The sequence below is a fragment of the Pseudomonas sp. NPDC077649 genome, assembly GCF_044542855.1.
Taxonomy (GTDB): domain Bacteria; phylum Pseudomonadota; class Gammaproteobacteria; order Pseudomonadales; family Pseudomonadaceae; genus Aquipseudomonas.
On sequence record NZ_JBITVF010000007.1, the window covers coordinates 1 to 55,320 of the forward strand.

The 55,320-nt window shown below is 67.2% G+C and carries 48 protein-coding genes, 1 tRNA gene, 3 pseudogenes and 3 riboswitches (1 of these 55 only partly in view); of the genes and pseudogenes, 30 read left to right on the forward strand and 22 right to left on the reverse strand.

Annotation, left to right across the window (positions count from 1 at the left end):
* Positions 1-160: 160 nt before the first annotated feature.
* The 3 genes from ACIGFL_RS19085 to plsB all read left to right on the forward strand — a co-directional run bounded on the left by ACIGFL_RS19085 (position 161) and on the right by plsB (position 3,696).
* Entirely contained in the window at positions 161-550 is a 390-nt protein-coding gene (locus tag ACIGFL_RS19085; RefSeq protein ID WP_397498195.1) for a hypothetical protein, read from the forward strand.
* Positions 551-694: 144 nt separating this feature from the next.
* The gene (locus tag ACIGFL_RS19090) at positions 695-1,066 is read left to right on the forward strand and encodes a hypothetical protein (RefSeq protein ID WP_031303034.1); all 372 of its coding nucleotides are present in this window, start codon (positions 695-697) and stop codon (positions 1,064-1,066) included.
* Positions 1,067-1,212: 146 nt separating this feature from the next.
* Complete coding sequence (gene plsB, locus ACIGFL_RS19095) at positions 1,213-3,696, forward strand: glycerol-3-phosphate 1-O-acyltransferase PlsB (protein WP_021443709.1); 2,484 nt, start codon at positions 1,213-1,215, stop codon at positions 3,694-3,696.
* A gap of 180 nt (positions 3,697-3,876) precedes the next feature.
* Here the strand turns inward: plsB and ACIGFL_RS19100 are convergent, their stop codons facing one another.
* The 5 genes from ACIGFL_RS19100 to ACIGFL_RS19120 form a co-directional block, all read right to left on the reverse strand.
* Complete coding sequence (locus ACIGFL_RS19100) at positions 3,877-5,484, reverse strand: malate:quinone oxidoreductase (protein WP_397498196.1); 1,608 nt, start codon at positions 5,482-5,484, stop codon at positions 3,877-3,879.
* A gap of 298 nt (positions 5,485-5,782) precedes the next feature.
* Positions 5,783-6,469 carry an LrgB family protein gene (locus ACIGFL_RS19105; RefSeq protein WP_397498197.1) on the reverse strand — a complete coding sequence of 229 codons (687 nt, stop codon included), beginning with the start codon at positions 6,467-6,469 and terminating at the stop codon, positions 5,783-5,785.
* Positions 6,466-6,819: a CidA/LrgA family protein gene (locus ACIGFL_RS19110; protein ID WP_397498198.1), complete on the reverse strand. Its 354-nt coding sequence runs from the start codon at positions 6,817-6,819 to the stop codon at positions 6,466-6,468. Before ACIGFL_RS19110 ends, ACIGFL_RS19105 begins: the two co-directional genes overlap by 4 nt.
* A gap of 15 nt (positions 6,820-6,834) precedes the next feature.
* Entirely contained in the window at positions 6,835-7,344 is a 510-nt protein-coding gene (locus ACIGFL_RS19115) for a DUF934 domain-containing protein (RefSeq protein WP_397498199.1), read from the reverse strand.
* The gene (locus ACIGFL_RS19120; protein ID WP_397498200.1) at positions 7,341-9,008 is read right to left on the reverse strand and encodes a nitrite/sulfite reductase; all 1,668 of its coding nucleotides are present in this window, start codon (positions 9,006-9,008) and stop codon (positions 7,341-7,343) included. Before ACIGFL_RS19120 ends, ACIGFL_RS19115 begins: the two co-directional genes overlap by 4 nt.
* A 339-nt stretch (positions 9,009-9,347) precedes the next feature.
* On the opposite strand from ACIGFL_RS19120, the gene ccoG reads away from it, so the two are divergent.
* Positions 9,348-10,760: a cytochrome c oxidase accessory protein CcoG gene (gene ccoG / locus ACIGFL_RS19125; RefSeq protein ID WP_397498201.1), complete on the forward strand. Its 1,413-nt coding sequence runs from the start codon at positions 9,348-9,350 to the stop codon at positions 10,758-10,760.
* Positions 10,761-10,964: 204 nt separating this feature from the next.
* The gene (mapR, locus tag ACIGFL_RS19130) at positions 10,965-12,377 is read left to right on the forward strand and encodes a GntR family transcriptional regulator MpaR (RefSeq protein WP_021443716.1); all 1,413 of its coding nucleotides are present in this window, start codon (positions 10,965-10,967) and stop codon (positions 12,375-12,377) included.
* Positions 12,378-12,401: 24 nt separating this feature from the next.
* Here mapR and ung read toward each other — a convergent pair whose 3' ends face one another.
* Entirely contained in the window at positions 12,402-13,091 is a 690-nt protein-coding gene (gene ung / locus ACIGFL_RS19135; RefSeq protein ID WP_397498202.1) for a uracil-DNA glycosylase, read from the reverse strand.
* A 182-nt stretch (positions 13,092-13,273) separates the two neighbouring features.
* Here ung and ACIGFL_RS19140 point away from each other — a divergent pair, with 182 nt between their 5' ends.
* Positions 13,274-13,687: a PaaI family thioesterase gene (locus tag ACIGFL_RS19140; protein WP_397498203.1), complete on the forward strand. Its 414-nt coding sequence runs from the start codon at positions 13,274-13,276 to the stop codon at positions 13,685-13,687.
* 116 nt (positions 13,688-13,803) lie between these two features.
* Here ACIGFL_RS19140 and ACIGFL_RS19145 read toward each other — a convergent pair whose 3' ends face one another.
* The gene (locus ACIGFL_RS19145) at positions 13,804-14,685 is read right to left on the reverse strand and encodes an AraC family transcriptional regulator (protein ID WP_397498204.1); all 882 of its coding nucleotides are present in this window, start codon (positions 14,683-14,685) and stop codon (positions 13,804-13,806) included.
* A 126-nt stretch (positions 14,686-14,811) separates the two neighbouring features.
* Between ACIGFL_RS19145 and ACIGFL_RS19150 the strand changes: the two genes are divergently transcribed.
* The 6 genes and pseudogenes from ACIGFL_RS19150 (at position 14,812) to mmsB (ending at position 21,815) form a co-directional block, all read left to right on the forward strand.
* Positions 14,812-16,308: a CoA-acylating methylmalonate-semialdehyde dehydrogenase gene (locus tag ACIGFL_RS19150; protein ID WP_397498205.1), complete on the forward strand. Its 1,497-nt coding sequence runs from the start codon at positions 14,812-14,814 to the stop codon at positions 16,306-16,308.
* Positions 16,309-16,405: 97 nt separating this feature from the next.
* Positions 16,406-17,653, forward strand: a complete 1,248-nt coding sequence (locus ACIGFL_RS19155; RefSeq protein ID WP_397498206.1) for an ABC transporter substrate-binding protein — start codon at positions 16,406-16,408, stop codon at positions 17,651-17,653.
* 6 nt (positions 17,654-17,659) lie between these two features.
* Positions 17,660-18,823, forward strand: a pseudogene (locus tag ACIGFL_RS19160) (acyl-CoA dehydrogenase family protein).
* A 54-nt stretch (positions 18,824-18,877) separates the two neighbouring features.
* The gene (locus ACIGFL_RS19165) at positions 18,878-19,696 is read left to right on the forward strand and encodes an enoyl-CoA hydratase (RefSeq protein ID WP_021444473.1); all 819 of its coding nucleotides are present in this window, start codon (positions 18,878-18,880) and stop codon (positions 19,694-19,696) included.
* 88 nt (positions 19,697-19,784) lie between these two features.
* Positions 19,785-20,888 carry an enoyl-CoA hydratase/isomerase family protein gene (locus tag ACIGFL_RS19170; protein WP_397498207.1) on the forward strand — a complete coding sequence of 368 codons (1,104 nt, stop codon included), beginning with the start codon at positions 19,785-19,787 and terminating at the stop codon, positions 20,886-20,888.
* 42 nt (positions 20,889-20,930) lie between these two features.
* Positions 20,931-21,815, forward strand: coding sequence for a 3-hydroxyisobutyrate dehydrogenase (mmsB, locus tag ACIGFL_RS19175; protein ID WP_397498208.1), 885 nt, complete (start codon positions 20,931-20,933; stop codon positions 21,813-21,815).
* Positions 21,816-21,969: 154 nt separating this feature from the next.
* On the opposite strand, the gene ACIGFL_RS19180 is transcribed toward mmsB, so the two are convergent.
* Together ACIGFL_RS19180 and ACIGFL_RS19185 are read right to left on the reverse strand one after the other, a co-directional pair.
* Entirely contained in the window at positions 21,970-22,215 is a 246-nt protein-coding gene (locus ACIGFL_RS19180) for a DUF1145 domain-containing protein (protein WP_021442961.1), read from the reverse strand.
* 80 nt (positions 22,216-22,295) lie between these two features.
* Positions 22,296-24,083, reverse strand: a complete 1,788-nt coding sequence (locus ACIGFL_RS19185; RefSeq protein WP_397498209.1) for an alkyl/aryl-sulfatase — start codon at positions 24,081-24,083, stop codon at positions 22,296-22,298.
* 97 nt (positions 24,084-24,180) lie between these two features.
* Between ACIGFL_RS19185 and ACIGFL_RS19190 the strand changes: the two genes are divergently transcribed.
* On the forward strand, positions 24,181-25,092 hold the full coding sequence (locus ACIGFL_RS19190; protein ID WP_397498210.1) for a LysR family transcriptional regulator: 912 nt from the start codon (positions 24,181-24,183) through the stop codon (positions 25,090-25,092).
* A gap of 6 nt (positions 25,093-25,098) precedes the next feature.
* Here ACIGFL_RS19190 and ACIGFL_RS19195 read toward each other — a convergent pair whose 3' ends face one another.
* From ACIGFL_RS19195 to ACIGFL_RS19205, 3 genes are all read right to left on the reverse strand, one after another.
* Positions 25,099-25,584 (reverse strand): hypothetical protein, encoded by a 486-nt coding sequence (locus ACIGFL_RS19195; protein WP_397498211.1) that lies wholly within the window; start codon positions 25,582-25,584, stop codon positions 25,099-25,101.
* Positions 25,585-25,664: 80 nt separating this feature from the next.
* A complete protein-coding gene (locus ACIGFL_RS19200; RefSeq protein WP_021442965.1) occupies positions 25,665-25,820 on the reverse strand; it encodes a hypothetical protein in 156 nt (51 codons plus the stop codon).
* Positions 25,820-25,999: a hypothetical protein gene (locus tag ACIGFL_RS19205; protein ID WP_031302854.1), complete on the reverse strand. Its 180-nt coding sequence runs from the start codon at positions 25,997-25,999 to the stop codon at positions 25,820-25,822. Before ACIGFL_RS19205 ends, ACIGFL_RS19200 begins: the two co-directional genes overlap by 1 nt.
* 206 nt (positions 26,000-26,205) lie before the next feature.
* Positions 26,206-26,325: riboswitch (guanidine-I (ykkC/yxkD leader) on the forward strand.
* Positions 26,326-26,379: 54 nt separating this feature from the next.
* Between ACIGFL_RS19205 and ACIGFL_RS19210 the strand changes: the two genes are divergently transcribed.
* From ACIGFL_RS19210 to ACIGFL_RS19220, 3 genes are all read left to right on the forward strand, one after another.
* Positions 26,380-27,456 carry a putative urea ABC transporter substrate-binding protein gene (locus ACIGFL_RS19210; protein WP_397498212.1) on the forward strand — a complete coding sequence of 359 codons (1,077 nt, stop codon included), beginning with the start codon at positions 26,380-26,382 and terminating at the stop codon, positions 27,454-27,456.
* A 184-nt stretch (positions 27,457-27,640) separates the two neighbouring features.
* Positions 27,641-27,741: riboswitch (guanidine-I (ykkC/yxkD leader) on the forward strand.
* Between the two features lie 185 nt (positions 27,742-27,926).
* Complete coding sequence (locus tag ACIGFL_RS19215; RefSeq protein WP_397498213.1) at positions 27,927-28,742, forward strand: ABC transporter permease; 816 nt, start codon at positions 27,927-27,929, stop codon at positions 28,740-28,742.
* 41 nt (positions 28,743-28,783) lie between these two features.
* On the forward strand, positions 28,784-29,599 hold the full coding sequence (locus tag ACIGFL_RS19220; protein ID WP_397498391.1) for an ABC transporter ATP-binding protein: 816 nt from the start codon (positions 28,784-28,786) through the stop codon (positions 29,597-29,599).
* A gap of 85 nt (positions 29,600-29,684) precedes the next feature.
* On the opposite strand, the gene ACIGFL_RS19225 is transcribed toward ACIGFL_RS19220, so the two are convergent.
* Positions 29,685-30,617 carry a hypothetical protein gene (locus tag ACIGFL_RS19225; protein ID WP_397498214.1) on the reverse strand — a complete coding sequence of 311 codons (933 nt, stop codon included), beginning with the start codon at positions 30,615-30,617 and terminating at the stop codon, positions 29,685-29,687.
* Positions 30,614-31,654: an isopenicillin N synthase family dioxygenase gene (locus ACIGFL_RS19230; RefSeq protein ID WP_397498215.1), complete on the reverse strand. Its 1,041-nt coding sequence runs from the start codon at positions 31,652-31,654 to the stop codon at positions 30,614-30,616. The genes ACIGFL_RS19225 and ACIGFL_RS19230 overlap by 4 nt, the downstream gene beginning before the upstream one ends.
* Before the next feature lie 333 nt (positions 31,655-31,987).
* Positions 31,988-32,087, forward strand: a riboswitch (guanidine-I (ykkC/yxkD leader).
* A 68-nt stretch (positions 32,088-32,155) separates the two neighbouring features.
* On the opposite strand from ACIGFL_RS19230, the gene ACIGFL_RS19235 reads away from it, so the two are divergent.
* The 9 genes and pseudogenes from ACIGFL_RS19235 to ACIGFL_RS19275 all read left to right on the forward strand — a co-directional run bounded on the left by ACIGFL_RS19235 (position 32,156) and on the right by ACIGFL_RS19275 (position 41,330).
* Positions 32,156-33,223: a putative urea ABC transporter substrate-binding protein gene (locus tag ACIGFL_RS19235; protein WP_397498216.1), complete on the forward strand. Its 1,068-nt coding sequence runs from the start codon at positions 32,156-32,158 to the stop codon at positions 33,221-33,223.
* Between the two features lie 76 nt (positions 33,224-33,299).
* Positions 33,300-34,028: an urea amidolyase associated protein UAAP1 gene (locus tag ACIGFL_RS19240; protein ID WP_397498217.1), complete on the forward strand. Its 729-nt coding sequence runs from the start codon at positions 33,300-33,302 to the stop codon at positions 34,026-34,028.
* A gap of 10 nt (positions 34,029-34,038) precedes the next feature.
* On the forward strand, positions 34,039-34,674 hold the full coding sequence (locus tag ACIGFL_RS19245; RefSeq protein WP_397498218.1) for an urea amidolyase associated protein UAAP2: 636 nt from the start codon (positions 34,039-34,041) through the stop codon (positions 34,672-34,674).
* Positions 34,675-34,885: 211 nt separating this feature from the next.
* Positions 34,886-38,527, forward strand: coding sequence for an urea carboxylase (gene uca, locus ACIGFL_RS19250; protein ID WP_397498219.1), 3,642 nt, complete (start codon positions 34,886-34,888; stop codon positions 38,525-38,527).
* Positions 38,528-38,648: 121 nt separating this feature from the next.
* Positions 38,649-38,894 (forward strand): annotated as a pseudogene (locus ACIGFL_RS19255) (GGDEF domain-containing protein); the annotation flags it as partial.
* Positions 38,895-38,962: 68 nt separating this feature from the next.
* A complete protein-coding gene (locus ACIGFL_RS19260; protein ID WP_397498220.1) occupies positions 38,963-39,184 on the forward strand; it encodes a cysteine-rich CWC family protein in 222 nt (73 codons plus the stop codon).
* A 3-nt stretch (positions 39,185-39,187) separates the two neighbouring features.
* The gene (locus ACIGFL_RS19265) at positions 39,188-39,880 is read left to right on the forward strand and encodes a pseudouridine synthase (RefSeq protein WP_397498221.1); all 693 of its coding nucleotides are present in this window, start codon (positions 39,188-39,190) and stop codon (positions 39,878-39,880) included.
* Positions 39,881-40,283: 403 nt separating this feature from the next.
* On the forward strand, positions 40,284-41,171 hold the full coding sequence (locus ACIGFL_RS19270) for an alpha/beta fold hydrolase (protein ID WP_397498222.1): 888 nt from the start codon (positions 40,284-40,286) through the stop codon (positions 41,169-41,171).
* An 85-nt stretch (positions 41,172-41,256) separates the two neighbouring features.
* Positions 41,257-41,330, forward strand: a tRNA-Gly gene (locus tag ACIGFL_RS19275).
* Between the two features lie 89 nt (positions 41,331-41,419).
* Here ACIGFL_RS19275 and ACIGFL_RS19280 read toward each other — a convergent pair.
* Positions 41,420-41,705: pseudogene (locus ACIGFL_RS19280) on the reverse strand (helix-turn-helix domain-containing protein).
* 135 nt (positions 41,706-41,840) lie between these two features.
* Here ACIGFL_RS19280 and ACIGFL_RS19285 point away from each other — a divergent pair.
* Positions 41,841-42,527, forward strand: coding sequence for an endonuclease (locus ACIGFL_RS19285; protein WP_397498223.1), 687 nt, complete (start codon positions 41,841-41,843; stop codon positions 42,525-42,527).
* Between the two features lie 123 nt (positions 42,528-42,650).
* Here the strand turns inward: ACIGFL_RS19285 and fadD1 are convergent, their stop codons facing one another.
* The 3 genes from fadD1 to ACIGFL_RS19300 all read right to left on the reverse strand — a co-directional run bounded on the left by fadD1 (position 42,651) and on the right by ACIGFL_RS19300 (position 46,567).
* Positions 42,651-44,339, reverse strand: coding sequence for a long-chain-fatty-acid--CoA ligase FadD1 (gene fadD1 / locus ACIGFL_RS19290; RefSeq protein WP_397498224.1), 1,689 nt, complete (start codon positions 44,337-44,339; stop codon positions 42,651-42,653).
* 391 nt (positions 44,340-44,730) lie between these two features.
* The gene (gene fadD2, locus ACIGFL_RS19295) at positions 44,731-46,419 is read right to left on the reverse strand and encodes a long-chain-fatty-acid--CoA ligase FadD2 (RefSeq protein WP_397498225.1); all 1,689 of its coding nucleotides are present in this window, start codon (positions 46,417-46,419) and stop codon (positions 44,731-44,733) included.
* On the reverse strand, positions 46,409-46,567 hold the full coding sequence (locus ACIGFL_RS19300; RefSeq protein ID WP_397498226.1) for a hypothetical protein: 159 nt from the start codon (positions 46,565-46,567) through the stop codon (positions 46,409-46,411). The genes fadD2 and ACIGFL_RS19300 overlap by 11 nt, the downstream gene beginning before the upstream one ends.
* A 34-nt stretch (positions 46,568-46,601) precedes the next feature.
* Here ACIGFL_RS19300 and ACIGFL_RS19305 point away from each other — a divergent pair, with 34 nt between their 5' ends.
* The 4 genes from ACIGFL_RS19305 to codA all read left to right on the forward strand — a co-directional run bounded on the left by ACIGFL_RS19305 (position 46,602) and on the right by codA (position 50,109).
* On the forward strand, positions 46,602-47,336 hold the full coding sequence (locus tag ACIGFL_RS19305) for a substrate-binding periplasmic protein (protein ID WP_397498227.1): 735 nt from the start codon (positions 46,602-46,604) through the stop codon (positions 47,334-47,336).
* Positions 47,337-47,399: 63 nt separating this feature from the next.
* Positions 47,400-48,350 (forward strand): lysophospholipase, encoded by a 951-nt coding sequence (locus ACIGFL_RS19310; protein WP_397498228.1) that lies wholly within the window; start codon positions 47,400-47,402, stop codon positions 48,348-48,350.
* Positions 48,347-48,817, forward strand: coding sequence for a MaoC family dehydratase (locus ACIGFL_RS19315; protein WP_397498229.1), 471 nt, complete (start codon positions 48,347-48,349; stop codon positions 48,815-48,817). Before ACIGFL_RS19310 ends, ACIGFL_RS19315 begins: the two co-directional genes overlap by 4 nt.
* Positions 48,818-48,873: 56 nt before the next feature.
* Positions 48,874-50,109 (forward strand): cytosine deaminase, encoded by a 1,236-nt coding sequence (gene codA, locus ACIGFL_RS19320; protein ID WP_397498392.1) that lies wholly within the window; start codon positions 48,874-48,876, stop codon positions 50,107-50,109.
* A 115-nt stretch (positions 50,110-50,224) separates the two neighbouring features.
* On the opposite strand, the gene ACIGFL_RS19325 is transcribed toward codA, so the two are convergent.
* The 4 genes from ACIGFL_RS19325 to ACIGFL_RS19340 form a co-directional block, all read right to left on the reverse strand.
* Positions 50,225-52,648, reverse strand: a complete 2,424-nt coding sequence (locus ACIGFL_RS19325) for an EAL domain-containing protein (RefSeq protein ID WP_397498230.1) — start codon at positions 52,646-52,648, stop codon at positions 50,225-50,227.
* A gap of 107 nt (positions 52,649-52,755) precedes the next feature.
* Positions 52,756-53,610 (reverse strand): efflux RND transporter periplasmic adaptor subunit, encoded by an 855-nt coding sequence (locus ACIGFL_RS19330; RefSeq protein WP_397498231.1) that lies wholly within the window; start codon positions 53,608-53,610, stop codon positions 52,756-52,758.
* Positions 53,611-53,624: 14 nt separating this feature from the next.
* Entirely contained in the window at positions 53,625-53,825 is a 201-nt protein-coding gene (locus ACIGFL_RS19335) for a DUF1656 domain-containing protein (RefSeq protein WP_122107507.1), read from the reverse strand.
* Positions 53,812-55,320: the 3' portion of an FUSC family protein gene (locus ACIGFL_RS19340; protein WP_397498232.1), read on the reverse strand. The gene runs 477 nt beyond the window's last position; only the last 1,509 of its 1,986 coding nucleotides appear in the window; its start codon lies off the right edge, out of view; its stop codon occupies positions 53,812-53,814. The genes ACIGFL_RS19335 and ACIGFL_RS19340 overlap by 14 nt, the downstream gene beginning before the upstream one ends.

A 55,320-nucleotide genomic window follows, 5' to 3' on the forward strand; every position in this document is an offset into this window, starting at 1 on the left:
AACTGCGATTCGCCTCATAACGGCTCTCCCACTCTTCAATCACCGACGCCTTGGTATAGAACCGGGGTGTGGGGAGAGTCCATTACAGCATTCAAATTGTTCGCTCCGCTCACTGGGACGGGCTAAAGCCCGCCCCTTGACCAAGCCTTAGGGGGCACATATGAGAATGCGCAATGCTCGTATCGCGATAGCGCTACTCGGACTCGTATTACCTTATATGGCACGCCTGCCTCGCGGCATCGAATGGCTGCAGCAGTACACGGATACCGGTCTTGGTAGTTGGCTATTTTTGGGGGCGTTCAATGCCATTGCATGGGGTGCAATCCTTGCATGTAGCTTTATGTATCTCCGCCCCTCTTCACTAATTGGACCATGCTTGCTTGGCTTCGGCTTCCTAGCATGGGCGCACAACACCTTAGATCTCAGCGCAGACGCGCAAGCCGCTATCGGCCTGATCTTCATTCCTATCTATGCTCTCTTGCCAATTGCAATTGGCGGCGCAATTGGTTACGTCTTGGATCGGAGGCTACGGCGCAATGATGCCGCCTAACAATTCGCATATGGACTCGCCCCCACAAGCGGTGAGGAATAGCTTTTTGACACTGTCGTCAGCGCGGTTGCACTCGTATATCCGGCCTTGCATCGGGCATCGCCCTGGCCATTCTGTTGCTCGCGCAGCGGGGGCCAAGCGCGCATGAGGTATCTGTTGTGGCTCGACGGCGCTGCCGCCGCGCTGGCCGGCGCTCTGCTGCTGACGTTTCGCCACTGGCTGAGCGAGTTGCAGGCGCTGCCCCTGGCGCTGCTGACCCTGATCGGCCTGGTCAATCTGCTCTATGCGGCTTACTCCCTGAGCCTGGCGCGCCGTCGGCGGCGACCGCAAGCGCTGATCGTGCTGCTGGTGCTGGGCAATATGGCCTGGGCGGCGGTGTGCCTAGGGCTGGCGGCGAGCTTTGTCGGCTCGGCGCGCCCCTGGGGCCTGGCTTATCTGGTTGGCGAAGCGCTGTTCGTCGCGCTGCTGGCCGGCCTCGAATGGCGCTGGCGCGAACGCCTGTCAGTGGCCGCTTGAGCGCTCGCCTCGCCCGCGGCGGATAGCCCGCCCCAGGCGCTGCGCGTGGCCTGCAGCGCGAGAGTTTTTTGCCCGCCACGCGCCCTTGCGGCACACTAGCGCCCTTCCCGAGCAATCGCTCGTTTTGCCATGCAAGCAGAGTCCGTATGACCCGTTCCCCCTTCCGCCGCCTCGCCTTCGGGGCGCTGCGCCGCCTGCTGTACCTCTGGGTACGCTCGGAAACCATCAACCAGTCCGCCTTCACCCTCAAGCTCGACCGCAGCAAGCCGGTGTTCTACGTGCTGCAGCAGCCTTCGGTGAGCGACCTGGCGGTGGTCGACCGCGAATGCAGCAAGGCCGGCCTGCCGCGCCCGGTGTTGCCGGTGGCGGTCGGGGAACACGTCGAGCCGGCGGCCTTCTTCTACCTGACGCCTGAGCCGGATTGGTTCGGCCGCCAGGACAAGCGCGGCATCTCGCCGACCCTGGATCGGGTAGTCGCCGCCCTCTCCCGCCAGGCGGTGGACGATGCGCAGATCGTGCCGGTCAGCGTGTTCTGGGGGCAATCGCCGGATCGCGAAACCAGCGCCTGGAAGCTGCTGTTCGCCGACAGCTGGGCGGTGACCGGGCGCCTGCGCCGGCTGGTGAGCATCCTGATCCTGGGGCGCAAGACCCGCGTGCAGTTCTCCACGCCGATTCACCTGCGCGAGCTGGTCGAGCAGGACAAGGGCCAGGAGCGCACCCTGCGCATGGTCCATCGCATCCTGCGCGTGCACTTCCGCAACCAGAAGGCCGCGGTGATCGGCCCGGACGTGTCGCACCGGCGCAACCTGGTCAAAGGCCTGGTGCACGACCCGCTGGTGCGCCAGGCGATTGCCGAGGAAGCCGAGCGCGAGAAGATCAGCCTGGAGAAGGCCGAGGCGCAGGCGCTGCGCTATGGCAACGAGATCGCCTCGGACTACACCTACACGGTGATCCGCTTCCTCGAACTGGTGCTTTCCTGGTTCTGGAACAAGATCTACGACGGCGTCAAAGTGCACAACATCGAGGGCGTGCGCGACATCGCCCAGGGCCACGAGGTGATCTACGTGCCCTGCCACCGCAGCCATATCGACTACCTGCTGCTGTCCTACCTGCTGTTCACCAACGGCCTGACGCCACCGCACATCGCCGCCGGGATCAACCTCAACATGCCGGTGATCGGCGGCCTGCTGCGCCGCGGCGGCGCCTTCTTCATGCGCCGCACCTTCAAGGGCAACCCGCTGTACACCGCAGTGTTCAACGAATACCTGCACACCCTGTTCAGCAAGGGCTTCCCGGTCGAGTACTTCATCGAGGGCGGCCGCTCGCGCACCGGGCGCATGCTGCGGCCGAAGACCGGCATGCTGGCCATCACCCTGCGCAGCTTCCTGCGCTCGCATCGCCTGCCCATCGTTTTCGTGCCGGTGTACATCGGCTACGAACGGGTGCTGGAGGGGCGCACCTACCTGGGCGAGCTGCGCGGCGCGAGCAAGAAGAAGGAGTCGATCTTCGACCTGTTCAAGGTGCTCGGCGCGCTCAAGCAGCGCTTCGGCCAGGTCTCGGTGAACTTCGGCGAGCCGATCAAGCTGGCCGAGTTCCTCGACCAGCAGCAGCCGGACTGGCGCAGCCAGGAGCTGGCGCCGCAGTTCCGCCCGAGCTGGCTGAACGAGGCGACCAATCGCCTCGGCGAGCGGGTGGCGCGTCACCTCAACGAGGCGGCGGCGATCAACCCGGTCAACCTGGTGGCGCTGGCGCTGCTCTCCACCAGCAAGCTGGCCCTGGACGACCGCGCCCTGGCGCGGGTGCTCGACCTCTACCTGGCGCTGCTGCGCGCGGTGCCCTACTCGCCGCACACCACATTGCCGGACGGCGACGGCGCGGCGCTGATCGAGCACGTCAAGGGCATGGACCTGCTGGCCGAGCAGAAGGACGCCCTCGGCAAGATCCTCTATCTGGACGAGCAGAACGCCGTCCTGATGACCTACTACCGCAACAACGTGCTGCACATCTTCGCCCTGCCGGCGCTGCTGGCGAGCTTCTTCCAGAGCAGCGCGCGGATCAGCCGCGAGCAGATCCTGCGCTTCACCGGCGCGCTCTATCCCTACCTGCAGGCCGAGCTGTTTATCCGCTGGGATAGCGACCAGCTCGAGGAAGTGGTCGACCAGTGGCTGGCGGCCTTCGTCGAGCAGGGCCTGCTGAAGACCGAGGGCGACGTGTACCTGCGCCCGGCACCCAGCTCGCGCCAGTTCGTGCTGCTGACCCTGCTGTCGCGCTCGGTGGCGCAGACCCTGCAGCGCTTCTACATGGCCATCGCCCTGCTGCTCAACGCCGGGCAGAACGCGATCAGCGCCGAGGAGCTGGAAGACCTGTGCACGGTGATGGCCCAGCGCCTGTCGATCCTGCATGGCCTGAATGCGCCGGAGTTCTTCGACAAGAGCCTGTTCCGTCACTTCATCCAGAGCCTGCTGGACCAGGGCGTGCTGCGCCAGGACGAGGCCGGCAAGCTCAGCCACCACCCGCTGCTCAGCGAGCTGGCCGAAGGCGCCGCCAAGCGCGTGCTGCCGGCGGAGATTCGCCTGTCGATCCGCCAGGTGGCGCTGGATCGCAACGAGGACGAGCCGGCAGCGCCGTAATTGTCGCGTCGTAGGGCGCGCTATGGCAGAACCCCCAGGGTGGCTGTCGCCTTTTACCTCCACCAGGGCGGTGGATCGGTGAAGCGTGATCCACCCTACGCGCCGCGACAGGTTCGCAGGCCAAACAAAACCCGCCGTGCGCGAGGCGCAGGGCGGGTTCTCTTTACCGCATGAAAGACCTTACAGGGTCACCGCCGTCGGCTCGGGCTCGGCGGCTACTTGCACGTCCGGCGCCACTTCGATGTGCTGCAGCTCGAGACGCTCGCTGCTCCACTGGCGCACGCGATTGGTCAGTGCCAGGTCGTCGTTCAGCTTCTGCCCGTAGGAGGGGATGATCTGCTGCAGACGCGCCTGCCACGCGGGGCTGGCGACCTGCTCGGCGAAGGCCTTCTCGATCAGCTGCAGCATGATCGGCGCGGCGGTGGAGGCACCCGGCGAGGCGCCGAGCAGCGCGCTGATGCTGCCGTCGGCGGAGGTCACCACCTCGGTGCCGAACTGCAGTACGCCGCCCTTCTCGGCATCCTTCTTGATGATCTGCACGCGCTGGCCGGCCTGGATCAGCTCCCAGTCCTCGCTCTTGGCCTCCGGGAAGTATTCGCGCAGCGAGGCCATGCGGTCTTCCTGGCTGAGCATCAGCTGGCCGATCAGGTAGGTGCTCAGCGGGATGTTGTCCATGCCGGCATTGGCCAGCGGCAGGAAATTGTCGCTGGTCATGCTGCCGAACAGGTCGAGCAGCGAGCCATGTTTCAGGAACTTGGTGGAGAAGGTGGCGAAGGGGCCGAACAGCAACACGGTCTCGTCGCCGATCACGCGGGTGTCCAGGTGCGGCACGGACATCGGCGGCGAGCCGACCGAGGCCTTGCCGTACACCTTGGCCTTGTGCTGGGCGACGATCTCGGGGTTGCGCGTCATCAGGAACTGGCCGCCGACCGGGAAGCCGGCGTAGCCCTTGGCCTCTTCGATACCGGATTGCTGCAGCAGCTTGAGCGCGCCGCCGCCGGCGCCGATGAACACGAAGCGCGCCTTGACGCTGCTCTCGGCGCCATCGTTGGCCAGGTCGGCGACCACCACGGTCCAGCTGCCGTCAGCGTTGCGCCGCAGGTCGCGCACCTCGTGTTCCAGGTGCAGGCGCGCCTGGTCCTTGGCGATCAGCGAGTCGATCAGTTGGCGGGTGATCTCGCCGAAGTTGACGTCGGTGCCGATCGCCATGCGGGTGGCGGCGACGGGTTGGCCTTGGTCACGGCCCTGCATGACCAGCGGCGCCCACTGGGCGATCTGCGCGTGATCCTCGCTGAACTCCATGCCGCGGAACAGGTTGCTGTGCTCGAGCGCGGCATGGCGCTTGCGCAGGTATTCGATGTTGTCCTCGCCCCAGACGAAGCTCATGTGCGGGGTGTTGTTGATGAAGCTCTTGGGCTTGCTCAGCACCTCGCGCTCGACCTGGTAGGCCCAGAACTGCTTGGAGATCTCGAAGGATTCGTTGATCGCCACCGCCTTGCCGATGTCGATGCCGCCGTCGGCGGTTTCCGGGGTGTAGTTCAGTTCGCAGAACGCCGAGTGGCCGGTGCCGGCGTTGTTCCAGGCGTTGGAGCTCTCGCCGGCGACGCGGTCGAGGCGCTCGTAGATGTCGATGCTCCAGTCCGGCTCCAGCTCGTTGAGGTAGGTGCCGAGGGTAGCGCTCATCACGCCGGCGCCGATCAGCAGGACGTCGACGGTTTTCTCGGGCTCGCGGGGCTTGGAGCAACCGATCACGCTGAGACAGAGCAGCGTCAGCAGGATTTTCTTCATGGCACAGTCCAGTGGTGTGCACGACGGCGCGCCGTGCAGGCAAGGTTTCGGGTGGCAGCCGTATGGGCCGCCCATGGGCGATGGCCGCCGATCGGCGGCACGGCGGGAGGAAGGGTGTTCCAGGCCTCTTGGCGGGCGTATTCCGCTCGTGTCGCCGGCAGGAGCAATATGCGTGCCGCTGAAAGGATTCAGCGCTGGATCGGGCCTCGCCGCGCGCCGGGAGGCGCGATGCGGTGGCGAGTTCTCGCCAAAGGCGGCGGGCCCGCGCGGCGCCGGTGGCGGGATTCCGCCCCGCGCCTCAGCTGGACAGCAGCAGGGGCAACAGCAGCGCCGTGGCGATCCCCAGCAGGCTCATGGCCAGGGCGGCGAAGGCGCCGCACTCCTCGCCTTCCTGCAGGGCATGGGCGGTGCCGATGGCATGGGCATTGATGCCGTAGCTGAGGCCTCGGGCAGCCGGGTGCTCGACCCTGGCCCAGCGCAGCAGCCAGGGGCCGAGCGCGGTGCCGATCACCCCGGTGAGCATCACCAGCACCGCCGCCAGCGAGGCGATGCCGCCGATCTGTTCGGCCACCGGCATGGCGATCGGCATGGTCACCGATTTCGGCGCCAGGCTCATCAGCACCACCCAGTCGGCGCCCAGCGCCCAGCCGATGGCCAGGGTCAGCGTCACCGACAGCACGCCGCCAGCCAGCAGGGTGAGCATGATCGGCCAGAACAGTTGGCGGATGCGCTTGATGTTGTGCTGCAGCGGCACCGCCAGGGCCAGGGTGGCCGGGCCGAGCAGCCAGGCGATGGGCTCGGCGCCGGCGCGGTAGGTGGCGTAATCCACCCCGCACAGCAGCAGGGTGGCGACGATCAGCGTCACCGACACCAGCACCGGCTGCAGCAGCAGCCAGCCGCTACGCCGATACAGCCAGGCGGCGATCAGAAAGGCCGCCAGGGTCAGGCCGATGGCGAACAGCGGATGCGCGGCCAGGGCATTCATCGCTGACGCTCCTGGCGGCGGATCAGGGTCTGCAGCAGCCAGCCGCAGAACGGCACGGTGACCAGCAGCGACAGCACCAGGGCCGTGGCGATCACCGGCAGCTCAGCCAGCAGCAGCTCGCTGCTGGTCATGATCCCGGCGGCCGGCACCGCCAGCAGCAACGGCAGGTAGGGCAACAGGCCATTCGCCGCCTGCTGCAGCGGCTCGGGCACCGCGCCGCGCCACATCAGCCAGGCCGACAGCAGTAGCAGGCCGATGATCGAGCCCGGCAGCATGGGCAGCAGCCACTGGTTCAGGGCCACGCCCAACAACTGCAGCACCACCAGCCAGAACAGGCCTCGCAACATCATGATCTCGACTCCTCCTTAATTGCGCCCCCGGCGAAACAGCGGACGCGGCTCGATGGCCGAACGACCATACAACACACTGAGCCCGGCCAGGCCCTTGAGTGCATCCTCCAGCGACTTGTCGGCGCGTACGGCGAAGGCGTCGAAACCGCACTGGCGCATATGCGCCAGCTGGTCGCGCAGCACATCGCCCACCGCGCGCAGTTCGCCGCGCCAGCCCAGGCGGGTGCGCAGCAGGTATGCCTGGCTGTAGCCGCGGCCGTCGCGGAAGCTGGGGAAGTCGATGGCGATCAGCGGCAGGCTGGCGAGAAACGGCTGCAGCGCTTCCGGCTCGTCATCCACCTGCAACAGCAGGCCGTCGGCGCTCGCCGCCCTGCCCTGCAGCACTTCGGCCGACTGCCGTTCGCGCCAGGCGGCCAGCGGCAGGATCTGCGGCGCCGCGCCAGCGCTGTCGGCGTCATGCAGTTGCCAGGGGTCGTCGGTGACGATGCGGGCCTGGCCCTCGACCAGGCGGATCAGATTGTTCATGCCACCGCCTCCCGGGCGTAGACGCGCTCCTTGAACGGCTCCAGGCCGATGCGCTGGAAGGTGTCGAGAAAGCCTTCGTTCACCTCGCGGTAGTCGACGTAGGTCTGCACGATGCGCTCGATCACCTCGGGCACCTGCTCGGCGGCGAACGCCGGGCCGATCACCTTGCCCAGCGCCGCCTGCCGGCCCTGGCTGCCGCCGAGGGTGAGCTGGTACCACTCGCTGCCGTTCTTGTCGACGCCGAGGATGCCGACGTTGCCGATATGGTGGTGGCCGCAGGCGTTCATGCAGCCGGAGATGTTCAGGCTGATATCGCCCAGGTCGTGCAGGTAGTCGAGGTCGTCGAAGCGCTGCTGGATGGCCTGGGCGATGGGGATCGACTTGGCGTTGGCCAGCGAGCAGAAGTCGCCACCCGGGCAGGCGATGATGTCGGTGAGCAGGCCGGCGTTGGCCGTGCCCAGCCCGGCCGCCCGGGCCTCGCTCCATAGCGCATGGAGGTCGCGCTTGCGCACGTCGGGCAGCACCAGGTTCTGTTCGTGGGCCACGCGCATCTCGCCGAAACCGTAGCGCTCGCTCCAGTCGGCCAGCGCCTCCAACTGCTCGGCGCTGACGTCGCCGGGCGGCGCGCTGATGCCGGGTTTGGTCGACAGCACCACGCTGGCGTAACCGGGCACCTGATGCGCCATGACGTTGCGCGACACCCAGCGGGCGAAGTCCGCGTCGCGCGCCAGCTGGGTGCCGAAGTCGATATCGGCATCGGCCAGCTCGGCATAGGCCGGCTTGTGGAAGGAGGCGGCGACGCGCCGGTATTCCTCATCGGTGAGCCGCGCCGGGCCGTCCTTGATCGACTGCCACTCGCGCTCCACCTCGGCGGCGAAGGCCTCGATGCCGAGCGCCTTGACCAGGATCTTGATCCGCGCCTTGTACTTGTTGTCGCGCCGGCCGTGGCGGTTGTACACGCGCAGGATGGCCTCGACGTAGGACAGGCAGTCCTGCCAGTGCAGCCCCTCGCGCAGGGGCTGGGCGATGATCGGCGTGCGCCCCAGGCCGCCGCCGACCAGCACCCGCAGGCGCAATGCGCCGGCCTCGTCGCGATGCAGCTGCAGGCCGATGTCGTGCACCTGGATCGCCGCGCGATCCTCGGCGGCGGCGCACAGGGCGATCTTGAACTTGCGCGGCAGGAACAGGAATTCCGGGTTGACCGTCGACCACTGGCGGAGGATCTCGGCCAGCGGGCGCGGGTCGAGGTACTCGTCGGCGGCAACGCCGGCGAAGGCTTCGGTGGTGATGTTGCGCACGCAGTTGCCGGAGGTCTGGATGGCATGCATGTCGTGCGCGGCCAGCCAGTCGAGGATGTCCGCCACGCGCTCGAGCTCGATCCAGTTGAACTGGATGTTCTGCCGCGTGGTGAAGTGGCCATAGCCGCGGTCGTACGCGCGGGCGAGGTGCGCCAGCGCGCGCATCTGCTTGGCCGACAGGGTGCCGTAGGGGATCGCCACGCGCAGCATGTAGGCATGCTTCTGCAGGTACAGGCCGTTCTGCAGGCGCAGCGGCAGGAACTCCTCTTCGCTCAGCTCGCCTTCCAGGCGCCGCTGTACCTGGTCGCGGAACTGGGCGACGCGCTCGCGCACCAGCGCACGGTCAAAATCGTCGTATTGGTACATGCCGGCAGGCCTCCTGATCACGGGCGTCGACTATGCCTGCCGGACGTGTTTCGAAAACAGCGCCAGAAAAGCCTAAAAAAACCAGATCAGATAAGCGAAAGAAGGCTGCGGCTTACCGGCGATTGGCGCGGCGCGATGTCGCAGGCCGAGGCCTGTAGCGCTAAGGCTGAAATCCACAGCAGCCAGATATGGCGTGGCCTGGAGACCTGTCAGGCAGTTTTTTCGGCGCCCACCGGCCGCATCTGATCCGCTTTTTTAACGAAAACCTGAGACTGTTTCGAAAACAGTTCGCCTCGGATCATGGCGCCAGCCTGATTAACGCCTGATGAGGGCAACGCCATGACCGAGCTGATCCCCGTGCGGGCCGTCGAGAGCATCGACCCTGCCAAACCCATCCGCCTGACGCCGGCCCAGGCCGGCGGGCCGATCCACACCCGCAGCTTCACCGGGCGCTTTCGCAACCTGCGCCTGCTCGGCGCCGGCCTGCTGTTCCTGCTGTTCTTCGGCACCGCCTGGATCGACTGGAACGACCGCCAGGCCGTGCTCTGGGATCTGGGCGCGCGTCAGTTCCATATCTTCGGCGCCACCTACTGGCCGCAGGATTTCATCCTGCTCTCGGCCATCCTGATCATCGCCGCCTTCGGCCTGTTCTTCATCACCGTGCTGGCCGGGCGCGTCTGGTGCGGCTACGCCTGCCCACAGAGCGTGTGGACCTGGATCTTCATGCGCGTGGAGCAGCTCACCGAGGGCGACCGCGGCCAGCGCATCAAGCTCGACGCCGCACCCTGGTCGCTGCAAAAGATCCTGCGCCGCGGCGCCAAGCACGGCCTGTGGCTGGCGGTGAGCCTGGTCACCGCGCTGGCCTTCGTCGGCTACTTCACCCCGATCCGCCAGCTGACCCTGGACCTGGCGACCCTTGAGGTCGGCGCCACCACGGCCTTCTGGGTGCTGTTCTTCACCGCCGCCACCTATATCAACGCCGGCTGGCTGCGCGAGAAGGTGTGCCGCGACATGTGCCCCTACTCGCGCTTTCAGAGCGTGATGTTCGACCGCGACACGCTGATCGTCTCCTACGACGCCGCCCGCGGCGAGAACCGCGGGCCGCGCCGCAAGGACGCCGACTACAAGGCCGAAGGCCTGGGCGACTGCATCGACTGCACCATGTGCGTACAGGTCTGCCCCACCGGCATCGACATCCGCGATGGCCTGCAACTGGACTGCATCGGCTGCGGCGCCTGCATCGACGCCTGCGACAGCGTGATGGACAAGCTCGGCTATGCCCGCGGCCTGGTGCGCTACAGCTCCGAGCGCGAGCTGGCCGGCGGCAAGACCCGCTGGCTGCGGCCCAGCCTGGTCGGCCATGCGGCGATGCTGGCGCTGATGATCGGCGCCTTCGCCTGGGCCCTGGCCGAGCGCCCGCTGCTGTCGCTGGACGTGACCCGCGACCGCGGCCTGTACCGCGAGAACGCCCTGGGCCAGATCGAGAACATCTACAGCCTGAAGATCATCAACAAGACCCAGCAGGCGCGCAGCTACAGCATCGCCCTGGTCGAGCCGGGCGACTTCGAGCTGCATGGGCCGAGCACGCTGCATCTGGCACCCGGCGAGATCCGCGACCTGCCGGTCAGCGTCGCCCTGACCGCCACGCGCAATGGCGCCGGCCCGCAGCACCTGCAGTTCGAGGTGACCGACCAAGCCGAGCCGGACAGCCGCGTCGCCACCCGCAGCACTTTCCTCGCCCCGCTGCGCTGAAACCTCCTAGCCCGGATGCCATCCGGGGCCGTTCGCTGCGCGGATGGCACCCGGGCTACACCTACCCTGTAGGCGCGGATTGATCCGCGATTCGCCCAGCACGCCCCACGGTCCCGCCCGAACGACTCACGAGGCCCTGCCATGTCCGCCGTTCACCCCGTAAAGTGTTCGCCCGTACCCCTTGCACCGGTGAACCAGGACAGGATGAAACGCTACGAGAAATTCGCCGACGAGATCGCCGAGCTGATCCGCAGCGGCGTGCTCGCCCCAGGCGAGAAGGTGCCCTCGGTGCGCCACGCCAGCCGCACCTACGGGGTCAGCCCGTCCACTGTGTTCCAGGCCTACTACCTGCTGGAGGATCGCGGCCTGATCCAGGCCCGCGCCCGCTCCGGCTACTTCGTCCGCGAACACGCGCAGCGCCCGCTGCACGAGCCGGAAGCGGCCGTGCGCGCCGCGCAGACCACCGAGGTGGACGTCAGCGAACTGGTGTTCTCCGTGCTCGCCTCGCTGAAAGACCCCGACACCGTGCCCTTCGGTTCAGCCTTCCCCAGCCCCGACCTGTTCCCCCTGCCGCGCCTGGCGCGCAGCATGGCACACGCCCTGCGCGAGCTGTCGCCGCACGCGGTGATCGCCGACATGACCGCCGGCAACCCCGACCTGCGTCGGCAGATCGCCCTGCGCTACATGGTCAGCGGGGTGATGCTGCCGATGGAGGAGCTGGTGATCAGCAACGGCGCCATGGAGGCGCTCAACCTCTGCCTGCAGTGCGTCACCCAGCCGGGCGACCTGGTGGCCATCGAGTCGCCGGCCTTCTACGCCTGCCTGCAGGTGCTGGAGCGGCTCAAGCTCAAGGCGGTGGAAATTCCCGTGCACCCGCGCGAAGGCATCGACCTGGCGGCGCTGGCCGACAGCCTGCAGCGCCTGCCGATCAAGGCCTGCTGGTTCATGAGCAGCCTGCAGAACCCGCTCGGCGCGAGCATGAGCGAGGCGAAGAAACAGGCGCTGTACGAGCTGCTGGTGCGCCACCAGGTGCCGCTGATCGAGGACGACGTCTACGCCGAGCTGTACTTCGCCAGCCAGCCGCCCAAGCCGGTGAAGAGCTTCGACCGCGAAGGCCTGGTGATGCACTGCGGCTCCTTCTCCAAGAGCCTGGCACCCGGCTACCGGGTCGGCTGGGTAGCCGGCGGGCGCTACGCCGAGCAGATCGCCCGGCTCAAGCTGATGACCACCATCTCGCCCTCGGTGCCGGCCCAGGCGGCCATCGCCGACTACCTGCAGCACGGCGGCTACGACCGCCACCTGCGCAAGCTGCGCCACGCCCTGGAAATGCAGCAGGGCGCCATGCTCGCCTCCGCCGCCCGGCATTTTCCCGCCAGCACGCGGGTGACGCGGCCGGCCGGCGGTTATTTTCTCTGGTTCGAATTCCCCGAACGGCTGGACTCCCTGCAACTGCTGCGCCTGGCGCTGGCCCAGGGCATCAGCCTGGCGCCGGGACCGATCTTCTCCGCCAGCCAGGGCTTTCGTCACTGCGCCCGTCTGAACCACGGCCACCCCTGGGACGCGCGCAGCGAACAGGCCATGGAGGTGCTCGGCCGGCTGGTGGCCGGGTTGCTCTGACAGAGCGGCGCAGCCTGCGCGCAATTAAAGCGCCGGCAACCGCCAGTCGATGGGGGTCATGCCGTTCTGCACGAGGAACTGGTTGCAGCGACTGAAGTGGCCGTTGCCGATAAAGCCGCGGTGCGCCGACAACGGCGAGGGGTGCGGCGAGCGCAGCACCAGGTGCTTGGTCGGGTCGATCAGGCGCTGCTTGCCCTGCGCATGACTGCCCCAGAGCAGGAACACCAGCTTGGGCCGCTGCTGGCTGACCACCTCGATCACCCGGTCGGTAAACAGTTGCCAGCCCTTGTTCGCGTGGGAGCCGGCGTTGCCTCGCTCCACGGTCAGCGAGGTGTTGAGCAGCAGCACGCCCTGCTCGGCCCAGCTCTGCAGGTAGCCGTGGGCAGGGATATCGAGGTTCAGGTCGCGCTTGAGTTCCTTGTAGATGTTCACCAGCGACGGCGGCGTCTGCACCCCCGGCTGCACCGAGAAACACAGGCCGTGGGCCTGGCCGGGACCGTGGTAGGGGTCCTGGCCGATGATCACCACCTTGACCCGATCCAGCGGCGTGGAGTTGAGCGCATTGAAGATCAGCGGGCCCGGCGGGTAGATCTCCTTGCCGGCCGCCTTCTCGGCACGGAGGAACTCGCGCAGCTCGCTCATGTAGGGCTTGTCGAACTCCTCGCGCAGCGCCTCTTTCCAGCTGGCGTCGAGTTTGATGCGGTCGTCGGTCATCCCGGGGGTTCCTGCGCTGAAAACGAAAACGGCACGCTAGGCAAGGCACGGGGGCAAGTCAAGGCATCGCACGGGATAACGCGGCGCCGACTGATGCCTGCCCATCACGCCGCTGGATGCGCGTTGCCACGCCGCCCTCGCCGGCCAAGACTCAAAGGCGATATCCCGAGGAGCAGCGCAGCATGAACACCGCGACCGCTATCAGCCGCGAACGCCTGGAACAGGCGCTGGCCCACTCCACCTTCGCCCAGTTGCTCGGCGCCGAGCTGCTCGACTTCGAACCCGGCAAGGTCAGCCTGCAGGTGCGCAGCCGCCCCGACCTGTGCCAGCACCACGGCTATCTGCACGGTGCGGTGGTCGGTTTCATGGTCGACAGCGGCTGCGCCTGGGCCGCCGCCTCGCTGGTCGGCGACGTGGTCACCAGCGAATACAAACTCAACCTGCTCGCCCCGGCCATCGGCGAGCGTCTGCTGTGCCGGGCCGAAGTGCTCAAGGCCGGACAGCGCCAGGCGGTATGCCGCGCCGACGTGTTCGCCTTGAAGGAGGGCCAGGAGAAGCTGGTGGCCACCGGCCTGGCGACCATCGCCCGGGTGTAGGGCGGATTCAGCAGCCGTAGGTTGGGTTGAGGTGCGCAGCGCCGAAGCCCAACGGGTCAGGTCGAGGACTGCTGGGCTTCGCTGCGCTCGGCGCCCAGCTAGCGGCGGGTGCCGCCCTAGCCCTGGTGCAAGGCCCGGTAATGACTGGGCGCCATGCCCACCACCTTGCGAAACAGTCGCGAGAAATAATAGGGATCGTCGTAGCCCAGTTGCTCGGCGATCTGCCGCACCTCGGCGTCGCCCTGGTCGAGCAGGCGGCAGGCCTGGGCCATCTTCAGCTGGATGAAATCCTGGATCGGCGCATGGCCGGTCAGGGCACGGTAGGTCTTGGCGAAGTGGAAGCGCGACAGCTTGAACTGCGCCGCCAGCTCGTCGAGGTTGAGGCTGCCATGCAGGTGGCTGCGCATCACCGCCTGCACCGCGTCGACGTCCAGCACCCGCCCGGATTTGAGGTTGGCCCGCGCCGGCAGCACCGCCAGGGAGCTGAGCAGCGCCTGCAGCTGATGGGCGGCGTGGATGAAGGGCACCGGGTTGAGGCCCTGGCGCTGCAAGCCCAGCAACGCCTCGAAATCCGCCAGCAGGCGCGGCTGCACGCCGATGCGGCGCACCCGACGCGGCCCCAGCAGACGCAGGAAGTCCTCGGCCAGGCTGCCGTCGAAATGCACCCAGTACAGCGTCCAGGGCCGTGCGGCGTCGGCGCCGTAGCGGTGGGCGAGGCCCTTGGGCAGCAGCAGCAGATCGCCGCCGCCGACCTCGAATCGTCCATCCGCCGTCTCCAGCCAGCCGCGCCCGGCGCGGCAGTAGATCAGCAGGTGGTCCTCCGGCTGACTGCGCTGCATCAGGTGCCCGGCCGCTTCCGGGTAAAACCCCAGCGCCAGCGGGTAGCAGCCGCAGCTCAGCGGCTGACGGGCCAGCAGGCGACGCAGGCGCGGCGGGGTGATGAAGCGCTGGCCGTTGGCGGGCAGCGGCCAGCTGGAGGTTTCCACTCGTGCGGTCATCGGCGCGCCCACCTCGCTGGGGGATGGCAATGCCAAGATCGTCCATCCAAAGGCCAAGATCGTCAATCCACAAGCAGCCGGACACTGACTATAAAGAGAGCACAGAAGAACAATAGGAGGCCGACCATGCCCCGTACCCTGCCCCAGCTGATCGACGGCCAGTGGCTCGCGAGCCAGGCCCGCGAACTGATCGAAGTCACCGACCCGGCCACCCAGCAGGTGCTGGCGCTGGCGCCCAAGGCCACCCATGCGGAGATCGAGGCCGCCGTGGCCAGCGCCAAGGCCGCCTTCCTCACCTGGCGCGAGGTGCCGGTGCCGGAACGGGCGCGGCTGATGCTGCGCTACCAGCACCTGCTCAAGGAGCACCACGACGAGCTGGCGGAGATTCTCGCGCAGGAGACCGGCAAGACCTTCGCCGATGCCAAGGGCGATGTCTGGCGCGGCATCGAGGTGGCCGAGCACGCCGCCAACGTGGCCAGCCTGATGATGGGCGAGACGGTGGAGAACGTCGCCCGCGAGATCGACACCGCCAGCTGGATCCAGCCGCTGGGCGTGTGCGTCGGCATCACCCCGTTCAACTTCCCGGCGATGATTCCGCTGTGGATGTTCCCGCTGGCCATCGCCTGCGGCAATACCTTCATCCTCAAGCCCTCCGAACAGGACCCGATGACCCCCAACCGCCTGGCCGAGCTGTTCCTCGAGGCCGGCGCGCCGCCCGGGGTATTGCAGCTGCTGCACGGCGGGCGCGAACAGGTCGACGCGCTGCTGGTGCACCCGGACGTGCGCGCGATTTCCTTCGTCGGCTCGGTGCCGGTGGGCCAGCATATCTACCGCACCGGCACCCAGCACCTGAAGCGGGTGCAGGCCTTCGCCGGGGCCAAGAACCATATGGTGATCATGCCCGACGCGCCCAAGGATCAGGTCATCAGCAACCTGGTCGGCGCCAGTTGCGGCGCCGCCGGCCAACGCTGCATGGCGATCAGCGTGGCGGTGTTCGTCGGCGAGTCGCGGCAGTGGATCCCCGAGCTGGCCGCGCAGATGGCCGAGCTGCGCCCCGGCCACTGGCGCGACAGCGGCGCCGCGTTCGGCCCGCTGATCAGCCAGCAGGCGCGCCAGCGCGTGCTGCGCCTGATCGCCGAGGGCAAGGCCGAGGGCGCCGAGTGCCTGCTGGACGGTTCGCAGTGCAGCGTCGAGGGCTACCCGGAGGGCAACTGGCTGGGGCCGACGCTGTTTCGCAAGGTCACGCCGAAAATGTCCATCTACCGCGAGGAAATCTTCGGCCCGGTGCTGGTGTGCCTGGAGGTCGCGACCCTGGAAGAGGCCATCGAGCTGGTCAACGCCAGCCCCTACGGCAACGGCACCAGCATCTTCACCCGCTCCGGCGGCGCCGCGCGCCACTACCAGCACGCGGTGGAAGTCGGCCAGGTGGGCATCAACGTGCCGATCCCGGTGCCGCTGCCGTTCTTCTCCTTCACCGGCTGGAAGGGCTCCTTCTATGGCGACCTGCACGCCTACGGCAAGCAGGCGGTGCGCTTCTACAGCGAGACCAAGACGGTCACCAGCCGCTGGTTCGACGACACACCGCTCGGCGACGGCCCCAACATGACCATTCAGTTGAAATGAGAACGGAGTAGGCCTCTGTTAGACCAATAGACGATCACTGCAACTGGACGAGCGGCGTAAAACAGTCTCCTGCAGCACAACAACAAGGAGAACTGCAATGCGCCACCTGACTGCCACCCTGGCCCTGTGGGCCGGGATCACCGCCTGTGCGCAGGCCGCCGAGCCCATCACCCTGGGGCTCAACTACCCGCGCACCGGCCCATACAAGGAGGAGGGATTGGCGCAGATGCGTGGAGCCCTGCTGGCCATCGACGAGCTCAACGCCGCAGGCGGCGTGCTGGGCCGCCCCTTGCGCCTGTCCAGCAAGGACACCGCCTCGCGTCCGGCCAAGGCGGTGAAGAACGTCGACAAGCTGGCCGCCGAGGGCGCCGCCATGCTGTTCGGCGGCGCCTCCAGCGCGGTGGCCATCGCCGCCGGCAAGCGCGCCCGCGAACACGGCCTGCTGTACTTCGGCACCCTCACCTACTCCAACGACACCACCGGCAAGGACGGCCACCGCTACCTGTTCCGCGAGTGCAACAACGCCTGGATGAGCGCCCAGGTGCTCGGTCAGTACCTGAGCAAGCACCTGCCGGACAAGCGCTACTTCTACGTCACCTCCGACTACACCTGGGGCCACACCACCGAGGCCTCGCTGCGCCAGGCCACCGCCAGCGACGACGCCGGCCAGCACGCCGGCGTGCGCGTGCCCTTCCCCGGCGCACGCCTGGCCGACTACCAGGATGCCCTGACCCAGGCCGCCGCGAGCGATGCCGAGATCCTCGCCCTGGTCCTGTTCGGCGAGGACCTGGTGCGCGCCATGCGCATCGCCAAGGACCTGGGCCTGACCGAGCGCATGCAGGTCATCGCGCCGAACCTGACCCAGAGCATGGTCGAGCAGGCCGGCCCGGACCTGATGCAGGGCGTGATCGGCACCGAACCCTGGACCTGGCGCGTGCCGGCGCTGGAGCAATCCGCCCGCGGCGAAGCCTTCGTCGCCGCCTTCAAGGCGCGCTACCAGATGTACCCCTCGAGTTCCGCCGCCTCGGCCTACAGCATCGTCCAGCAGTGGGCCGATGCCGCCAAGCGTGCCAATAGCCTGGATAGCGAGGCGCTGATCAAGGCGCTGGAAGGCCACCGCTACAGCCTGCTGAAGGACGAACAGCAGTGGCGCGCCTTCGACCACCAGAACCTGCAGACGGTCTACGCGGTGCGGGTCAAGCCGCGCGACGAGGTGCTCAAGGACCCGCTCAAGCAGGACTACTTCGAAATCGTCGACCGCCTCGACGCCGACACCGCGCTGCCCAATCTGGCGCAGTGGCAGGCCGAGCGCCGCGCCGGCGGCCAACCTTTGACATTGCAATGAGGCGCCATGGACTTCGAACTCAGTGACGAACAACGCCTGCTCACCGACAGCGCCCGCGCCTTCGCCGCGCGGGAGCTGGCGCCGCACGCCGGCGACTGGGACCGCGACCACCACTTTCCGCTGCCGGTGATCCGCCGCGCCGCCGAGCAGGGCTACCTGGCCCTGTATATCAAGGAGGAGGACGGCGGCCTGGGCCTGTCGAGGCTGTCCAGTTCGCTGATCTTCGAACAACTGGCCGCCGGCTGCGTGGCCACCACCGCCTACCTGACCATCCACAATATGGCCTCGTGGATGTTGGCGAGCTTCGCCGACGAGGCCCTGAAGGCGCAGTACCTGCCCGGGCTGATCGACGGCCGCCTGCTGGCCTCCTACTGCCTGACCGAGCCGGACGCCGGCTCCGACGCCGCCCACCTGCGAACCCGCGCGCGGCGCGATGGCGACGATTACCTGCTCGACGGCAGCAAGTGCTTTATCTCCGGCGCGTGATCGACCGATGTGCTGATCGTCATGGCGCGCACCGGTGAGGACGGCGCCAAGGGCATCTCCTGCTTCCTGGTGCCGGCCGACGCCGCCGGCATCCGCTACGGGCGCAACGAGGACAAGATGGGCTGGCGCGCCCAGCCGACCCGCACCATCGCCTTCGACGGCGTGCGCATCCCCGCCGGCAACCGCATCGGCCCGGAGGGCCAGGGCTTCGTCTACGCCATGCAGGGCCTGGACGGTGGCCGCCTGAACATCGCCAGCTGCTCGCTCGGCGCGGCCCAGGCGGCGTTGCAGCAGAGCCTGCACTACGTGGAGGAGCGCAAGCAGTTCGGCAAGCCACTGGCCGAATTCCAGGCGCTGCAGTTCAAGCTGGCCGATATGCTCACCGAGCTGACCGCCAGCCGGCAGATGGTGCGCCTGGCCGCGGACAAGCTGGACCGGCGCCACGCCGAGGCCAGCCTGTACTGCGCCATGGCCAAGCGCTTCGCCACCGACCAGTGTTTCGCCATCTGCAACGAGGCGCTACAGCTGCACGGCGGCTACGGTTACCTGAGCGACTATCCGCTGGAGCGCTGGGTGCGCGACAGCCGCGTGCACCAGATACTGGAAGGCACCAACGAGATCATGCGGGTGATCGTCGCCCGCCGCCTGCTGCAGCAGGGCGGCATGCTCGATCGCCTGCTGTGACCGCTTTATCCCCTCTCCCCGGGGGAGAGGGGAACATCATTTAAGAGGACCCTTATGAGCACCGCCATCGAAGCCTACAAGCCCGGCATCTTCGACCTGACCCACAAGCTCACCGTGGAAAAGCACGGCCACACCGCGCTGATCACCATCAACCACCCGCCGGCCAACACCTGGGACCGCGACTCGCTGATCGGCCTCAAGCAGCTGGTCGAGCACCTCAACCGCGACGACGACATCTACGCCCTGGTGGTGACCGGCCAGGGGCCGAAGTTCTTTTCCGCCGGCGCCGACCTGAACATGTTCGCCGACGGCGACAAGGCGCGCGCCCGCGAGATGGCGCGGCGCTTCGGCGAGGCCTTCGAGACCCTGCGCGACTTCCGCGGGGTGTCCATCGCCGCGATCAACGGATACGCCATGGGCGGCGGCCTGGAATGCGCACTGGCCTGCGATATCCGCATCGCCGAACGCCAGGCGCAGATGGCCCTGCCCGAGGCCGCGGTGGGCCTGCTGCCCTGCGCCGGCGGCACCCAGGCGCTGCCCTGGCTGGTGGGCGAAGGCTGGGCCAAGCGCATGATCCTCTGCGGCGAACGTATCGACGCCGAAACCGCCCTGCGCATCGGCCTGGTGGAACAGCTGGTGGACAGCGGCGAGGCCCGTGGCCATGCCCTGCTGCTGGCGGCCAAGGTGGCGCGACAGAGTCCGGTGGCGGTGCGCACCATCAAGCCGCTGATCCAGGGCGCGCGCGAGCGCGGCCCGAACACCTGGCTGGCGGAGGAACGCGAGCGCTTCGTCGACCTGTTCGACGCCGACGACACCCGCGAAGGGGTCAACGCCTTCCTCGAGAAGCGCGACCCGCAGTGGCGCAACAAATGATTCGTGGCACCGTAATCGGCCAGGCCCGTAGGGTGGATGTCGCTTCTTACATCCACCAGAACCGCCCCGCCCTAAGCTGGAAACCTGTATGAACCTGCACTTCGAAGAACGCCCCAGCCTGCATGGCTACCGCATCGGCATCGCCAGCCTGGATGCCGAGAAGAGCCTCAATGCCCTGTCGCTGCCGATGATCGAGGCGCTGGACGCGCGCCTGAAGGCCTGGGCCATCGATCCCGAAATCGCCTGCGTGCTGCTGCGCGGCAACGGGCCCAAGGCCTTCTGCGCCGGCGGCGACGTGGTGCAGCTGGTGCAGCAGTGCCGCGAACACCCCGGCGAGGTGCCGCCGCTGGCGCGGCGCTTCTTCGCCGACGAATACCGCCTCGACCACCGCATCCACAGCTATCCCAAGCCGCTGATCTGCTGGGCCCACGGCCACGTGCTGGGCGGCGGCATGGGCCTGATGCAGGGCGCGGCGATCCGCATCGTCACCCCCAGCAGCCGCCTGGGCATGCCGGAAATCAATATCGGCCTGTACCCGGACGTCGGCGGCAGCTGGTTCCTCGCCCGCCTGCCGGGCAGGCTCGGCCTGTTCCTCGGTCTCAGCGCCGCCAGCATCAACGCCCGCGACGCGCTGGACCTGAACCTGGCCGACCGTTTCCTCCGCGACGAGCAGCAGGACGCGCTGATCGAAGGCCTGGTGCAACTCAACTGGCGGGAGCACGCCGCGCAGCAGCTGCACAGCCTGCTGCGCGCGCTGGAACGCGAGGCGCGCGGCGAACTGCCGCAGGCGCAGTGGCTGCCGCGCCGCGAACGCCTCGACGCGCTGCTCGACGTGGCCGACCTGCCGGCCGCGGTACAGGCCATCGCCGGCCTGCACGGCGACGCCGACCTGCTGCTGGCCCGTGCGGCCAAGACCCTGGCCGGCGGCTGCCCGCTGACCGCGCACCTGGTCTGGGAGCAGATCCGCCGCGCCCGTCACCTGTCGCTGGCCGAGGTGTTCCGCATGGAGTACGCCATGAGCCTGAACTGCTGCCGCCACCCGGAGTTTGCCGAGGGCGTGCGCGCCCGCCTGATCGACAAGGACCAGACGCCGCGCTGGCACTGGCCGGACGTGGCGGCCATCCCGCCGGCGGTGATCGAGGCGCACTTCGCCCCGGCCTGGGACGGCGCGCATCCGTTGGCGGATCTGTAAACCTTCGCTCCCCGAGGCATCAGCACAAGGAGAACCCAAACCATGACCCAGATCGCCTTTATCGGCCTCGGCCATATGGGCCTGCCCATGGCCCGCAACCTGCTCAAGGCCGGCTACCCGCTCAAGGTCTTCGACCTGGTGCGCAGCGCCGTGGACGAACTGGCCGGCGAAGGCGCCCTGGCGGCGGACAGCGCCGCCGAGGCGGTCGACCAGGCCAAGGTGGTGATCAGCATGCTGCCGGCCAGCCGCCATGTCGAAGGCCTGTACCTGGGCGACGCCGGCCTGCTGGCGCAACTGCCGGCCGGCACCCTGGTGCTGGAATGCTCGACCATCGCCCCGGAGTCGGCGCGCAAGGTGCACGCCGCCGCCCGTGAGCGCGGCGTCGCCCTGCTCGATGCGCCGGTGTCCGGCGGCACCGCCGGCGCCGCGGCCGCCACCCTGACCTTTATGGTCGGTGGCGAGGCCAACGCCCTGGACAAGGCGCGGCCGATCCTCGCCGCCATGGGCAAGAACATCTTCCACGCCGGCCCGGACGGTGCCGGCCAGGTGGCCAAGGTGTGCAACAACCAGGTGCTGGCGGTGCAGATGATCGCCACCGCCGAGGCCATGGCCCTGGGCGTGGCCAACGGCCTGGAGCCGGCGACCCTGGCCGAGATCATGCGGCAGAGCTCCGGCGGCAACTGGACGCTGGAAAAGTACAACCCCTGGCCCGGGGTGATGGAGAACGCCCCGGCCTCCAAGGGCTACAGCGGCGGTTTTATGGCCGAACTGATGGCCAAGGACCTCGGCCTGGCCCAGGAAACCGCCAGCCACAGCGGCAACAGCACGCCGATGGGCGCCCTGGCGCTGCAGCTGTACCGCCTGCTGCTCAAGCAGGGCAAGGGCAAGCAGGATTTTTCAGTGGTGCAGCAGTTGTTCGTGGAGTAGCGGTCCGTAGGCGCCAGCTTGCTGGCGATGCCTTGAAGCGAATCGCGGCAAGCCGGCTCCTACGAAAGCGCGAGTACGTCGTGCAGTCTTGGCCCGGATGCAATCCGGGATAAAGCGCGGCGACTGCCCCGGATTGCCTCCGGGCCAACGGCATTCAGCGCAGCGTCTGCAGATGCAGCAGGCCGAACAGCAGCACCTGCAGGCGCTGCCGCCACAGCCCCGGCCGGCCGTGCAGGCGCGCGCGAAACAGCAGCAGCTCGCCTAGATGGGCCAGCAACAGCGCCAGCGCGGCCCAGTTGACCCAGCCGCCCAGCGGCGCGGCAAAGGGGTAGAGCAGGTTGAGCAGCGCCACCAGCCAGAACATGGCCAGGGCGCCCTTGGCGAACGACAGCAGTTTCATCGCGATCCTCCGGTTGGGCGATCGCCGCAGTGTGCCGGGCCAGCCCGGCGCTGCCGCCGCTCTTTCGGCTGGAACGGTGCTCAGCGCAGGGTCAGGCCGAAGGACTCGTCGGCGAAGTCGAAGCAGGCGAGGAAGCGGCGGATCTCCAGCAGGTTGCCCTCGACCTGCACGTCGCCCAGCAGCGCGCCCTTGACCAGGCCGCCTTCGCCGGTCAGCAGGGTTTCCATAAAGCGCTTGTCCATGCTCAGCCGCAGCTCGGTGCCTTCGGGAATGCCCCGGTGCAACTGGGCCACGCCGCGGCGCACTTCCAGCGCCCACTCCTCGTTCACGTCCGGGAAGCGAAAGCCCAGGGTCAGTTCGAGGTCGCCGGCCTGCTCCGGGTCGATGCGCGTCACCCAGTTCTGCAGGAAGGCCTGCGGGGTGAAGCTGCGCACCATGTCCGGGGAGAGGAGGACCTTGCGCATCTCCTGCGAGCGCTGGCGGATGGCCTCGCCGTCGAGCTTGCCTTCCAGCTCCATGGCACTCATCAGGTACCAGTTGCGCCAGTTGATGTTCATGCTGGCGTAACCCAGCTTGCGCAGGCTGCGCGCCTTGATCTCGCGTGCCAGTCGATCCTCGCGGTCGACGCGGATGGCATAGCCGGCCAGCTCGGCGGCCCACTGGTAGTCGCCCTTGAGGTAGGCGTTGCCGGCCTCCAGCAGCAGCTTCTCCCGGCCACCGGCCAGGGCGATCAGCCGCTCGGCCTGCTGCCGCGGCGGGGTCGGATCGAGCGCCACCGGGTCGCCCTGAAACCAGCCCAGGTAGCCGTTGTAGATCTGCCGCACGCTGTGCTTGACCGTGCCGTAGTACTCGCGCAGGTAGGGCGTGTAGCCGGCCAGGTGCGGCGGCAGCTTGACCTTCTCCACCAGCTCGTCCGGGGTCAGGCCCTTGTTCATCCAGCGCACGCTCTGGTCGTGGATATAGGCGATGCCGTCGCGGGTCATGCGCAGCACCTCCTCGACCCGCTCCTGGCCGCTGACCGGGCGGCCGTGTAGCGGCACCATGTGCTCGGCCTGGTACTCGCGCAGCTTGTCCAGGCTGGCGACCCACTGCACCGGGTCGCGGAACTTGGTGCCGCGCAGGGTATGGATGTTCGGCAGGGTCGGCCCCTGCTCCACCTCGGCGCTGATCAGCACGCGGTTGTCCGGCAGGTACAGGGTGATCTCGTCCGGCGCCTCGCTGGGCACGTGCAGCAGCTGCACGTCGAGGCCGGCGATGCGGGTGTCCAGGCGCTCGGCGAAGGTCACCGTCGGCGCGATAAAGGACGACGGCTCGGGCTTGGCCAGCGGGCCGATGCCGGCGTTCATGCCCTCCAGGTCGCTCGCCGGCAGGAAGGAGCCGAAGCTGTAGGCCGAGCGCACGCCGAGAATCGGCCCGACCAGCGCGCCCTGCGCCACCACGTTCTCCAGCAGGCTTTCGTGGGCGTAGATCTGCACCTCGCCGCGTTCCACCTGCTCGCGGCTGACGAAGGCCTGCACGCCGTTGATATGGTCCGGGTGGAAGTGGGTGTAGACCACCGCCTTGACCGGCTTGTCCGTGAGCTTGCGGAACTCGGCCATGATCTTGCGCGACTCGCCGACCGACTCGCCGGTGTCGACGATGATCAGCCCCTCGGGCGCCTCGATCATCACCACGTTGCCCAGCTGCCAGCCGACGGCCGAGTAGACGTTGTCGGCGACGCGGTAGACCTGCTGGGCGAAGTGCTTGGTGTGCGCCGCCAGCTCGGCGTGGATGCTCGGCTCGATGCGCTCGGCCGGCAGTTCGGCCTGCGCGTTCAGGGGCAAGGCGGCGGCCAGCAGCAGGCCGCCAAGGCGAGAGAAGGTGCTCATGGCGATAGGACGTCTTGTTGTTGAAGTGCTGGCAGGTTGGCAAAGGCCGCCTGATAATTCCAATGCATTCGAATCCATGAACCAATGCAGAAAGCGCATGAGCGACCTACGCCAGCTCCGTCACTTCGTCGCCCTCGCCGAACACGGCCACTTCGCCCGCGCCGCCGAGGCCGTGCACCTCAGCCAGCCGGCACTGAGCCGCAGCATCCAGGCCCTGGAGGCGCAGCTCGGCTGCAGCCTGGTGGATCGCCACAGCCGCGGCATCAGCCTCACCGCCCACGGCCAGCTGGTGCTGGAACATGCCCGCCGCCTGCTGGCCGGCAGCCAGGCGCTGAGCAACGCGGTCAGCCAGCTGGACAACCTGGAGGCCGGCGAACTGCGTCTGGGCGCCGGCCCCTACCCGGCCGCACGGCTGGTGCCGCAGGCGGTGGGCAGGCTGCTGCAACGCTATCCGCGGGTACAGGTGAGACTGGAGATCGGCAACTGGCTGGAGCTGCGCGAGCGGCTGCTGGAGGCCGGCGTCGAACTGTTCGTCGCCGATGTGCGCGAACTGCAGGATGACCCGCAACTGCAGATCGAGGCGCTACAGGCGCATGCCGGCGCGCTGTTCTGCCGCCCCGGCCATCCGCTGCTACAACGCCGCGAGCTGCGCCTGGCCGACCTGCTCGACTTCCCCCTGGCCGGCACCCAGTTGCCGCAGGCGGTAGAGCGCAGCCTCGGCGCGGCCAGCGGCCGGCCGCAACCCTTGAGCGTGCAGTGCGACAACTTTCTGGTGCTCAAGCGCCTGGTGGCCGACAGCGAGGTGCTGAGCATGGCGCCCTGGGACGTGATCGCCGAGGAAGTGGCGGCCGGCCAGCTGAGCCTGCTGCCGCTGGCCCCGGCGAGCCTGCAGCAGCAGTCGGCCTACGGCCTGGTCAGCCGTGCCGGGCACAGCCTGTCGCCGGCGGCGCAGGCGCTGGTGGAGGAAATTCGCCGGGCGGATCGCCAGCCGCTGCCGCCACGGCGCTGAACGCCGCTAGTTGCGCCGCCAGTCGCCGCTGCGCTGCTGCTCGCCGCGCGAGTGACGGTCGTCGCGGGAGTAGCGCTGCTGCACCTGCTGCTGGCGCTTGCCGTCCCAGTGCTTGCCGGCGGGCAGGCCCTGCAGATGCTGCTTGTGCTGTGATCGCTGATGACCGTCGTGGCGGCGCCAGTCATCGCGGCGGCCGTCGTGGCGCGAGTAGCCGTCGTGGCCTTTGTGATCGCGCGGGTAGAAGCCATGCTGGCGCGGCGGTACCGGCACGTAGTGTTTGGAATCGTGGCGATGGCGGTCGTGGCGGCGATCGTCGTAATAGTAGTAACGCGGCGTGACGTAGACCGGCGGCGAGTAATCGCGGCGGTAACCGTTGTAATAGTGGTGCGAGTGATGATGGTCGCGGTAGCCACGGTCGTAACCGTCGCCGTACACGGCGCAGCCACTGAGCGGGATGAACAGCAGGGCAGCAAGCAGGGTTCTGTAGGACATGGGGAGCCTCCGCAGGGGAAGCGGGGGACGCGCACCGCACCCCCGAGGGAAGAGGCCGGGCCGCGAGGCCCGGGACTGGATCAGCAACGACCTTTCTTGGCCTGCCCCGGCGGGCAGTGGGGAGGACCGCCGCCAACATCGCCGATATCGATGCCGATACCCGGCAGCCTCAGGCTGCAGCCGGACAGACCGAAAGCCAGGCTGATCGCCAGCAGCAACGCGCCGAAGGTTTTCATCAGCAGCTCCCCTTCATCCGGTGCCCCGGCGGGCAGAAGTGACCGCCGCCGTGGTAGCCGCGGCCACCCAGGTCGACATGAATCACATCGGGATCGCCGACCCGGGCATGCACGCCCGGCGCACTGAAACTGCAGCCGCCCAGCAGCAACGCCAATACCATCACAGTCAAACCACGCATGTCGGAATACTCCTCGAATTTCCAGTGGCCATTAGATGCCCCGCAAGCGGCGCGGGCACAATTCTATCGGCATGCTGGTTCGACCATCGGCACTGGATCACGTTCCGTGCAGCCGAGTGACGGCCATCACAGGCTCGCCATGGCCGCTGGCACGCTCCTCGCTTGGCAAGGCGCCGCAGCGGGAAGGCGAACAGCGCTGCGTGCAGACAATGGCCGACTAGGGTTCCGGCCCGCCCCACCAGGCGGGTGGCTGGTCCGAGAGTGGGCGACCTCATAGAGCGGCGGGAAGCCGCGGGGTTACACGGCGGGATAAAAGCCCGGGAGAACGCGCAGCACGGCTGCCCGCCTTCCCGCCTCCGTTCCCTGCCGCCGAGGTCACCATGTCATTGCGTACCCTGCTTACCGCCCTGCTCTGCACCGCCCTGCTCTGCACCGCCCTGCTGACCGCTCCCGCCGCCGAGGCCGCGCCCAGGACCTTCAAGCTCTGCTGGTCGATCTTCGCCGGCTGGATGCCCTGGGGCTACGCCGCCGAACAGGGCATCGTGAAGAAATGGGCGGACAAGTACGGCATCGATATCCAGGTGCAGGAAGTACCGGATTACGTCGGCTCCATCGAGCAGTACACCGCCGGCCAGTTCGACGCCTGCACCATGACCAATATGGACGCCCTGACCATTCCCGCCGCAGCCAGCAAGGACAGCACCGCGCTGATCATCGGCGACTTCTCCAACGGTGCCGATGGCCTGCTGCTGCGTGGCAGCGGCAAGCGTATTCAGGATCTCAAGGGCAAGACCGTGCTGCTGGTGGAGAACTCGGTGTCCCATTACCTGCTCAGCCGCGCACTGGAATGGGCGCTGCTGGAGGAAAGCGACGTAACCATCCAGCACGTTTCCGATACCGAAATCGCCAACACCTTCCTCGCCGGACAGGGCGATGCGGTGATCACCTGGAACCCGATCCTCGCCGAGATCAAACGCAAGGCCGAGGTCAGCCAGGTGTTCACCTCCAACCTGATTCCCGGCGAGATCCTCGACCTGACCGTGGTCGACAGCCAGACCCTGGTGCAACACCCGGAATTCGGCCGGGCACTGACCGGCGCCTGGTTCGAAACCCAGCGTCTGCTCGGCCTGCCCACCGCCGCCGGGCGTGAGGCCAGGGCGAAGATGGCGGCGGCCGCGCGCACCAGCCCCGAGGACTTCGAGGCCCAGTTGAACACCCTGCGTTCCTTCTACGCCCCGCGCTATGCGCTGAACTTCGCCCAGACCGGCAAATTGCCGGACCTGATGCAGCGCATCGCCCATTTCGCCGATGCGCACGGCCTGCTAGGCCAGAGCGGCCAGGGCCTGAGCAACCTGGGCATCGCCTTCAGCGGCGAGCAGCCCCTGGGCAACGCTCAACGCATCCTGCTGCGTTTCAACCACGACTACATGCAGCTGGCCGCTGACGGCAAGCTCTGACACCGTCCTGACGCCCCAGCAGGCAGCACGCCGCTCTGACAACGCACCAGCACGGCGCACCGCGACCCCGGCGCCGCCGAAGGGAGCGCCGTCTGCTGCGGTTCGCGACGCATGGCACGATGTTCGCTAAGAACAGCTCGTGCAGGAACAACCCGGTTCGCCGGGATCGCGGCACCACAATTTGCCAATAGCCGGCTAGGGTTCCGGCTCGCCACGCGCGAGCGACTGGTCCGAGAGCTAGCGACCTCCAGCGAGGTTACACGGCGGGACAAAAGCCCGGGAGAACGCGCCCCATCCGTGGGGAACCGCCGCGAACTCCTGCCCGCCCCTGTCAAACTGGAGGTTCATCATGGGTACGCCCCACTCGCATCGGCGGCAACCAGCCGCCCACCCCAAAGGCCCGAAACCAGCGCGCTCTTGCGCTTGCTAGCTGCGCACGCCTTTCGTTCCAGGCCCGACGAGGACTATCCATGCGCCTGATCAACCGCCACCCGGATCGCAGCGGCCGCCTGCTGCTGATCCTGCTGCCCTTCGCCCTGCTGCTGTTCGTCTACTTCAGCGCCTCGGCCACCCGCCTGGCCGAGAACCCCAACGACAAGCTGCTGCCCAGCGCCAGCCAGATGATCGACGCCGTCGACCGCCTGGCCTTCAGCGAAGACAAACGCAGCGGCCAGTACCTGTTCTGGCAGGACACCGCCTCCAGCCTGCAACGCCTGGGCCTGGGCCTTGGCATCGCCGCGCTGCTGGGCCTGGTGCTGGGTATCGCCGCCGGCAGCGTGCCGCTGTTCGGCGCACCGCTATCGCCGCTGCTCACCGTGCTGTCGATGATTCCGCCGCTGGCCATCCTGCCGATCCTGTTTATCGTCTTCGGCCTGGGCGAGCTGTCCAAGGTGATGCTGATCGTCATCGGCATCACCCCCTGCATCGCCCGCGACATCGAACAGCGCGCCCGCGAGATTCCCGGCGAGCTGCTGATCAAGGCGCAGACCCTCGGCGCCAACACCTGGACGCTGATCCTGCGCCTGGTGCTGCCGCAACTGCTGCCGCGCCTGCTGATCTCGCTGCGCCTGATGCTCGGCTCGGCCTGGCTGTTTCTGATCGCCGCCGAGGCCATCGCCTCGACCGACGGCCTCGGTTACCGCATCTTCCTGGTACGTCGCTACATGGCCATGGACGTGATCCTGCCCTACGTCGTGTGGATCACCCTGCTGGCCTGGCTGATGGATCTGGGCCTGCGCCAGGTGCTGCGCCTGTGCTTCCCCTGGCATGAAGGAGGCAAGGCATGACCCTGTTCAGCCAACACATCGTCCCGCTAAGTGAACCTGCCATGAACCCATCCAGCGCTGCCAACGCCAGCCAGTCGAAAACCGCCTTTATCGAGGCGCGCAACCTGTGGCAGGAATACGGCGACCTGGTCGTGCTCGAGCGCCTCAACCTCAAGGTCGACGAGGGTGAGTTCTGCACCCTGGTCGGCGCCTCCGGCTGTGGCAAATCCACCTTTCTGCGCATGCTGCTCGGTCAGGAACGCCCGAGCCGTGGCGAGCTGCTGCTGGGCGGCCAGCCGCTGCCCAACGAGCCCGACCCGAGCCGTGGCGTGGTGTTCCAGCGCTACTCGGTATTCCCCCACCTGAGCGTGCTGGACAACGTCGCCCTGGGCCTGGAACTGCCGAAGTCGAAGCTGCTGGGCCGACTGTTCGGCGCAGCCAAACGCGAGGCCCGCGAGCGCGCTGCCGAAATTCTCACCAAGGTCGGCCTCGGCCATGCCCTGAACAAGTACCCCAGCGCGCTTTCCGGCGGCATGCAGCAACGCCTGGCCATCGCCCAGGCGCTGGTGATGCAACCGCGCATGCTGCTGCTCGACGAGCCGTTCGGCGCCCTTGACCCCGGCATCCGCAAGGACATGCACGCGCTGCTGCTGGAGCTGTGGCAGGAAACCCGCCTGACCGTGTTCATGGTCACCCACGACCTGTCCGAAGGCTTCAGCCTCGGCACCCGCCTGCTGGTGTTCGACAAGGTGCGCCACGATCCGCAGGCGCCCAACGCCTACGGCGCACGCATCACCTACGACATCCCGCTGAACGCGGCACGCCGGGCTCAGGCGCAGTTGCCCAGCGAGCTGGCCGAGCGTATCGCGGCAGGCTAACCATCTGTAGGAGCCCGCTTGCGGGCGATCCGCTGTAGCTTGTGCTGATCGCCCGCAAGTGGGCTCCTACAAAACGAGTCGCAGATCAGCTCAACACCTCAAGATACCTCGACAGCGTTTCACTCTCCGCGGCAAACCAGCGCTGCGCCTCGTCGGTACTCGGCGTGGCGAGAGCCGCGCGCCAGTCCGGCTCCAGCGTATCGATAAGGAAGGTGCGTACCACCGCACGGCCATCCGGCCTTTGCAGGTGCTGGCACACACGCCCGGCCTCCGGCAGCTCGAAGCCCTCCAGCGAGACGCTCTGCCCGACCCGTGCCGGCTGGGTGGACAGCGCCACCTGATACCGCCCCTGCTGATCGGCATAGGCCAGCGAGGTCTGGCAGTCGAACAGCGCGGCCAGGGCCTCACCATCCCCGCGCGCCAGCTCGACCCGCTCGCGCAGTTGCAGCGCTGATTCACCCGGCTCGACCGCCCGCCCGTGCACCCAGCCGAGTCGGTCGCCGCAGAGAATCAGGCCGCCGCCGCGTTGCAGCACCTCGCCGCTTTCGGCATCGCACTCCTCCAGCAAGCGCAGCCCGATCAACGGCCCGCGGCTGGCCTGCAAACGCCAGTCCTCGACATAGGCGCCGCTGGTGCCGAGCTCGATCATGCAGTTGCCGATGCGCTGCAACTGCGCCGGTTCCGGCCAGCGGTTGTGCAGTTGCAGGGACACCCCGCCGTGCCAGCTCAGGTAGCCGTTCTCCCAGACGCTGTCGGCCACCCAGCCTTCGTGGTTGGCGAGCTGGCGCAACTCGGCGGCGTCGTAGTCCTGCCAGACACGCCCCGGCAATGGCGGCCCATCCGGTAGGCGCAGGTCGATGGTGAAGCTGCGGCTTTGCAGCCAGTGCACCTGGGTGCGCTCATCGCTGCGGCCATCGGCGAAGCTGATGGTGCGCCGACGAAAGTGCCCGAGCATCCAGTCCGGCACACCACCTTCGGCGCGTTGTGGGTAACGTGCCGCCAGCTCCAGCAGGTTCATGCCGTCACCTCCTGGCGGGCCGCGCCGACACTGGAGGGGCCGAAGCTGGACAAGCCTGTCGCCCCATCCGGCAATTGCAGCGAGCCGTTCTCCAGCCGCTCGCGCAGGTACCGGAAGGTCTGCGCGGTCTGGGCGAACAGGTGGTCGCCGCAACTCACCGGCGCGTACACCCGCTCACCGCGCGCCGGCAGGCCGGCAATCGGGGCGATGCGCGTCGGGTAGTCGCAGGCGCAGAACAGCGGGAAGGCGAAGCGCTCCTCGCTAACCTTGCGCACGCGGTGCGAGGTGGCGACGAAGTTACCGTTGCTGAGCACTTCGAGCATGTCGCCGATATTGATCACGAAGGCGTCCTCCACCAGCGGCACGTCGATCCACTGCCCGTCGCCGTTGAGCACCTGCAAACCTTCGGCGGTGGGCAGAAGAATGGTGAAGCACTCGTAGTCGGTATGCGCGCCGATACCGGGACGGTCGGCCACTGAGTCGGGATCGAGCGGGTAATGGATCATGCGCAACTGGCTGGTGGGCTGCCGGGTGATGTCGGCGAAGGTGTCCTCGGCCAGCCCCAGCGCCAGGGCGAAGCCACGAAACAGCGTGTCGCCCAGCGCCAGCGCCGCGCGGTAGTAGGCGCTGACCTCGCGCTTGAAGTCTGCCGAGTCCGGCCACTGGGTCGGGCCCAGCAGCGGATAGACCTGCGCCGCCTCGGTGTAGTCGTAATTGACGTCGTAGGCTTCCTTGAGATCCTTGCTGCCACCGGCGAACTGCTCCTCGCCCTCCGGCACGTAGCCGCTGTGGTTGCTGGACTGACCGATGTAAAAACGCATCTTCTCCTCCAGCGGGCGGGCGAAGAAGCGGCGCGCCTGATCGACCAAACCGTCGCGCAGCTCACGCGAAATGCCGTGCCCGGTGATCTGCAGGAAGCCGACCTCGCGCGCGGCACGGCCCAGCTCGTCGGCAACGCGCTGGCGCTCGGCAAGATGCTCGCAGTACAAGCCCGAGACGTCGATCAGGGGAATCGAGGTGAAATGGGTATGCGCCATGGCAATCTCCCTTGAACAAGTGAGTTACCTGGTCGTCCAGACGAGCAGCGGGTCGGGTCGTCCCGAGGGCGGCAGCAAGGCCGCCCCTGCAACAGGGGCGATAGCGATTTCCATGCCACCGCCATCATGCCGCCGAGGCGCTATCCCGCGGGCAGACTCGCCCCAGAGCGGTGCATTCCATCGCCCGCAAGCCCCAACAGGCAGCACGCAAACCGCAAGCAGCGTCGCCCAAGCGCGCAGCCACGGGCTTGGGCGAGCTGGCACGCTATTCGCTAAAGCTCAGGTGTGCAGGTTCTAACCGGGGTTTCCCGGAATCGCGGCACCACAATTTGCGAAATGGATGACTAGGGTTCCGATCCGCGCAGGCGGGTGACTGGTCCGAGAGTCATCGACCTCCAGTGAGGTTACACGGCGGGATAAAAGCCCGGGAGAACGCGCCTTTCGAACCACTCGAAACGTGCCGCGACTCCTGCCCGCACTCAACAAGACTGGAGGTTCCAAATGCGCAAGTACCGTCTGCTCTCCTTCGCCGCTGCCGGTCTGGCCGCGCTGCTCAGCTTCAGCGCCCATGCCGAGAAGAAAGACAGCTTCAGCGTCTGCTGGACGCTCTACGCCGGCTGGATGCCCTGGGGCCAGGCCAGCACCTCCGGCATCATCGACAAATGGGCGAAGAAATACGGCATCGAGATCGATGTCATGCAGCTCAACGACTACGTCGAATCGATCAACCAGTACAGCGTCGGCCAGTTCGACGGCTGCACCATGACCAACATGGACGCCCTGACCATCCCCGCCGCCGGTGGTGTGGACTCCACCGCGCTGATCGTCGGCGACTACTCCAACGGCAACGACGGCCTGCTGATCAAGGGCGAGGGCAAGACCCTGGCCGACCTCAAGGGCATGCAGGTCAACCTGGTGGAGCTGTCGGTCTCTCACTACTTCCTCGCCCGCGCCCTGGAGTCGGCAGGCATGAGCGAGCGCGACGTGAGCGTGGTGAACACTTCCGACGCCGACATCATCGCCGCCTACTCCACCCCCAGCGTGCAGGCCGCCGCCACCTGGAACCCGATGCTCGCCGAGATCATCGCCCAGCCCGGCAGCACCCAGGTGTTCGACTCCTCGAAGATCCCCGGTGAAATCCTCGACATGATGGTGGTCAACACCCAGACCCTGAAGGACAACCCGGATTTCGGCAAAGCCCTGGTCGGCGCCTGGTTCGAGATTCTCGACCTGATGCAGTCCGGCACGCCCGAAGCCACCGACGCCCTGACCGAAATGGCCAAGGCCTCCGGCACCGACCTGGCCGGTTTCCAGGCCCAGCTGGCGACCACCAAGCTGTTCTATACGCCGCAGGAAACCCTGGATTTCGTCACCAGCCCGGCCCTGCCGGAGACCATGACCAAGGTCGCCAACTTCAGCTTCGAGCACGGCATCCTCGGTGAAGGCGCGCGCAGCGCTGACGCCATCGGCATGACCTTCGCGGGCGACGTGACTACCGGCGACAGCGCCAACATCAAGCTGCGCTTCGACCCGAGCTACATAGAGATGGCCGTCGACGGCAAGCTCTGACCCTCACGCCCCCTCGCAACGATGATCAGGCGCCACTGCCGGCGCCTGACGATACGGCTTTGATCTCGAGGTACCCATGACAACTGCCCTCACCCTCCGCCCCACCCTCTATGAGGAAACTGTCCCCGGCGGCGGCCACACTTCCTTCGTGCTCAAGCGCGGCCAGCTGCTGCGCATCACCGACCTCGAAGGCGGCGCCAACGTCAGCCTGCTGCTGTTCAACGCCGCCGAGAAAAGCGAACGACTGAACCTGCCCGATACCCTCAAGTGCCAACACACCGCCAGGCTCAGCGGCGGCCACTGTCTGTACTCGGACATGGGCAAGGTGCTGGCCGCCATCACCTTTGATACCTGCGGTTGGCACGACAGCTTCGGCGGCGTACTGAATGCCGAGGAAGTGCTGGAGAAATACGGTCAGGGCCGCTACCAGGAACTGCGCAACGGCTTCTTCCGCAACGGCATGGACAACCTGCTGGTGGAAATGGGCAAGTGGGACCTCAACCTGCAGGACCTGCTGATGAACCTCAACCTGTTCAGCCGCGTGGACGTCGACGCCGAGGGTGTCTTCCACTTCCAGCCGAACAATTCCAAGGCCGGCGACCATATCGAGCTGTATGCGCCGATGGACACCCTGGTGGTGCTCACCGCCCTGCAGCACCCACTGGACCCCAACCCGCAGTACGCGCCCAAGCCGGTGCAGCTGCGCTGGAGCGAGGTCGCCAGCGACGGCATCACCCTGCTCTGCCGCACCTCGCGCCCGGAAAACGGCCGCGGCTTTCACAACACCGAACGCCAGTACCTTTGAGGATGCCGACATGAGCCTGACCGCAAGCAACCTGCATCCCGAAACCGCCAGCTTCCGCCACACCATCCCGGCAGGTGAGCCCTACCTGTTCGAGGTCAAGGCCGGGCAGACCCTGCGCCTGCATGATCTGGAAGGCAACCAGGCGATCGACACCCTGTTCTTCGCCGCGCGCAACCCGCGCGAGCGCTTCGACCCGCAGCGCACCCTGCGCAAGCAGAGCAAGGTCTACCTGACCACCGGCACGGTGCTCTACTCCAACCTCGGCAAGCCGCTGCTGACCATAGTCGCCGACACCTGCGGCCGCCACGACACCCTCGGCGGCGCCTGCGCGCAGGAGAGCAACACCGTCAGGTATGCACTCGAGAAGCGCTATATGCACAGCTGCCGCGACAACTTCCTGCGCGCCAGCCTGCACGACGGCCGTCTGAGCAAGCGCGACATCGGCGCCAACATCAACTTCTTCATGAACGTTCCGGTAACGCCGGAGGGCGGCCTGACTTTCGAGGACGGCCTCTCCGCGCCCGGCAAGTACGTGGAGCTCAAGGCCGAGACCGACGTCATCGTGCTGATCTCCAACTGCCCGCAACTGAACAACCCGTGCAACGGCTGGAACCCGACGCCGGCTGAAGTCCTGGTTTGGGATTGATCACTTCCCGTAGGAGCGGCTTCAGCCGCGATAACCCGTAGGGTGGATGTCGCTTTCTACATCCACCGGCTCCGCCGGTTCGCGGCTAAAGCGGAACGCCGCCCGGCCGCTCCTACACAGCAATACGCATCACCCGATTTTTCCGCCACGGACGACCGTGGCGCAGACCCAATGACGGCGGGACGGCCCGCCACCTTCGAGGGCTCCTCGAATGTTCGACAAACTCCTGATCGCCAACCGTGGCGCCATTGCCTGCCGCATCCTGCGCACCCTGCGTGAGCTGAACGTCGGCGGCGTAGCCGTGTATGCCGAAGCCGACGCTGCCAGCCTGCATATTCAGCAGGCCGCTGAAGCCTTCTCCCTCGGCGACGGCCCGGCTACGCAAACTTACCTTGTGGTAGAGAAAATTCTCGACGTCGCCAAACGCAGCGGCGCCCAGGCCATTCACCCCGGCTACGGCTTTCTCTCCGAGAACGCCGCCTTCGCCGAAGCCTGCGAAGCCGCCGGCATCGCCTTCGTCGGCCCGACGCCCGAGCAACTGCGCGTATTCGGCCTCAAGCACACCGCCCGCGCCCTGGCCAAGCAGCACGGCGTGCCGATGCTCGAAGGCACCGAGTTGCTGGAAAATCTCGATGCGGCGCTGGCCGCCGGTGAACAGGTCGGCTACCCGGTGATGCTGAAAAGCACCGCTGGCGGTGGCGGCATCGGCATGCGTGTCTGCCGCTCGGCCGCCGAACTCAGCGAAGCCTTCGAGGCGGTCAAGCGCCTGGGGCAGAACAACTTCAGCGACAGCGGAGTCTTTATCGAGAAGTACATCCAGCGCGCCCGCCACCTGGAAGTGCAGGTGTTCGGCGACGGCCAGGGCGAGGTGCTCGCCCTCGGCGTGCGCGACTGCTCGGTGCAGCGGCGCAACCAGAAGGTGCTGGAAGAAACCCCCGCACCGAACCTGCCCGCCGGCATGGCCGATGCGCTGTGCGCGGCGGCGATCAAGCTGGCCAAGGCGGTCAGTTACCGCAGCGCCGGCACCGTTGAGTTCGTCTACGACAGCGAGGCCGAGCGCTTCTACTTCCTCGAGGTGAACACCCGTCTGCAGGTCGAGCACGGCGTCACCGAACAGGTGTGGGGCGTCGACCTGGTGCGCTGGATGATCGAGCTGGCAGCCGGCGATCTGCCGCCGCTGAGCGAGCTGGCGAAAACCCTCGAACCCAGCGGCCATGCCATCCAGGCACGCCTGTACGCCGAAGACCCGGGCCGCGATTTTCAGCCCAGCCCCGGCCTGCTCACCGCCGTGGCATTCCCGCCCGCTGACGGCAAGGCCCTGCGCATCGATACCTGGGTCGAGGCCGGCTGCGAGATTCCGCCCTACTTCGACCCGATGATCGCCAAGCTGATCACCTGGGCGCCAAGCCGCGAAGAAGCCTCCAATGCGCTGGATCAGGCGCTGGCAGGCACGCTGCTGTACGGCGTGGAATGCAACCGCGACTACCTGCGCCAGATCCTCAGCGATGCGCCCTTCGCCAGCGGCAAGCCCTGGACGCGCTGCCTGGAAAACCTCGTCTATCAGGCCAGCACCTTCGAAGTGCTCAGCGCCGGTACCCAGACCAGCGTGCAGGACTTCCCTGGCCGCCTCGGCTACTGGGCCGTTGGCGTGCCGCCGTCCGGGCCGATGGACAGCCGCGCCCTGCGCCTGGGCAACCGCCTGCTGGGCAACGCTGAGGGCGCCGCCGGCCTGGAAATCACCATGAGCGGCCCGCTGCTGCGCTTCAATACGGACGCCGTAGTCGCCGTCACTGGCGCCGAGATTCCGCTGAGCGTCGATGGCGTGGAACAGCCAATGAACACCGCGCTGCTGATCAAGGCCGGCACTACCCTGGCCCTCGGCACCATCGCCGGTAGCGGCGCACGCTCGTACCTGACCCTGCGCGGCGGCCTGCAGGTGCCCGAGTACCTGGGTAGCAAGAGCACCTTTACCCTCGGCCAGTTCGGCGGCCATGGCGGCCGCGCCCTGCGTGCCGGCGACGTGCTGCACCTGCTGCCGCTCGCCGATACCAGCAGCGGCGCACAACTGCCCGCCGAGCTCTGCCCCGACCTGCCGGCCGTACGCGAACTGCGGGTGATCTACGGCCCGCACGGCGCGCCGGAATACTTCAGCGAGCGCTATATCGACCGCTTCCTCGCCACCGACTGGGAAGTGCACTTCAACTCCAGCCGCACCGGTGTGCGCCTGATCGGGCCCAAGCCCGAGTGGGTGCGCGACAGCGGCGGCGAGGCCGGCCTGCATCCCTCGAATATCCACGACAACCCCTATGCGATCGGCGCGGTGGACTTTACCGGCGATATGCCGGTGATTCTGGGGCCCGATGGCCCCAGCCTGGGCGGCTTCGTCTGCCTGGTGACCATCATCGAGGCCGACCTGTGGCAACTCGGCCAGCTCAAGGCCGGCGACAAGGTGCGCTTTGTGCCGGTGGATATCGCCACGGCGCGGGCGTTGGCGCAGAGCAATGCACGCGAATGCACCACCCTCTGTAGGAGCGGCTTCAGCCGCGATACGGATGGCACCCCAATCGCGGATAAATCCGCTCCTACAGACTCGACAGAGCTTTCAAGCCCTATCGTGCTAGACCTCGGCGAAGGCGACACCCGACTGGTCGCGCGCCTGTCCGGCGACACCCACCTGTTGCTGGAAATCGGCGCGCCTGAGCTGGACCTGGTGCTGCGCTTTCGTGGCCACGCGCTGATGCAGGCGCTGGAGGCCAAGCAGCTCGACGGCGTGATCGATCTCACCCCCGGCATTCGCTCGCTGCAAGTGCACTACCAGCCGGAAACCCTGCCGCTGCAGCCGCTGCTCGACATAGTCGCCGGCGAGTGGGACGCGGTGTGCGCGGCCAAGGACCTCAAGGTACCGTCGCGCATCGTCCACCTGCCACTGTCCTGGGATGACCCGGCCTGCCAGCTGGCGATAGAGAAATACATGACCACGGTGCGCAAGGACGCGCCCTGGTGCCCGAGCAACCTGGAGTTCATCCGCCGCATCAACGACCTGCCGAATCTGGACGAGGTGTACCGCACCGTGTTCGACGCCAGCTACCTGGTGATGGGCCTGGGCGACGTCTACCTCGGCGCGCCGGTGGCCACCCCGCTGGATCCGCGCCATCGCCTGGTCACCACCAAGTACAACCCGGCGCGCACCTGGACCGCGGAGAACTCGGTGGGCATCGGCGGCGCCTACATGTGCGTGTACGGCATGGAAGGCCCCGGCGGCTATCAGTTCGTCGGCCGCACCCTGCAGATGTGGAACCGCTACCGCGAGGTCGAGGCCTTCGACGGCAAGCCCTGGCTGCTGCGTTTCTTCGACCAGATCCGCTTCTACCCGGTATCGGCAGAAGAGCTGCTGCGCATCCGCCGCGACTTCCCGCTGGGCCGCTACCCGCTGCGTATCGAACACAGCGAGCTGCACCTGGCCGACTACCAGGCCTTCCTCGACCGCGAGGCCGAGGGCATCGCCGCCTTCCGCCAGCAGCAGCGCGCGGCCTTCAACGCCGAGCGCCAGCGCTGGATCGAATCGGGCCAGGCGCATTTCGAGGTCGAGGAGGTGGCCGCCGAACTCGGCGAGGATGCGCCGCTCGGCGCGGGCCAGCACGGCATCGACAGCCATATCGCCGGCAACCTGTGGCAGGTGCAGGTGGCAGAAGGCGCGCGCGTCGAGGCCGGTGACGTGCTGGTGATCCTCGAGTCGATGAAGATGGAAATCCCCCTCACCGCCCCGGTGGCCGGCACGGTGCGCGAGGTGCGCGTGCAGCCCGGCTCGCCGGTGCGCGCCGGGCAGCGCGTGGTGGTGCTGGAACAGGCCTGAGCATCGCGGCCGCCGGTGACAACCCGGCGGCCGCGGCGCGCAGGCGCAAATCGCGCGGGCACCGATGACGCGCCTGCGGCGGCACGCTAGCATTGCGCCACGTCTCCAAGGCCCCGACCTCATGGCATTCAGCACTTCGCGCAAGGCTCAGATCCCCCTCCTGCTCCTGCTGGGCATCCTGCTGCTGGGGGGCTTTCTCGCCACCAGCCTGGCCAGTTATTACACCTCGCGCGAGAGCATCTGCCACAACATCGTCAACACCGAGCTGCCGCTGACCTCGGACAACATCTACTCGGAAATCCAGAAGGACCTGATCCGCCCCACCCAGATCGCCTCGATGATGTCGCACGACACTTTCCTGCGCGACCGCGCGCTGGACCAGACCAAGCAGGGCGGGCGCAACCGCGTCTGCGCCGCCACTCTGGACGACGCGCCGTGAACCCCGCACAGCGCTGCCCGCTCTGTGGCCAGGGCAACGCTTGCGCCCTGGCCGACGGCGCGCCGGATATCCAGGCCTGCTGGTGCTTCACGGCCCGCATCGACCCGGCCGTGCTCGAGCGCCTGACGCCCGAACAGCGCGACCTGGCCTGCCTGTGCCCAGCCTGCGCGGGTGTGGTCGAAGCCGCCGAGCGCGACCGGCGCAGCGAGCAGGACTGAGCCATGCGCCTCGACCGCTTCCTCAGCAACTTCCCCCGTTTCAGCCGCCAGGACAGCCGCCTGCTGATCAGCGCCGGGCGCCTGCGGGTGGACGGCGCGGTGGTTCACGACCCGCGCTTCGACGTGCGCGACTTCCAGCGCGTCGAGCTGGACGACGAACTGCTGCAAGCCGGGCGTAGCGCGCGCTACTGGATGCTGCACAAGCCGGTCGGCGTGGTCAGTGCCACCGAGCACGACGAACACCGCACCGTCCTCGACCTGCTGGCCGAGCCGGACAGACACGAGCTGCACCTGGCCGGCCGCCTGGATCTGAACACCAGCGGCCTGCTGCTGATCACCAACGACGGGCGCTGGTCGCGGCGCATCACCCAGCCGCAGCAGCGCAAGCCCAAGGTCTACCTCGTCGACACCGAACAGCCGATCACCGCCGAGTACGCCGAAGTCTTCGCCCGCGGCCTGTACTTCGCCTATGAAGACCTCACCACCCTGCCCGCCCGGCTCGAACTGCTCGGCAGCCACAGCGCTCGTCTGACCCTGTTCGAGGGCCGCTACCATCAGGTCAAACGCATGTTCGGCCACTTCCGCAACCGGGTCGTCGCCCTGCACCGCGAAAGCATGGGCGAGATCCACCTCGACCCCGCGCTTGCCCCCGGCCAATACCGTCCACTGACCACCGCGGAAATCGCCAGCGTTTGAGGGGCGCTGGCAACGCCGGCAATCGTTCGCAAGCTAACCGACCAACGGCAGCAGCAATATGCGATAAAGCTGTGACTCGCTCTTGCATGGCTGCAAGGGCGCTGCTTAAATCGAACCATAAGTCTCTGCGTGACCAATGAGTCACAGCAGACATCTAAGCGTTCCATCGGTTGCTTGCGCCCTGCGCGAACTGGATTCCTGCCTGGTAACACCGCCCTCGCTCCCGGCCCGAAAAAGGCTTGGGAAGTCGCTCTGTTTCGATCCTAACTGATTGAAAATCAAAGAATTATAAAATCCTCCAGCCTGACATTAGGTTGTCATGTCCAGGCGTTTATCTGACTGCCCAAAAGCTCGCGAACGGCCCACCGCTCGCCTCGTCACACTTGCGCCAGGAGGAAACGACATGAGGCCACAAACCGCAGTCGTCGAGATCAACAGGAAGCACAAGGTTCACACGGAGTTCTACGGCAACCCGGCAGCGAGCAAGACGATCATCCTGGTCAACGGCTCCCTGGCGACCACTGCGTCCTTCACCCAGACCATCAAGTACCTGCAGCCGCAGTTCAACGTGGTGGCCTTCGATCTGCCGTACGCCGGTCAGTCCAAGCCGTTCAACAGCGACTTCACGCCCATCAGCAAGGAAGACGAAGCCGCGATCCTGCTCAAGCTGATCGACCACCATGGCGCCAACTACCTGATGTCCTTCTCCTGGGGCGGCGTCGCCTCCATGCTCGCCCTGGCCCAGCGTCCGGCCAGCCTGGAGAAGGCGGCGATCTGCTCCTTCTCGCCGATCCTCAACGTGCCGATGCTCGACTACCTGCACAAGGGCCTGCGCTTTCTCGGCGCGGTGGACCGCGACAACATCGCCCTGCTGGTCAACAGCACCATCGGCAAACACCTGCCATCGCTGTTCAAGCGCTTCAACCACAAGCACGTCAGCACCCTCGACGAGCACGAGTACCGGCAGATGTATGCCCATATCAAACAGGTGCTCAGCCTGGAAGCGCACTGCCGCAAGGAATGCCTGCAGGCCATCGACATCCCCCTGCTGTTCGTCAACGGCGACCGTGACGAATACACTTCGGTGGAAGACGCCTGCCTGTTCGCCCAGCACCTCGATAACGCCCAGTTCGCCGTGATCAACGACGCCGGCCACTTCCTCGACATGGAGCACAAGGACGCCTGGCTGCAGACCCAACGCGTGCTGCTGGACTTCTTCAACGCCCCCAGCAAGCGCCTGCTGCTGCCACGCCGTGGCGGGCTGCAGGAGCTGCAGGCCATCGCCGTATGAGCAGGCCCCACGGCGAACCGGATGCACGACCAGCACCGGTTCGCCCTTCATTTCCCCGCCGAGTTCCGGTATAAAGGCACCCGCCGCGGGCGTCGTATAATGGCATTACCTGAGCTTCCCAAGCTCATGACGAGGGTTCGATTCCCTTCGCCCGCTCCAGAATTCAGCAAGTTAAAGCCCTGTATTTACAGGGCTTTTTCGTTTCTGGGGTTCGCTGGCGTCGAAGAAGTGTCGAAATCGACCAGCCATTAGGCGGACAGTGCCAGGATGGCGTGCTTCGGGTCGTTGTGGATCGCACGCAGCAACGCCCTGACCGGGCTGCCAGGTTCGCCGCCGCTGTTCCCGGTTACGCAGCGAGCCGAGTCGAACATCGATGATGGCCGCGAACTTGGCCTGGATCATTCCGGTGGCTGTACAGACTTTCCGCACCTGCAGCGCGTCCAGAGTAAACGCCCGCGAGGGCTGAGGTTCGCCGCGGCGAATTTCATCCCTCTGCTGGACGCTTTCCAGCAGACCTTCGACGAATTTGCCCATGGCGATTACCGCCACCACCTTCTGCCAGCAGCCTGCCGCGAGGCTTTGACGCGGCCCATTGCCACTATCTAAGCATTTGAAAAACAGAGACTTTTTACTTCACGTCGACAGCAGTGACGGCTACCCTGGCGCCCCATGATTCGATGCCTTATCCCCCTGCTCTGCTGTCTCGCCAGCTTCTCCCTCAACGCCGCCCCCGCCAGCTTCGCCGAGGCCAAGCGCCTGGCCTGGCCGCTGTATGCGCAACAGTCCACCGAGTTCTACTGCGGCTGCAAGTACAGCGGCAATCGGGTCGACTTGCGTTCCTGCGGCTACAGCCCGCGCAAGAACGCGGGCCGCGCCCAGCGCATCGAGTGGGAGCATATAGTTCCGGCCTGGGTGATCGGCCATCAGCGCCAGTGCTGGCAGCACGGAGGGCGCAAGAACTGTGCGGCCAAGGATGCGCAGTTCCGCAAGGCCGAGGCCGATCTGCACAACCTGGTACCGAGCATCGGCGAGGTCAACGGCGACCGCAGCAACTACAGCTTCGCCTGGCTGCCGCAACAGCCGCACCAGTACGGCCAGTGCCAGACGGTGGTGGATTTCAAGGCGCGCAAGGTGATGCCGCGCCCGGCCATTCGCGGGATGATCGCGCGCACCTATTTCTATATGGCCGAGCGCTACCAGCTGCGCCTGTCGAGACAGGATCGCCAGCTCTACCAGGCCTGGGACAAGGCCTACCCGGTCAAGCCCTGGGAGCAGCAGCGCAATCAGCAGGTGGCCTGTGTAATGGGTTGGGGCAACCCGCATGTGGGCAAGGTGGAGATGAGCCGCTGTAAGTAAGGGTGTGCCGTGAGTTCCGCCTCATCCAAGCGGCGGATGGTACGCATGACGCTGACCTAAGAGAGCGAGCTGCGCACAATAAGAAACGCCACCCGGAGGTGGCGTTTCATCAACTGGCGCGAATCACTTCTTGCCCAGCTTCTTCAGCTCTTCGTCGCGCAGCTCGCGGCGCAGGATCTTGCCGACGTTGGTGGTCGGCAGCACGTCGCGGAACTCGACGGCCTTGGGCACCTTGTAGCCGGTGAGGTTGGCGCGCATGTGCTCCATCACCTGTTCCTTGGTCAGGCTCTCGCCCGGTTTGACCACCACGAACACCTTGATCGCCTCGCCGGATTTCTCGTCCGGCACACCGATGGCGGCGCACTGCAGCACGCCCGGCAGGGTGGCGAGCACGTCTTCCAGTTCGTTCGGGTAAACGTTGAAACCGGACACCAGAATCATGTCCTTCTTGCGGTCGACGATGCGCAGGTAGCCGTCTTCCTGGATCAGACCGATATCGCCGGTCTTCAGCCAGCCGTCGGCGTCGAGGATTTCGTCGGTGGCTTCCTGGCGCTGCCAGTAGCCCTTCATCACCTGCGGGCCCTTGACGCACAGCTCGCCGATCTCGCCGATGGCCAGTTCCTGGCCCTCGTCGTTGATGATCTTGCACAGGGTCGAGGGCAGCGGAATGCCGATGGTGCCGAGCTGGATGGCGCTGAACGGGTTGACCGTGGCCACCGGGCTGGTTTCGGTCATGCCGAAGCCTTCGCAGATGGCGCAGCCGGTGACTTCCTTCCAGCGCTCGGCCGTGGCCAGCTGCAGGGCCATGCCGCCGGAGAAGGTGGCCTTCAGGCTGGAGAAGTCCAGCTTGCGGAACTCCTCGTTGTTGCACAGGGCGACAAACAGGGTGTTGAGGCCGACGAAACCGGTGAAGCGGTACTTGGCCAGGTCCTTGACCACCGCCGGCAGGTCGCGCGGATTGGTCAGCAGGATGTTGTGGCCGCCGATCAGCATCATCGCCATGCAATGGAAGGTGAAGGCGTAGATGTGATACAGCGGCAGCGGCGCGATCAGCACCTCGCAGCCTTCGTCCAGGTTGGCGCCCATCAGCGCCTTGACCTGCAGCATGTTGGCCACCAGGTTGCGGTGGGTGAGCATGGCGCCCTTGGCCACGCCGGTGGTGCCGCCGGTGTACTGCAGCACGGCGATCTCGGCGTTGCTCGGGTTAGCTTCGTTGAAGCTCTGACCGCGGCCCTTGGCCAGGGCGTCGTTGAGCTTGACCGCCTGCGGCAGGTTGTAGGCCGGCACCATCTTCTTCACGTGCTTGATCACCGCATTGACCAGCAGGCGCTTGAAGGTCGGCAGCATGTCGCCGACTTCGGTGACGATCACGTGCTTGACGCCGGTCTTGGGCACCACCTGCTCGGCCAGGTGGGCCATGTTGGCCAGGCAGATCAGCGCCTTGGCGCCGGAGTCGTTGAACTGATGTTCCATCTCCCGCGCGGTGTACAGCGGGTTGGTGTTGACCACCACCAGGCCGGCGCGCATGGCGCCGAACACCACCACGGGGTACTGCAGCACGTTGGGCAGCTGCACGGCGATGCGGTCGCCGGGCTTGAGGTCGGTGTGCTTTTGCAGGTAGGCGGCGAAATCACCGGAGAGCTGGTACATCTCGCCGTAGGTGATGGTCTTGCCCAGGTTGCTGAAAGCAGGCTTGTCGGCGAAGCGTTGGCAGGACTCCTTCAGCACCGCGAGGATGTTCGGGTACTGGTCGGGATTGATTTCGGCAGCAACCCCAACGGGATACTTGTCCTTCCAGAAGTTTTCGGTCATGGAAGCCCACTCCTAAGCAACAGCTGATCTTCACCGCGCGCAGGCGGTTGTTTGTTGTGTGTTTAGCTCGCTTTTCCACGGGCCAGGCGCCCCGAAAGCGCGCCGAGAGTAGCAGCTTTGCCAGAGGCCGACCAGCACCAAACATGGCCTACGGAGTCGAAAAAGTGACCAAAAAATAACAACAAGTCACACCCGATCTTTTCTTCCGAGAAAACGCGAAAAGCCTCTAGCCCGCATATTGCAGCGCATGGAGCCTAGTGCGTAAGGGTGACCGATGCAGGGCGGCAGTGCATGGAACAGGTGCTGGCGGTTACGAAATCACAACAAATGGGCTGCCGATGGCAGCGCAGGCGGGAAAGCCCCTCCCCTGCAACGGGGAGGGGCTTTTGGCTCAGGCGATGTCGCGCAGTTCGCGACGCAGGATCTTGCCGACCGGGGTCATCGGCAGGGCGTCCTTGAGCACGATGTGCTTGGGCACCTTGTAGCCGGTGAAGTTTTCCTTGCAGTAGGCCTTGAGCTCCTCGACCGTGACGCCGCCGTCGCGCGGCACCACGAACAGCTTGACCACCTCGCCGGATTTCTCGTCCGGCACGCCGATGGCCGCGCAGCTGGCGACTTTCGGGTGGGCCATGACCACGTCCTCGATCTCGTTGGGGTACACGTTGAAGCCGGAGACGATGATCATGTCCTTCTTGCGGTCGACGATGCGCACGAAGCCGTCCGGGTCGATCACCGCGATGTCGCCGGTCTTGAACCAGCCCTCGGCGTCGAGCACCTCGGCGGTGGCTTCTTCGCGCTGCCAGTAGCCCTTCATCACCTGCGGGCCCTTGATGCACAGCTCGCCGCGCTCGCCCAGCGGCATCTCGTTGCCGTCGTCGTCGATCACCTTGAACGCCGTGCCCGGCACCGGGATGCCCACGGTGCCCAGGCGCGCCTTGTCGCCATAGGGGTTGGTGCTGGCCACCGGCGAGGTCTCGGTGAGGCCGTAACCTTCCACCACGGTGCAGCCGGTCATCGCCTGCCAGCGCTCGGCGGTGGCCTTGACCAGGGCGGTGCCGCCGGAGTTGGTAACCTTGAGGTTGGAGAAGTCGAGGTTCTTGAACTCGGGGTGATCCATCAGCGCGACGAACAGGGTGTTCAGCCCCAGCAGCGCGGAGAACTTCCACTTGCCCAGTTCCTTGACGAAGCCGGGAATGTCGCGCGGGTTGGTGATCAGCACGTTGTGGTTGCCGTTGACCATCATGCACATGCAGTTCGCGGTGAAGGCATAGATGTGGTACAGCGGCAGCGGCGCGATCATGATCTCCTGGCCCTGCTTCATCAGCGGCTTGCCGTCGTCGCCGAGCTGCGACAGGCAGGCGTCGACCTGCAGCATGTTGGCCACCAGGTTGCCGTGGGTGAGCATGGCGCCCTTGGCCACCCCGGTGGTGCCGCCGGTGTACTGCAGCACGGCGATGTCGTCATGGCTGGCCTTGACCGGGGTCAGCGCCTGGCCGTGGCCCTGCTTGAGCACCTGCTTGAAGGCGATGGCCTGGGGCAGATGATAGTCGGGCACCATCTTCTTGACCTTCTTCACCAGGGTGTTGACCAGCCAGCCCTTGAGGCTCGGCAGCAGGTCGCCCATCTTGGCTTCGATCAGGTAATCGATCTCGGTATCCGGCAGCACTTCCTGCACCAGCTTGCCGAACATGTTGAGGTAGACCAGCGCACGCACGCCGGCGTCCTTGAACTGGTGGCGCATCTCGCGCGCGGTGTACAGGGGATTGGTGTTGACCACGATCAGCCCGGCGCGCATGGCGCCGAACACGGCGATGGGGTACTGCAGCACGTTGGGCATCTGCACCGCGATGCGCTCGCCCGGCTTGAGGTCGGTGTGCTTCTGCAGGTAGGCGGCGAAGGCCGCGGACAGGCGATCGAGCTCGGCGTAGGTCAGGGTCACACCGAGGTTGCTGAACGCCGGGCGGTCGGCGAACCTCTTGCACGAGCGCTCGAACACCTCGATGACCGACTTGTAGCTGGCCAGGTCGATGTCGTTGGGCACGCCGGCCGGCCGTTTGTCGCTCCAGAAATCAGGTTGCATTGTTGTTGTCCTCTTCCCCTGAAATGGTCTGGCCCGCGCTGCGGGACTGCCCGGAAAGTAGCAGCTCGGCGCCGTTGCGCAAATAGCTCGAAGGCGTCATTGATGGGCTGAATCTCGCAGCCCATCCGGCACTTTCGTTGCGCAACATCTATGATGAGCGCTCCAGCCCGAACTCGACCTCGATGCCGCCACTCGCCCTACTCGCCTGCCTGCTCCTGCTGACCTGCGCCCTGGCCCAGGCCGAGCCCGGCCCGCGCCTGGCCACCCTGGAGTATCCGCCCTACGCCTCGCAGCAACTGGACGACGGCGGCAGCATCGTCGCCCTCACCCGCCGCGCCTTCGCCCTGCGCGGCTACGCGGCGCACATCGATTTTTTGCCCTGGGCGCGGGTGCGCGCCGAACTGCGCAACGGCACCTACCAGGGCGCGCTGGCGCTGTGGCCCCGGGAGATCGGCGAAGAAGGCCTGATCGCCTCGCGCCCGCTGTTCTACAGCGAACTCGGCCTGTTCGTCCGCCAGGGCCACGAGCTGCGCTTCCAGCGCCTGCAGCAGCTGGCCGGGCAGAAGCTCGGCATCGTCCGCGGCTACGGCTACCCACAGCGCATCCTCGACGCCGGGCTGGCGCTGGAGGAAGCGGTGGACGACATCAGCAACCTGCGCAAGCTGCACGCCGGGCGTTTCGACCTGGTGCTGCTGGAGCGCCGGGTCGGCGAATACCTGATCGCCGGCGACCCGCAACTGCACGGCCAGCTGCGCTGGCACGGCCGCGCCCTGGAGCGCATCCCGCTGCTGGTGGGCTTCGTCCCGGCGCAGCCGGGGCAAACCGACTGGAGCGCGATCTTCGAGCAGGGCCTGCGCGACCTGCATGCCAGCGGCGAATACATGCAGATCCTGCGGCGGCACAGCACCGATCCCTGACAGGCTTTGCGCCGCACGGTGCGCGGTGCACAATGCGGCCAACTTCCGGCACAAGGATTCGCCATGCGCCACGACGCATTCACCCTGAGCGCCAGCGACGGCCAGCCGCTGCAGGTCAACCACTGGCATGCCGAGCAGCCGCCGCGGGCGGTGGTCATGCTCGCCCACGGCATGGCCGAACATAGCCTGCGCTACGCGCGCCTGGCCGAGGCGCTGGTGGCGGCCGGTTTCGCCCTCTATGCCCTGGACCAGCGCGGCCACGGCCAGAGCGCGGCGCACGGCACGCTCGGCCACTACGCCGACGAGGGCGGCTGGGACAAGGTGGTCGGCGACCTGGCGAGCCTCAACCACCATATCCGCCAGCAGCATCCGCAGACGCCGATCTTCCTGCTCGGCCACAGCATGGGCAGCTACATCGGCCAGGCTTACCTGATGGGCCACAGCTGCAGTCTGCAGGGCGCGGTACTGTCCGGTTCCAACTACCAGCCAGTGGCGCTGTACCGGGCCGCGCGGCTGATCGCCGGCTTCGAGCGCTGGCGCCTGGGCCCCAAGGGGCGCAGCAAGCTGATCGACTGGCTCTCCTTCGGCTCGTTCAACAAGGCATTCAAGCCCAACCGCACCGCCTTCGACTGGCTTAGCCGCGACGCGGCCGAAGTCGACAAGTACGTGGCCGACCCGTTGTGCGGCTTCGTCTGCACCACCCAGCTGTGGTGCGACCTGTTGGACGGCCTGCAGCAGATCACCCCGCCGGCCAACCTGGCGCAGATCGACACCGACCTGCCGCTGCTGGTGATCGGTGGCGCGCGCGACCCGGTCAGCGACGGCAAGCGCCTGGCCGACCTGGCCGGCGCCCTGCGCCAGGCCGGCATCAAGGACGTGCAACTGAAGATCTACCCCGAGGCCCGCCACGAGCTGCTCAACGAGAGCAACCGCGACGAGGTCACCACCCACCTGATCGACTGGCTACAGCAGGCGCTGAGCCACAGTCGGCAACCTCGCAAGGAGTCCCCATGACCCAGGTCACCAATATCCCCTACGCCGCCCTCGAAGTCGGCCAACAGGCCAGTTTCGAGAAGCGCGTGGAAGAGCGCGACGTGCAGCTGTTCGCCGCCGTTTCCGGCGACAACAACCCGGTGCACCTGGACGCCGCCTTCGCCGCCGAGACACTGTTCAAGGAGCGCATCGCCCACGGTATGTTCAGCGGCGCGCTGATCAGCGCGGCGATCGCCTGCCGCCTGCCCGGCCCGGGCACCATCTACCTCGGCCAGCAACTCAAGTTCACCCGCCCGGTGAAGCTCGGCGACACCCTCACGGTCAAGCTGGAGGTGCTGGAGAAACTGCCGAAGAACCGCGTGCGCATCGCCACCCAGGTGTTCAACCAGGACGGCAAGCAAGTGGTCGACGGCGAAGCCGAAGTGCTGGCGCCGAGCAGCGAGCAGACCGTGAACATGCCGGCCATGCCGCAGGTGAGCATCGGCTGATTCGAATGAGCGTGGCCGTCACCGGCGACGGCCGCACCACCCAGCGAGGCGCCCCCATGCTTATCCACAACGCCCGCCTGCGCGACCGCGACGGCCTGCAGCGCATTGCCCTGGATGGCGCCCGCATCGCCGCCATCGACCTGCAAAGCAGCGCAGGACCCATCGCAGCCGGCGATCTGGACGCCGCCGGCCATCTCGTCGTGCCGCCCTTCGTCGAGCCGCACATTCACCTCGACGCCACCCTCACCGCCGGCGAACCGGCCTGGAACCTGAGCGGCACGCTGTTCGAGGGCATCGAGCGCTGGGCCGAGCGCAAGGCCCTGGTCACCTTTGAGGACACCAAGACCCGCGCCAGGAAGACCATCGACATGCTGGTCGACCACGGCATCCAGCACGTACGCACCCACGTCGACGTCACCGACCCGAGCCTGGCCGCGCTCAAGGCCCTGCTCGAAGTGCGCGAGGAAACCCGCCAGCTGATCGACCTGCAGATCGTCGCCTTCCCCCAGGAGGGCATCGAGTCGTACGCGGGTGGCCGCGCGCTGATGGAGCAGGCCATCGCGCTGGGCGCCGACGTGGTCGGCGGCATCCCGCACTTCGAGAACACCCGTGACCAGGGCGTGGCCTCGATCAAGTTCCTCATGGACCTGGCCGAACGCACGGGCTGTCTGGTGGACGTGCATTGCGACGAGACCGACGACCCCAACTCGCGCTTTCTCGAAGTGCTGGCCGAAGAAGCCCGCGTGCGCGGCATGGGCGCGCGGGTCACCGCCAGCCACACCACGGCCATGGGCTCCTACGACAACGCCTACTGCTCCAAGCTGTTCCGGCTGCTGAAACTGAGCGGCATCAGCTTCATCTCCTGCCCCACCGAGAGCATCCACCTGCAGGGCCGCTTCGACAGCTACCCGAAACGCCGGGGCCTGACCCGCGTGGCGGAGATCGACCGTGCCGGGATGAACGTCTGCTTCGGCCAGGATTCCATCGTCGACCCCTGGTACCCGCTGGGCAACGGCAACATCCTGCGCATCCTCGAAGCCGGCCTGCACATCTGCCACATGCTCGGCTACGACGACCTCAAGCGCAGCCTGGATCTGATCACCGACAACTCGGCGCGCGCGCTGAACCTTGGTGAAGGGTATGGGCTGGAAGTGGGTCGCCCGGCCAACCTGCTGATCCTCTCGGCGCCGGACGATTACGAGATGGTGCGCAGTCAGGGCCACGCGCTGGTATCAATCCGCCACGGCAGGGTGCTGATGCGCCGCACGCCGGCGCGGGTCGAACGGGCCTGATGCTTGGCTGAAGGGGGCGGCCACGCCGCGCTGCCGCTGAAGCGGTCTCGGCCGCGAAACCGATGCCGAGCCTCGCTGCGCCCCACGGGAAATACGCCGGTCGTAGGGGGCTTGCTCAGTGCCAGGCCGACAGGGCTTCCCAGGCGCGGAACTTGTCGCCGGGCAGCGGCTGGCTGATCGAGAAGCCCTGGGCGATGTCGCAACCGAAGTTGCCCAGACGGGTCAGGGTCTCCTGGTTCTCCACGCCTTCGGCGACCACCTCGAGGTCGAGGTTGTGCGCCAGCTCGACTATCGAGCGCACGATCTTCGCCGAGTCATCGTCGTCGCTGAGCATGCGGGTGACGAAGGACTGGTCGATCTTCAGCGAATCCACCGGCAGCTTCTGCAGGTAAGCCAGCGAGGAATAGCCGGTGCCGAAGTCGTCGATGGTCAGCCGGGTGTCGAGGTTCTTCAGTTGGGTCAGGGTCTCCAGCGCCGCGACCGGATCTTCCATCAGCGCGCTTTCGGTCAGCTCGAATTCGACCCAGTTCGGCTCGGCGCCCCAGGTGGCGAAGGTGCCGCGAATGCGTTCGAGCAGCTTGGGGTCGCGCAGGTCGTGGGCCGACAGGTTGACCGAAACCGGTCGCTCGTCGCCTTCCTCGCGCCAGGCGTAGCTCTGGCCCAGCGCGGCATCGAGCACCCAGTAGGTGAGCGGGGTGATCAACCCGGCGCTCTCGGCCAGCTTGATGAAGTCGTTGGGCGGCAGCAGACCATGCTGCGGATGCTGCCAGCGCACCAGGGCCTCGCTGCCGCACACCTTGTTGGTGGCGATCTGCAGTTTCGGCTGATAGTGCAACAGCAGCTGGTTGCCGTCGATCGCCCGGCGCAGTTCGCTCATCAGGGTCAGGTGCTGGGCACATTCGCGGTCCATCCCGCCCTGGAACAGCGCATAGCCGGTGCTGGAACGCTTGGCCTGATCCATGGCGCTGGCCGAGCGGCGGATCAAGGCGTCCGGATCGGTGCCGTGACCGGGATAGAGGGCGATGCCGATGCTGGCGCGGGTATCGAGCAACAGCCCGCTCAGGTCGATCAGTTCGTACAGCGCCACCAGGATCTTCTGCGCCAGTTGCGACGCCTGCTCGGCGCCGCCGCTGGGCATCAGCACGGCATACTCGCTTTCACCGATACGCGCCAGCCTGTTGCCGGCGCCCACCGCCTGTACCAGGCGAGCGGCGATGGCCTGCTGCAGGCGGTCGCCTTCGCGATAGCCGAGGGTTTCGTTGATCGCCTGGTTGCGCCCGACCTCCAGTTGCAACAGACCGAGCGCCCGGTGTTCCTGCTTGGCTTCGGCGATCGCAGCTTCCAGCAACTCGCGCAGGCGCAGGCGGTTGGGCAGGCCGGTCAGCTCGTCGGCATAGGCCATGCGCCTGATGGTCGCCTCGGCCTGCAGCGCCCGATCGCGGGTGCGCAGGGTGGCGATGCCGAAGCCCAGGTCGTTGGCGGTGGCGAACAGCAGCTCGACCTCCTGCTCGTCGAAGGTGTCGCTCGCCGCGGCCATGATCACCAGCTTGCCGATCAGCCGGTCGTCCACTCGCAGCGGCAGCACTATGGTCGCCGCGAAGCCGTGCTCCTTGGCCTCGTCTCTCAGGAACCCGTCCACCGGCTCCTCGGGTAGGTTGCGTATGACCAGTGGCCGGCCGCTCTCGAGCCGGGCATCGACTCGCTGGATGTAGGCTTGGCCCTCGGCACTGGCGGCCCAGGCCTCGGCCCGCGCGAGGAAGCCGTGATCGTCGCCGGCGTAGGCGACCTGGCGTACCGGCTCGGCGGGGTCTTCCTGGCGATAGGCGACCCAGGCCAGGCGGTAGCCGCAGTCGACCACCAGTACCCGACAAACTTCCTTGAGCAGCGCGGATTCGGCGTCGGCGTGGATCAGCGCATGGTTGACCGCCACCCGCGTCGACAGGGCGCGATTGAGGCGCTGGATCTCCTGCTCGGCCTGGATGCGACGCGCCTTGCCGCGCAGGGTCTCGAGGCCGAAGGCCAGGTCCTCGGCGGCCTCGCTGAGCAACGCCATTTCCTGCGAGCCGAAGGCATCGGGTTCCGGCGCGCCGATGCCGAGGGCACCGAAGATCCGCCCTTCGACCCGCAGCGGCAGCGACATCACCGAGGCAATGCCGTGCTGGATGGCGCCTTCGCGCCAGGGCGCGGTGTTCGGGTCGGTCAGCAGGTTGTGGGTCAGGCTCAGCTGGCCGGTGCGGATCGCGGTGCCGGAGGGGCCGTGGCCGCGTTCGTTGTCGCCCCAGGAGATATTCAGCGAGTCGACGTAGGTCCGTTCGACCCCGGCATGGGCCAGGGGGGTGACGGTTTGCGCCGGATCGTGCTCGGCGCGGCCGACCCAGGCCAGGCGGTAACCGGCCTGCTCGACTATGACCCGACAGATCTCCTGGAGCAGGCTGGCTTCGTTTTCGGCGCGCAGCAGCGCTCGGTTGCAGCCGCTCAGGGTGCGCAACGCACGGTTAAGGCACAGGTGTTCCTGGTGGGTGGAACGCGACGTTGGCACGGCTTGCCTCCGACTCATGCACGACCTGGCTTGAGTATAGAGCTGCCGCCCGGGCACCGGGTTCCACTGGCCGGACGGTACGCTGTGGCTGCCGGCGTCGCCCCAGGCTACTGCGCCACCCGCACGCTGGCAGTCATTCCGGCGCTGAGCAGCAGGCCCTCGGGCAGCTCGTCGAGCTTGATCCGCACCGGAATCCGCTGCGCCAGGCGTACCCAGTTGAGGGTCGGCTCGACGTCGGCCAGCAGCTGGCCGTCCGGGCTGGCGTTGCGGTCGGTGATGCCGCGGCTGATGCTCTCCACCTCGCCGCGCAAAGGCTGGTCGCTGCCCATCAGCCAGATGTCCACCGGTGCGCCAATGCGGATGCGCGGCAGCTTGGTCTCCTCGAAATAGGCCTGGATATAGAACGACGCCTCGTCAACCAGTGCCAGCACCGGCTCGCCGGCCTTGACGTAGTTGCCTTCGGCCAGGCGCAGGTTGGTCACCTGGCCGGCGCGCGGTGCGCGCACCTCGCTGCGCGCCAGGTCCAGCTCGGCGGATTTGACCGCCACCTGCGCCTGACGATACTCGCCGCGGGCGATCTCGGCGCTGATCTGGGCGTTGTCGCGCAGCTCGGCGCTGATCGCCTGCGGCCCCAGGCGCACGCGACGGCTGGCCTCGTGCTCGCGCAGCAGCAGTTGCTGGCGCCGCGTCTCGGCCACCGCCTGGGCCTGTTCCAGGGCCACCTGATAGCGCTCGCGATCCAGGCTCAGCAGCAGCTCGCCGGCCGCCACCCGCTGGTTGTCGCGCACCTTCAGTTGGGTGACCCAGCCGGCCAGATCCGGGGCCAGGGTCACCACCTCGGCGCGCACCCGCGCGTCGCGGGTCCAGGGCGAATACAGGTAGTGCTGCCACAGCCAGGCGCCGGCCAGCAGGGCCGCTGCCACCAGGCTCAGGGTGAGGCCGAGGCGAATGCTCGCACGCATGGAAATCTCCTTGATCAACTCAACACGGCGACCAGCGCCGCCAGCACGCAGACATACAGGGCGCAGTCGAACAACGCCTCGTGCCAGATCCAGCGCGCCACACCGAGCCGCTGCAGGGCCAGGCGCAGCGCGCCGGTGAGCAGCAGCGCCAGCAGCGCATAAAGCAGCATGGGGCTGAGCAGCACCCCACCCAGCGCCCATTCACGCAAGCCCATGGGCTTCTCCTTGTTGCCCGCACCAGTGCTGCCAGCCGCCGTGCAGCTGCAGCAGGGCCGCCTCGGCCAGACGCCGGTCGATGCTCGGCGGCGCGCCGCGCAGGGCCTGGAGCAAGTCGTCCAGCGCGGCATCGAGGGCAGCGCGCCGCGCCGGCGCCGGGCCGAGCAACAGCTGTCGGCGCAGGTGATCGAGAAAATTCGTTTCGGCCAGGCCCAGCGCGCGGTCGCCCGCCGCCAGGCAGGCGCGCAGGTGCAGCAGCTCGTCGCCCAGGTCCAGGCTGGCGATGCCGTCGTCCCAGCGGCTGCGGCTCTGGCTGGGCAGCGCCGGATAGTGCCGCGCCAGTTGCAGCAGGCGGTCGGCCATGCGCCCGCCGAACCAGCTCTCGGCCCCGGCCAGCGGCTGACGGGTGAGCCGGGCCAGGTCCTGCAGGGTGGCGCGCAGCAGACGGCGGCCATGCCAGGCCGGGCTGCGCAAGCCGATCAGGTTGAACGCCAGCACCGCACAGCCGACGCCGATCAGCATGGCCAGCGCCTCGTTGAGGAAGAAGGCGACGTCGTACTGCATGTCGTTCTGCGGCGCGCAGAGCACGATGAAATGCAGGCTGAAGGAGGTGGCGGTGGCGCCCAGCGCCGGCTTGGCCATGCCCAGGGCGCCGAAGAACAGCGGCACGCCGAGGGCCAGGCAGAGCATGGCGAAGCCGTTGAGCTGCGGCAGCAGAATCTGCCCGACGACGAATGCCAGCGGCAGCACATAGAAGATCCCGCGCATGAACAGCAGGCCGATCTGCGCGGCGTTCTCGCGACTGGCGAACAGGCTGCAGACCACGCAGCACAGCAGCAAGGCGCCGCTGGCGGCGGTCCAGCCGCTGGCCAGCCAGAACGCCGCCAGCGCCAGGAAGGCCAGGGCGCTGCGCGCGCCATAGACCGCGGCGGTCTGCCAGTCGCTGTGCCAGGACAGCGCCGGCGACGCCTGCCCGCTCTCGCCGCGTTCCACCGCCGCCAGCGACTGGCTGGCGGTATCCAGGCGCAGCGCCAGCAACGCCAGGCGCTCCAGGCACAAACGCTGCGCCGCGCTGAGCGTCGGCGCCTCGGCGGCCTGGCGCAACTGCCCGGCCTGCGCCGACACCTGCTGCGCCTGCGCCGCCGCCAGCTGCTCGCCTACCCGCTCCAGCCAAGGCGCCAAGGCGTGGCGCTCGGCCTCGCTCAACTGCCGCCACTGGCGCGCCACGCCGCGCGCCAGGCGCAGCAGGGTGAGCAGATCGCGACTCAGCGCGCGCAGGGCACGGGCGCGCTGGCGGCCGCGAGCGCCCTCGAACCAGGCGTGCTCGCGTTGGGCATCCACCGCGACGATACGCCCCAGCACCTCGAGCAGGCCCTGACGCGCCATGGCCTCGCCGACCAGTGCCGAGGCCGCGGCGTTCACCCCGGCCTGCCAGGCGCTGCGTGCCTGCTGCACCAGCTGGCGCTCGACCCGCTGCGGCCAGAGCACCGCGCT

Coding starts and splice junctions, on each gene's coding strand:
- ACIGFL_RS19335 (WP_122107507.1), bottom strand. CDS start 53,825: ATGGGCTTGCGTGAATGGGCGCTGGGTGGGGTGCTGCTCAGCCCCATG.
- ACIGFL_RS19300 (WP_397498226.1), bottom strand. CDS start 46,567: ATGTTGCGCAACGAAAGTGCCGGATGGGCTGCGAGATTCAGCCCATCA.
- ACIGFL_RS19210 (WP_397498212.1), top strand. CDS start 26,380: ATGTCATTGCGTACCCTGCTTACCGCCCTGCTCTGCACCGCCCTGCTC.
- ACIGFL_RS19090 (WP_031303034.1), top strand. CDS start 695: ATGAGGTATCTGTTGTGGCTCGACGGCGCTGCCGCCGCGCTGGCCGGC.
- ACIGFL_RS19170 (WP_397498207.1), top strand. CDS start 19,785: ATGAACCTGCACTTCGAAGAACGCCCCAGCCTGCATGGCTACCGCATC.
- ACIGFL_RS19165 (WP_021444473.1), top strand. CDS start 18,878: ATGAGCACCGCCATCGAAGCCTACAAGCCCGGCATCTTCGACCTGACC.
- ACIGFL_RS19145 (WP_397498204.1), bottom strand. CDS start 14,685: ATGACCGCACGAGTGGAAACCTCCAGCTGGCCGCTGCCCGCCAACGGC.
- ACIGFL_RS19305 (WP_397498227.1), top strand. CDS start 46,602: ATGCCGCCACTCGCCCTACTCGCCTGCCTGCTCCTGCTGACCTGCGCC.
- ACIGFL_RS19140 (WP_397498203.1), top strand. CDS start 13,274: ATGAACACCGCGACCGCTATCAGCCGCGAACGCCTGGAACAGGCGCTG.
- ACIGFL_RS19265 (WP_397498221.1), top strand. CDS start 39,188: ATGCGCCTCGACCGCTTCCTCAGCAACTTCCCCCGTTTCAGCCGCCAG.
- ACIGFL_RS19235 (WP_397498216.1), top strand. CDS start 32,156: ATGCGCAAGTACCGTCTGCTCTCCTTCGCCGCTGCCGGTCTGGCCGCG.
- ACIGFL_RS19245 (WP_397498218.1), top strand. CDS start 34,039: ATGAGCCTGACCGCAAGCAACCTGCATCCCGAAACCGCCAGCTTCCGC.
- ACIGFL_RS19105 (WP_397498197.1), bottom strand. CDS start 6,469: ATGAATGCCCTGGCCGCGCATCCGCTGTTCGCCATCGGCCTGACCCTG.
- ACIGFL_RS19200 (WP_021442965.1), bottom strand. CDS start 25,820: ATGAAAACCTTCGGCGCGTTGCTGCTGGCGATCAGCCTGGCTTTCGGT.
- ACIGFL_RS19085 (WP_397498195.1), top strand. CDS start 161: ATGAGAATGCGCAATGCTCGTATCGCGATAGCGCTACTCGGACTCGTA.
- ACIGFL_RS19330 (WP_397498231.1), bottom strand. CDS start 53,610: ATGCGTGCGAGCATTCGCCTCGGCCTCACCCTGAGCCTGGTGGCAGCG.
- ACIGFL_RS19270 (WP_397498222.1), top strand. CDS start 40,284: ATGAGGCCACAAACCGCAGTCGTCGAGATCAACAGGAAGCACAAGGTT.
- ACIGFL_RS19230 (WP_397498215.1), bottom strand. CDS start 31,654: ATGGCGCATACCCATTTCACCTCGATTCCCCTGATCGACGTCTCGGGC.
- ACIGFL_RS19120 (WP_397498200.1), bottom strand. CDS start 9,008: ATGTACCAATACGACGATTTTGACCGTGCGCTGGTGCGCGAGCGCGTC.
- ung (WP_397498202.1), bottom strand. CDS start 13,091: ATGACCGACGACCGCATCAAACTCGACGCCAGCTGGAAAGAGGCGCTG.
- ACIGFL_RS19190 (WP_397498210.1), top strand. CDS start 24,181: ATGAGCGACCTACGCCAGCTCCGTCACTTCGTCGCCCTCGCCGAACAC.
- ACIGFL_RS19195 (WP_397498211.1), bottom strand. CDS start 25,584: ATGTCCTACAGAACCCTGCTTGCTGCCCTGCTGTTCATCCCGCTCAGT.
- mapR (WP_021443716.1), top strand. CDS start 10,965: ATGAAACGCTACGAGAAATTCGCCGACGAGATCGCCGAGCTGATCCGC.
- ACIGFL_RS19310 (WP_397498228.1), top strand. CDS start 47,400: ATGCGCCACGACGCATTCACCCTGAGCGCCAGCGACGGCCAGCCGCTG.
- ACIGFL_RS19315 (WP_397498229.1), top strand. CDS start 48,347: ATGACCCAGGTCACCAATATCCCCTACGCCGCCCTCGAAGTCGGCCAA.
- ACIGFL_RS19205 (WP_031302854.1), bottom strand. CDS start 25,999: ATGCGTGGTTTGACTGTGATGGTATTGGCGTTGCTGCTGGGCGGCTGC.
- ACIGFL_RS19155 (WP_397498206.1), top strand. CDS start 16,406: ATGCGCCACCTGACTGCCACCCTGGCCCTGTGGGCCGGGATCACCGCC.
- ACIGFL_RS19225 (WP_397498214.1), bottom strand. CDS start 30,617: ATGAACCTGCTGGAGCTGGCGGCACGTTACCCACAACGCGCCGAAGGT.
- ACIGFL_RS19215 (WP_397498213.1), top strand. CDS start 27,927: ATGCGCCTGATCAACCGCCACCCGGATCGCAGCGGCCGCCTGCTGCTG.
- ACIGFL_RS19185 (WP_397498209.1), bottom strand. CDS start 24,083: ATGAGCACCTTCTCTCGCCTTGGCGGCCTGCTGCTGGCCGCCGCCTTG.
- ACIGFL_RS19240 (WP_397498217.1), top strand. CDS start 33,300: ATGACAACTGCCCTCACCCTCCGCCCCACCCTCTATGAGGAAACTGTC.
- fadD1 (WP_397498224.1), bottom strand. CDS start 44,339: ATGACCGAAAACTTCTGGAAGGACAAGTATCCCGTTGGGGTTGCTGCC.
- ACIGFL_RS19110 (WP_397498198.1), bottom strand. CDS start 6,819: ATGATGTTGCGAGGCCTGTTCTGGCTGGTGGTGCTGCAGTTGTTGGGC.
- ACIGFL_RS19150 (WP_397498205.1), top strand. CDS start 14,812: ATGCCCCGTACCCTGCCCCAGCTGATCGACGGCCAGTGGCTCGCGAGC.
- plsB (WP_021443709.1), top strand. CDS start 1,213: ATGACCCGTTCCCCCTTCCGCCGCCTCGCCTTCGGGGCGCTGCGCCGC.
- ACIGFL_RS19285 (WP_397498223.1), top strand. CDS start 41,841: ATGATTCGATGCCTTATCCCCCTGCTCTGCTGTCTCGCCAGCTTCTCC.
- ccoG (WP_397498201.1), top strand. CDS start 9,348: ATGACCGAGCTGATCCCCGTGCGGGCCGTCGAGAGCATCGACCCTGCC.
- mmsB (WP_397498208.1), top strand. CDS start 20,931: ATGACCCAGATCGCCTTTATCGGCCTCGGCCATATGGGCCTGCCCATG.
- ACIGFL_RS19100 (WP_397498196.1), bottom strand. CDS start 5,484: ATGAAGAAAATCCTGCTGACGCTGCTCTGTCTCAGCGTGATCGGTTGC.
- codA (WP_397498392.1), top strand. CDS start 48,874: ATGCTTATCCACAACGCCCGCCTGCGCGACCGCGACGGCCTGCAGCGC.
- ACIGFL_RS19115 (WP_397498199.1), bottom strand. CDS start 7,344: ATGAACAATCTGATCCGCCTGGTCGAGGGCCAGGCCCGCATCGTCACC.
- uca (WP_397498219.1), top strand. CDS start 34,886: ATGTTCGACAAACTCCTGATCGCCAACCGTGGCGCCATTGCCTGCCGC.
- ACIGFL_RS19220 (WP_397498391.1), top strand. CDS start 28,784: ATGAACCCATCCAGCGCTGCCAACGCCAGCCAGTCGAAAACCGCCTTT.
- ACIGFL_RS19180 (WP_021442961.1), bottom strand. CDS start 22,215: ATGAAACTGCTGTCGTTCGCCAAGGGCGCCCTGGCCATGTTCTGGCTG.
- fadD2 (WP_397498225.1), bottom strand. CDS start 46,419: ATGCAACCTGATTTCTGGAGCGACAAACGGCCGGCCGGCGTGCCCAAC.